We start from the raw sequence: 57671 nt of genomic DNA, 5'->3' as shown, positions 1-57671 counted from the left end.
TCTGGTCGTTTCCGCAAAATATGCCGTCTGGGGCAGGGGTGTTCCGGGACCAGAGGCGCTCGACGGCTTCATGCCCCCAAGTCTCTGTCCATTCGCCAAACAATGTTGGTTCGCTGTCGCCGCAAATCCGGTGATAGGCACTGGATCGGGCACGCGCTGCGCGAAAATCTTCCGGCCCGGTAATGTGAACGATGCGTTTGCGTCCCTTTTCGATCAGGTGATTGACGGCAAGCCTTGCGCCCTGTTCATCATCGGGAATGATCGTGACGCTGCCTGGTGGCCCCTCGGCGAAGACATAAACCACAGGAATAGGCAGGTTCGACAAGTCCATTGGTGGTCTACGGTCAAGTCGGGTCGCGGAGAAGATGATGCCATCGACTTGCTTGTCGAGCAAAGCCTCGACATGCAGTCTGGCGAGCTCCGGATTGTCATTGGTGGCGCAGAGAAAGACCGAAACACCGTTGTCGAACAGCGCCTCGGAGGCACCCGCCATCATCGGAAGCGAGAACCGACCGTAGGTATCGTTGGTCAGCAAACCGATTGTCAGGCTTCTACGGCTTAACAGTCCACGGGCAAGGGCGTTGGGCCGAAACCCAATTTCTGTGGCAATCCGCTTAACCCGCTCACGGGTATCCGGATGCATCCTGCCGTTGTCGTTGAGGGCCTTTGACGCTGTCGAGATACTGACGCCTGCCGCTTTCGCGACATCGTGAATTGTCTTGCGTCGCGATATTTGAGGTTTCAACCAATCACTCCCTGTCACTTTGAGAAAACCTTTTATCAAACGATTTCAACGTTGGGAAAAGGTTTTCTCACATTTCTCACATTTTTCTGGCTACACACTGTCGACAATGAAAAAAATCTAGAATAGCGTTTCCCTCACGTCAACCGGACAAGGGTTTTGACGACAACCAAAAGGGGAATGCGATGCACAAGACCAAACTCATGCTCGCGGCACTTTCGCTTGCAGCATCAACGTCTATCGCAAGTGCGGAAGAGATTTCACTGTGGGTGCGTACGTCATCTGCAGCAGTACTTCAGGGACTGGCAGATCAGTATAATGCAGCCCATGACGACAAGGTTATCGTAACACCAATTACGGCAGAACAGATGGTGCCAAAGCTGGGAGCTGCCATCGCCGGTGGTGCACCACCGGATGGTGCTGTGCTTGACCTGATCTACCTGCCGACCTTTGCCGCCAATGAAAGCCTTGAGGACATCACTGACTTCGTGAAGGGGCTGCCTTACGCTGACGCTTTGAGCCCATCACATATTCGTCTGGCGACCTATGAAGATAAGATTTATGGCGTGCCTGCACTGCCAGATGCCTCAATCATCGCTTACAATACCGATTTGTTTGAAAAGGCTGGCCTTGATCCGAAGAAAGCACCTGCCACCCTTGAGGAAGTCGCTGAGTCTGCCAAAAAAATCCACGCCCTTGGTAATGATACCTACGGTTTCTATTTTGTCGCAAACTCCGGTAGCTGGCTGATTTACGACTTCCTGCCACATCTGTGGGCGGCAAATGCGGATATTCTCTCTGAAGATGGACGCGAAGCGACGGTCGATACACCGGCATTGCGTGACACCTTCGCCGCCTATCGCGACATGTGGAAGGCTGGGGCCATTCATCCGACATCCCGTTCGGGCAATGGCAACAACGCCGTCGAAGCTTTTGCGTCCGGCAAGGTCGGCGTTCTCATGACCGGCTCCTACATCGTCAATCTTTTGACCAGCAAATATCCCGATGTGAAATTTGATGTTGCGCCGATCCCTGGTCCAAAGGGTGGCGTTTCGAGCTTTGCTGGCGGCGACACTCTGGCCCTCATCAAGGGTGTCAGTGAGGAAAAGAAGAAAGTGGCGCTGGATTTCGTCAACTTCTACATGCAGCCTGAGCAGCAGGTCTACATCACCAAGGAATCCGGCATGCCGCCGCGTACTGACGTGGCCGACCAGGCCTACGGCCAGTTCGACAAGCGTAACCTGATTGCCTATGACGTGCTGGCAAAGGCCAAGACGCCTTATACTTTCTCGTCGGATGAGCTGTTCGTCAGCCGTACTGGTCCATTCCTGAATCTTATTCAGAGTGCGATCTTCGGTGACGATGTCGATGGTTCGATCAAGAAGGCGCAGGACGAGTTTACCAAGATCCTTGAGCGCACCAATCCGTGATTTGAGGGCAGGGCCGGTGATGTCTGCCGGCCCATTCCCAATGAATTGAAAGTTCGTTTCGCCTCGTTTGTGATGGCGAAATACCGACCGGACATTCTGGTTCAGGCAGCGCGATCTGGACCAGATGATCTGACGCAATCCATTCACGCTTAGAGAAGGACTTTGCACTGTGGTGTCCAAGTTCCCGACCAAAGAAGCGAGTTCCGACAAAACCGGCGTTCATGAACGCGAGCCACACGGCTGGCTCGGGCTTGTCTTTTTGTTGCCCAGCATGGTGCTTATCATCGGGCTGTTTCTCATTCCGCTCATCATGACTGTGTGGATGAGCCTTTACCACTGGCCATTGCTCGGCCGTAAGAAGTTCATTGGCCTTGCAAACTATGTTGAGTTGATGGGCGATACACAGCTATGGAACTCGCTTGGGTTCACATTGCTCTACACAGCATTGGTAACAGCTGCGATCCTGCTTGTTGCTTTTCCGCTGGCTTTGCTGGTTGACCGGCCGTTGCGCAGCGCATCGTTTTTTCGCACGGTTTACTTCATGCCGGTGGTGACGGGTTTTGGCGCCGCGTCGACCTTGTGGATGTGGCTGCTTAATCCCGACAGTGGCGTATTTTCAAGGCTCCTGTTGGGGCTTGGCCTGGTCGATAGTGCGCCGCGCCCGCTTGAAAGTTTCTGGCCGGCTCTTGCCGTGATCATTCTGATGGTTGTGTGGAAGACTGCCGGTTTCACCATGGTCATTCTGCTGACCGGTCTGCAAAGCATATCGCCTGATGTCGTCGAGGCCGCCAAGATCGATGGTGCAAGTGTATTCAGCCGATTTCGCCGAATTACATTGCCATTGATGCGCAATTCGCTGCTTCTGGCGCTCATTCTCAACATAACTTCGTCGATGCTGGCCTTTGACCAGTTCTTCATCATCACGCAGGGTGGACCGGGCAACAGCACCATTTCAGCGGTATTCTCCATCTATCTGGCGTCGTTCTCGTCATATCGGCTTGGCTACGGTTCGGCTTTGTCTTTTGCGCTGCTGGTTGTTCTCGTCGCTATCAGCTCCATCCAGCTTAGCTTCATGCGTCAACGCCCGGAGGAAGGTCGATGAAGATTTTCTATTCGAATGCTCAGGACAAAACCGTCGCGGAACGGCTGGGCCATATCACCTTCATTCTGGTTTCCCTGCTGTTCGCCATCTTCTTCCTGATGCCGATCATCTGGTCATTCGCCAATTCGTTTAAACCGGCGGCTGAGGCGCTGGCCAATCCGGTGGCGCTGTTTTCAAAAGCGTTCTCGCTGGAGAACTATCGTCGTCTCGAAGGCGTCGGGGCTGGCTGGTATGTCTATGCCAGCAATTCGGTCCTGATCGCGCTTGGCACAATTTTGCTAACAGTGCTGGTGGCCGTACCTGCCGGGTACGGGTTTTCGAAATTCCGCTTTCCCGGGCAGTCGCTGATCTTTGTGATTGTCATGGCAACCATGATGATCCCGTTCCAGTCCATTCTGACGCCGCTGTTCCTGATCCTGAAGTTTTTAGGGCTGCAGAACAACCTGTTTGGACTAGTGCTGGTTTATACCACCTTCCAGCTGCCGTTTTCCATTTTCATGATGCGCAATGCCTTTGATGCGGTGCCCGGCGCTTTGATCGAGGCGGCACGTATCGATGGCGCGTCACAATGGACGCTGTTGCGTCGCATCCTGCTGCCCTTGGCGCTGCCTGGCGTGGCAACCGTTGCGATGTTTGCATTCCTCAATTCGTGGAACGAGTTCCTGGCGGCGCTGATTTTCCTGTCGGACCAGAACAAGTTCACGCTTCCCATCATGCTCGTCAATGTGTCCTCGGGCATTTACGGCATCATCGATTGGGGTGCGCTGCAGGCCGGTATTACCGTGACCATGGTGCCGTGCATCCTCCTTTTCCTCGCTTTGCAACGTTATTATGTGCGCGGCCTGACCGCTGGCGCCGTCAAGTAAATCCGCAGTGACCCTGCGATAAGGAGTTCTTATGTCTTCATCTCTCAAACAGACAGCCAGCCAGTCAGAGCGCCGTTTCAAGCGGTTGGTCCCGGTTGATCATTCCAGCGTTTCTTTTGACGGCGGTTTCTGGAAAAGCTGGTCAGACACGGTTCGCAATGTCACCATTCCCACGCAACACAAGCGCCTTGAAGAAGAAGGTTTTCTTGAGGTGCTGGATTTCGACAAGCCGGCCGGTCCTCTTGCCCGTCCGATCCAGCCGAGCGGCCTTTCCATGCAGCATTTCTTCGATTCCGACTTCGGAAAATGGATAGAGGCTGCAAGCTATACGCTCAAAAAACACCCTAATCCGGATGTGGAGGCCAAGATCGACGCAATCGTCGACAAGCTGGAGCAGGGACAGATGGCCGATGGCTATCTCAACAGCTGGTTCATTCGCAGGGAACCTGAAAACCGCTGGACCAACCTTCGTGACCTGCATGAAATGTATTCCATGGGGCATCTGCTCGAAGGTGCCGTCGCTTATTTTGAAGCAACCGGCAAACGCAAGTTCCTAGACGTAATGATACGTGCAGTCGATCATATTGCCGATACTTTCGGTACAGAGCCGGGCAAGTTGCGCGGTTACGATGCCCATGAAGAAATCGAGCTCGCGCTGGTCAAGCTTTACCGCGTCACCAAGGATCCGCGCCACCTCAAACTCGCAACCTATTTTGTCGATGAGCGTGGCCAGATGCCGTCCTATTATGACGAAGAAGCGCGCAAGCGCGGTGATGATCCCGCAAAATATGTCTACCAGACCTATGCTTACAGCCAGGCGCATATGCCGGTGCGTGAACAGACCCAGGTGGTCGGTCACGCCGTGCGCGCCATGTATCTGTTTTCTGCCATGGCGGATCTTGCCTATGAAAATGACGACCAGAGCCTGAAAGACGCCTGTGATCGCCTGTTTGATAATCTGACGGGACGCCAGCTTTACGTCACCGGTGGTCTTGGGCCATCGGCCTCTAATGAAGGTTTTACCCGCGAATATGATCTTCCCAATGAAACGGCTTATGCTGAGACCTGCGCGGCTGTTGCGCTTGGTTTCTGGAGCCATCGCATGGCGCAGATCGATCTTGACAGCAAGTTTACCGATGCGCTGGAAACAGTGTTGTTTAATGGTGCGCTGTCAGGCATTTCGCGGGATGGCGAGCATTATTTTTATGAGAATGCCCTGGAAAGCCACGGGCAGCATCGCCGCTGGAAATGGCATTATTGCCCTTGCTGCCCGACCAATATCGCACGATTTATCACGTCGCTTGGTCAGTATTTTTATTCCGCCAATGAAGGTACGCTGGCTGTTCATCTCTACGGTGAAAATAGCTCTGAACTGACAATCGGAGACAGTTTCCTGCGTTTGCGGCAGCAAACCGCCTATCCGTGGGATGGCGATATCAAATTGTCATTTTGCCTGTCTGCCACCAGCACATTTACACTCAAGTTGCGTATTCCCGGCTGGTGCCATTCTTCGAAGGTCAGCATTAACGGCGAGAGTGTCGACATTACTTCATCGACCGAGAAGGGGTATGTCTCGATATCCCGCTCCTGGAAGGATGGCGACGAACTTCGCCTGTCCTTCGACATGCCGGTGGAGCGTCTTTATGCCAATCCGGCTGTTGGTGAAGATGCCGGTCGTGTTGCCCTGCGACGTGGTCCGGTTGTCTATTGTGTTGAGCAGGCCGATCTTGGCAGCGAGCCGCAGCAGCTTCGCATAACGCCACAGGCCAGCATCACCTCGCGTTTCGATGCGGACTTCTTAGGCGGCGCAACGGTGCTTGAGGGAGATGCCCTGGAAGCAGACACATCGTCCTGGAAAGGAACGCTTTATCGCACCGTACCGGCCGAACTGAAAACTCGGTCTTTCAAGGCAATTCCATATCATCTCTGGGCCAATCGTGACGAAGGTGCGATGCAGGTCTGGCTGGCTGAGAAGTAGGAGCGGTCGATGGCAAGATTACAGCTTAAAAACGTCATCAAGTCCTACGGAATCTACGAGGCTGTGCGTGGCATTGATCTCGAGATCGAGGATAAAGAATTCGTGGTTTTTGTCGGTCCGTCCGGGTGCGGAAAGTCTACGACGTTGCGAATGATCGCCGGTCTGGAGCATATTTCCGGCGGTGAGATCGTTATCAATGATCAGGTGGTCAACAAACTTGGCCCGGGCAAGCGCGATATCGCCATGGTGTTTCAGAACTATGCGCTTTATCCGCATATGACCGTGCGCGATAACATCTCCTTTTGCCTGGAGCAGCAGCGCCTGCCAAAGCCAGAAATTGAACAACGCATCAAACAGGCCGCGGAAACACTTCATATCAGTGATCTCCTGGATCGTCGCCCTGGCCAGCTTTCAGGTGGCCAGCGGCAACGTGTTGCGATGGGTCGCGCCATCGTGCGCAATCCCAAGGTCTTTCTGTTTGACGAGCCTTTGTCGAACCTTGATGCCAAATTGCGTGTGAAAATGCGCACTGAAATCAAGCGGCTGCACCAGCTTTTGCCGACCACGACTGTTTATGTGACCCACGATCAGATCGAAGCCATGACAATGGCTGACCGGGTGGTGGTGATGAACCAGGGATTGGTCGAACAGGCAGGTCCACCACAGGAGCTTTATCTCAATCCGGCCAGTAAATTTGTCGCCGGTTTTATCGGTTCGCCATCAATGAACTTTCTCGAGGCGAGATTGGAAGGTGGGACCGATGGATTGTTTGTGGTTCTCGAGGATGGCAAACGACTTGCTGTACCGTTGGAGAAAGCCGCGCGTTACGTGTCTCATACCGGCAAGGCGGTGACATTTGGCATCCGCCCCGAGTCCATTTCGTCACGGCAGGAACGTCCAGGTTACGTACCGGTCGATGTCACGATTGATCTGGTCGAGCCCCTTGGTGCTTCTACCATGATCTACTTCAATGTTGGTGCGGCAGGTCTGTGCGCCAGCATCGAACCGCAGGATGGATTGCGGGCAGGTGTTGTTATGCCGCTCTCCCTCAACATGAACCAGATGCATCTCTTTGATACTGAGACAGGCCGCTCACTGGCAAACTGAGGAAACAGCATCACTTGGAGTTCTAAGGTCAAATTTAAAACCCCACGGTCGGGCGACCGTGGGGTTTTCGTTGTTTATCCCGATATTAGCGGGGAAAGTTGCAGGTGGTCGCTAGAAGGTAATATGATTTTTATAGTCATGTTTATTGCCTTGCTGACCCCGATCCGTTAAATGCATGCGAACCGCATTGCCTCGCGGACTTCTCAAAGCCAACTAAGGCCAGATCATGTGGGATAAACCTGCCTCGCGCGTTACGCTCGATGATGCAATGGAAACCTATTATCAGGAATTGTGCCTTGTTGCGCGTCGTCATGGTCATGCACCACCGGTGGCGCATGAGATCGTTCATGATCTCTATCTCCGGCTCACCGGTAAACCAAGGGCACTGGAAGGACGTGCGTCTCTCAAGGCATTTTTGATGCGGGCCTGCATAAATCTTGGAATTGATCGCTTTCGCAGAGAACAACTTGAGCGCCTTTTGTTTAGCGGGACCGAACTTGAAGCCATGTCGGTTGCTGCGGAGTTGCCGGACGCAGAAGCGCTTGCAGACAGACAATACCGGCTTGGTCTGTTGCACAAAGCCATTCTGGATATGTCCGTCGAGCGCAGGAGAGTGTTTTTGGCAAGCTGCATCGCCAATCTCACATCGGATGAAATTGCACAACGCGCGGGAATTTCCCGCAACATGGTCGACCGCCATTTGAGGAAGGCTTATCTCCATTGCCTTGACGCGTTGGAGGACACGCTATGACGGCAGGTGAACCAACCATCGGTGAGTTGCGGGAACAGGCAATTGACTGGCTGCTAAAACTCCGTGATGCCCCCGATGATATAAAACTCAATGCCGATTTTGAAGTTTGGCTCACAAGTGACAAACATCATGCAGATGTCTACGAGCGTGTTCGATGTCTGATGGGAGATGCCTCCCGTCTGTTATCAAACGACCCTGCCTTTATTAAAAAAGCATCGACACGCAAATCTGGCTCTTCCACGGGTCGATCGCTGGCTCTCTCTCTCTGTCTTGCATTGGTGACCGGAGCATTTTTTGCGCTTGATGTACCATTGCGCTTAAGAGCTGACGCCATCTCCGGCACCGCTGAAAGGCAAACGCTCTATCTGCCTGATGGGTCAGAGTTGATATTGAATGCCGATACGGCGGTTTCTTTGAAATTCAGTTCGTCTGAACGTCGGATTGTCGTGTTGAAGGGTGAAGTTTTTGCGACAGTTGCGGCCGACAAGACAAGACCTTTTGTTGTCGAGGCAAATGGTGGAACAACGACAGCATTGGGTACAGCCTTCGACGTCGAAATGTTGCAAAATGGCACCAATGTCACCGTGCTTGAGCACAGCGTGCAGGTAGAGGCGGGAGATGCCAATCGGTCCATCCGTATCGGGGAGAACCAGAAGGTTGCATATGACGAGGACGGATCAATTGGTTCAGTAGAATCCGTCGATCCGCTTTCGATCGCGGCTTGGCGACAGGGAAGACTGGTGTTTGAGAACCGGCCCCTTTCCTCTGTTGTTGCTGAGCTAGAACGTTATCTCCCCGGCCGCATCGTCATCGCAGGAGCAGATATTGGTCAGCGGCGCATTACCGGAAGTTTTGATCTCGCGGACCCGCAAGCTGTTCTGCGAGATTTGACTGTTGCTTTCGACGTTGGCGTAACGCGGTTGGGGCCGTATTTGACGGTGCTCCACTAGTCTTCAATATTTTCAATGGCTTGAATGTTGTGGAGGAACGACTTTCAGGCAGGCGCTAATGTTTTTTTGAAAAAACCTCTCCGGGTGTCCCAAATTCTAAAGGTCATTCGTATCCGGGACAAGTGCAGATGATCCTGCACAATGGAGAGCTAAAAATATGACACATATGAGCCGGTCCGGTATCTTTCTTTCATTGCTGTTTAGCAGCGTCGCATTCACGAGCCCGGACTCGCCGGCCTATGCCCAGCAAGTTGATATGGTTCGCGTCGATCTGCCGGCTGGCAATATGGCAAGTGCGTTGAACCGGCTGGCGTCGCAATCCGGTTTGCAGGTGATTTTTGACGCCTCCGTCGCCAGTGGGCTTAAAAACCGGCCGGTGTCTGGAAAAATGTCGCCGCGCAATGCGCTCGACAGATTGCTGTCGGGAACTGGTATTCAATATCATTTCATCGGCGAGACCACGGTAAAGCTACAAATCCCAGGTGCGGCCACATCGGCTGAGAACAGCGATGCGACCAATCTGCAAACGATCACCGTCATGAACAATGCGCCTTTCACCAACCCCGGTCTTAACACGGCTGAACTGGATGCAAAGGCTATCGACCGCGCGCAATCTTCGTCAGTGCGAGATCTCCTCTCGAAGATACCCGGTGTCAGTGGTACCGGTGGCGTAAGATTGGAAGGCCAGACGGTAGCGATGCGTGGATTTACCCGTCAGTCTGACGTGCGTATTCTGTTGGATGGTGCTCCTAAAAACTTTGAACGATACGATCAGGGCACTGTTTTCATTGATCCTGAACTGCTGAAGCGGGTGGAAGTGCAAAAGGGCGCGACCTCCGTACGATATGGCAACGGCGGCTTTGGTGGCACCGTCTCCATGGAGAGCAAGACAGCCAAGGATATGCTGCGCCAGGGTGAAAGCTGGGGTTTCTGGGGTAAGACCGGATACGAAACAGCCAACAATCAATATATCGAAACAGGCACACTCTACGGCATGTCAGACTTTGGTGGTCCGATAACCTATGATGGCCTTGTTTCAGCCACCTGGCGCAAATCTGACAATATGCGTGTTGGTGGTGGTGAGGTATATGATGCCTCAAATGGCGAGTTGGCAACATTTACAGCAAATTCTGGTGCCGAATATGATGGCCATGAGCTGCGTGGATCCGTGGTTTACGGGACATCTGCGAACTGGGGGCCGCCGGCGGCCATCCGCGGTCAGCTTGCAGTAATAACCCCCGCCGCTATCCGTTCAGCTGGTAGTTACGAGTTGGCTAGGCTAAGGTTGCTCTCTTGGCGCGAATTGGAGGATTTCACCTCGACGCTGAAGTACAGCTACACCGGGGATAGTGACCTGGTGAATTTCAAGTCAATGGTGAGTTATTCTTCCACCTCACAGCACGGAACACGTCCAGCTATTCCTGGTTTTAACCCATCAGGTTCTTTGGGTGGTAATGAGAATGACACACAGTATACCGACATAAAGTTCGAAGCCGAGAATACCTCGAATTTTGAACTAGGTGGCCTGTCGCATATGGCCAATTATGGCATCCAGTATAATCATCACGACCGAGATGTATGGATGTATGAAAAGGGGAGAGCTACCGATCCAAGCTATAACTATGGCTATTATGCGCCATGGATTTTGCCGGAAGGTACGCAAGAAACGATTTCAGCCTTTTTCCGCGATGAGATCAAAATTACCGATACATTCAAGATAACGCCTGGCTTGCGTTATGATCATGTGCGGTCAGAAGGTGTGCCGAACCTGGCGCCACGTTATAATAATCCCGCTGCTGGACATGATTATTCGGCGATATCGCATGATGGTTTTACGCCTGCATTGAGCGTGGAGTGGGATGTTTTGCCGGAGACTAAACTGTACGCCAACTGGGCTTATGCCATGCGTACGCCGAACATTGATGAAATATATTCGACGCAGAGTGTACTGACGACTGCCTCGCAAACATCCCGCAATCTTGATGTCGAGCGCAACAACAATATCAATGTCGGTGTCAACCAGATATTTGATGACGTTTTGAGCGACGGCGATAGTTTGGCACTTAGTTTGGAGGGCTACTATAACCGCGTCAGCAATCCGGTGACCCGCCGCACAGGCTCCAAGAACCTCGCTGGCTTGCCAGATGCGTCTGTGCCTTTTTACTGGAACACGCCCGCCTATCGGATTTGGGGCATAGAGGCATCTGCGCACTATGAAACAGATATCCTTTTCGCGGACCTCGGTGTCTCATGGATGAATGGCCGCCGCAAAGGATCAATTGGTAACGTTTACGGTGCAGACACCTATGCGAGGGATTTATTCCCTCTCACCGCTGATACGCAGCTTGGTTTCAAACTTGCCGACTATGACTTGTCTTTTGGTTGGAACGCGCAGTTCGTCGATAACCAGGATAAGACTTCGACGACGGTTGACTCAGTCAACTCCCGCAAAGCAAGCCCAGGTTACGCTGTACATGGGTTGTTTCTTGATTGGGCGCCGAAAGAAGGTTTCATGAAAGGCGGCGAGGTACACGTCGCCCTCGATAATATGTTCGACAAAAAGTACAGCCCTTACCTTATGGACGGTATCACCGCGATGGCAGGCCGGAACTTCAAGATTTCCATCAGCGGAAAGTTCTGATCGGTGCCTCATCGTTGATCATTCCAAAGCGCGGCAGCTCCTGCCGCGTTTTCATGTTTATAGGGCTGTTGAATAAAACGCTCTGTTCGGTTAATGGAAAGATGATTGTAAATATCTACTTTTGAGTTGTAGGTCTGTGGCGTTGAGAGGCACAATGATTTGCCATTGGTAATTCATTGTTGATCGGTTCTGAACTACATCCCAATGCCTCCGAATGAACAACCGACTTGCCGATACGGATTTACCGACACCATGGATGACGAAGCCGCAGACGTGAACAATGCGTTTCTGCGCGCGCGCAACTCCCTGTTATGGAGTATTTTCCGCATAGTCCGTGACAAACAAACCGCTGAAGAATTGACGCAGGAAAGTTATCTGCGTGCTCGTAAGGCGGCCTCAACCGGCGCACTTCTCAATGCCGAGGCGTTTTTGCAGCAAACAGCTCGCAACCTGGCGCTTGATTATCTGCGTCAGAGAAAAGTGCGCAGCGCCCACGAGGCGAGTGAGATCAGCGGCGAAGCTATGGATTTGGTGGCAGATGATCAGCCGTCCGCTGAAGACAAGGTCATTCATCTCGACCGTTTGCGCGCCTACCAATCAGCGCTCGATAAATTGCCGAAACGTGTGCAACAGGTCTGGGTCTTGAGCCGTGTAGAAGGTTGGACCTACCCACAGATTGCCGAACATCTGGATGTGTCCCAGAACACCGTCTTCAACGACATGAAACATGCCATGGCGCATCTCAACGATTTCAGAAAGAGGCTGGACAAGGAATGATGTTCCGCGAAATAACGAAATCGACAATCTGTCGTTGCAGGGCAGCTTTTTTTTATGAGAAATGGTCGGCTCAAACGTCTGATTCATTGTGGGTACGCGAAGAGACCCTTGGGCAGTGTTTATGAGGGATAATGACGCGCAGATTGTTTGTTTGCAGACTGATGTGGTGATGAACGCCGCATTGGATTGGTTCGTCCATAAACAATCAGGTATTGTTGATCCTGCATTGGATATCGGTTTTGAAAACTGGATATCCAGCGATCCAGCCCATGCGGCCGCCTATGCCGAACTCGCGGGCGTGTGGCACGACCCGGAGCTGTTTTCAGCGTCGCAGCGTCATGCACGGCAAGTCGATTTGCGTGCCGTTAAACCTGCATATTCCGTTTTGGGTAGAAAGCGCGCTCATTGGTTGTCGCTGGCGGCGGCAGTTGTGCTGTTTGTTGGAGGGTATGCTGCCTATCCCGAGATCATGCTCCGCTGGAGTGCCGATTATCGCACTGTTGCTGGCCAGATGCAGAATGTCAACTTGCCGGATGGTTCCCGTATGCTGCTGAATACCGACAGCGCGGTCGAGCTTGCCTATCAGGGGCAGCATCGTGGTGTGCGTCTTCTCAAGGGCGAGGCATGGTTTGATGTCGTCCATGATGCTTCGCGTCCGTTCCGGGTCGCGGGGCATTTCGGTGATGTGACCGTGAAGGGCACTGCCTTTGTTGTTCGTGTCGAGGCAGATCGTGATGTGGTGGCGCTTGAGCGCGGGCGCGTTGATGTCACCCGTGATGGCAATGCGCAAGCTGCTGTGCAACTGGTGCCAGATCAGATGGTGACCGTGGATGAACAGTCCATCTCAAGCATAGAGCCATTTGAACCGGATGAAATGCTTGCCTGGCGTGAGGGGCGTATCGCGTTTTCAGGCAAACCGCTCGGAGCCGTGTTGGGCGATCTGGCACGTTATTATGACGGGCGTGTTTTTGTTCTGCGCCGTGATCTGCTGTCGGTGCCGGTGAGTGGTAACTATCGCACGGATGACGCAGCTGGCGCCATTGGCAGTATCGTCACCGCTGTTGGCGGCCAAATCGATACGCTGCCGGGCAATTTCATAATCATTCGTTAAATTCTCAACTTTTTTTGTGAGATTGAAAAGTCTCGAACGTCGAAGGCAATGAGGCGGCAATGGCATGAAGCCAAAGCCCCTTGCGTGTCAGGGCTTTCGGGGGACGGAAACTCTGTTTGGAACGACCTTCCGCACGCGGATGCAAAGTGCCGGTGACGTTTAACGTTGCCAAAGGCGTTCAGGAGTAGGGTAATGGCAGTGCAGGGCAGAAAAAGAAGCGGCAAGAATGTTGTCTCGTTGCTTCTTGCGTCGACAATTCTTGGCTACGTAGGGGTGATGGCTGTGTCAGCCAGCGCTGAAGCGCAACAAAGCGGTTCGGTTGCCTCTGCAACGGTTGGATTTAACATTCCCGCACAGCCGCTTGGCAAAGCTCTGAACAGTTTCATCAAGTCGACGGGTTGGCAAATCGGTTATTCGTCGGCTCTGGTCGATGGAAAGCAATCGGCTATCGTGTCGGGCAAGCTGACGCCTGAGACAGCGTTGCGCACGCTGCTTTCCGGTACTGGCATTGAAATTCGTATGACCGGCCCGAAAACCGCGTCACTGCTTGCCGGCGGACAGGCGGCGGTCGGCGCAGATGGCGCAATCCTGCTTGAGGCAATTCAGGTTCAGTCGAAATCCGGACAGTCGGTTCTTGGTACAAGCTCTATTGCTGACACTGGCACCACCACAATTTCTGGCGGACAATTGAACGGCCGCACAGGCGGTAGCGGTGATGCCAATAGCGTGCTGCGCAACATGGCGAATGTTCAGTATCAGAATGATGTCAGCACGGATTCCGGCATAACCGATCAGTCACTTATTGATCTCAAGCCCAAGGAAGTTTCGATTTCTGGTGCGCGTGTTTACGAGAACAACTTCATTCTCAATGGCATGGAAATTAATAATCTGACTGGTAGCGTCGATCAGTTTCGATCAGAAAGTTATCTGATTACGTCTTCTAGTACCGATTTTAATAATATGTTTGGGCTGCATTCCCAGACAATTTATGTGCCGGTAGACTTTGTCTCTGGCACTACCGTTATCGATAGTAATGCATCGGCACGATACGGTAACTTCCAGGGAGGGGTTGTCATGTATGACTTGGATAACCCATCCAGAGACCGTTGGCGCGCATCGGTGACGACAGACTATACGACGAGTGACTGGGCGAAGTTCAATCTTCTTACGCCAACCGGTGAGAATTCAAATGACGTCGCGCGTAACGACTATATGCGACGCCGTTCTTCGGTCTCTGTAAGTGGGCCAGTTACTGACAATATTGCGGTCATTGGACAGTATAGCACCCAAAGTGCGTTAACGCATAAAGACAGATCCACTAAGTACGTGGACACAAGTCGTATTGAAGAGGATTCAAAAAGCGATTTTTATCGCTTGCAAGCCGTCGCGGAAACCGATCTGGGCGATTTCACTTTGGAAGGAATCTACAACGAATACGGACAACTCTGGGAGAACTGGATTTGGCGAGATACGCCTTTAAATATGGGTTCAGAGAGTTTCGCAACAAAGTTGCAACATAACTATGATTTTGAAGATTTTAGTTTGGGCGGTGTAGAGATTAGCAACGTCAAACTGAAGTCTATTCTTAGTTACAAAAAGTCCAACTCTTTTAATGACGGTGGCGCCAACGAGGCAAGAGTCTACAATCAAAATCTTGTTCGGACATCAACCGGTGAAATTTTATGGTTTTCAAAAGAACTTGATGATTGGTGCCAAAAAGAGCCTGGAACGAAAACCGTCACGACATGTATTGACGGCGGCTTGGGCTACAAGGAACAAGGACAAGAACAATGGAGCCTGTCCGAAGAGTTAACTGGTGATGTTTTCCTTGGTTCATTTACATTGGGTGCAGTATACACAAATACAGACGCATATCGTCGTAGGCCCGAAGAGTACACCTACAATCTAGCGAATGCGATCATTCACAATTTTCCTGCAGTTGGTAGTGGTTTTGTGTGTAACGGCGCTGACAATTGCAGTCCGGAACAGTTTGCAATCACAAAGCAGGTGTTCAGCGCTTACGATATCAGCAAGCGGCTAAATGAATTTAATGTCTACGGTGAGGTTGATCAGACGTGGGAGCGGCTCAATGTTCGAGCAGGTTTACGAGCATCCTACGACGATTACATGCGAAATCTGGATCTGGCGCCACGCTTTGTCACTACAATCACGCCCTTTGAAGATTTCTCGATAGCCGCTGGGTTCAACAGGTACTACAACGGTGCAACTCTCGCATACCCATTGCGTGAATTGGTTCCTCGTTATCAGCTGTGGACCCGTACGCAATCAGGTGGTGTGGTTGGACCATGGAATCCCGGCATTACCCAAGCGCCTTATGAAAACACGGCCTCCGGTCTGGAAACTCCATACAATGATGAAATTACGTTCGCATTATCTGGCAAGGATCCATTGCTTGATGGCCAATGGCGCCTACGGTTTTTGGATCGACGTGCACGCGAACAATTTGCTTCGGAAAAAATTACAAGCACCTCTTCCAAGCTCACAAACGATGCTTCTGGCGCTTACCAGTCGATAACAGGTGAATATTCAAAGGACCTTGATACAGGAGATATCGAAGCACTTGATGCTCTATCTTTCAACGCTTCGGTGACTTGGTCACGTAGTGAAATGAGCAACAATACCTATTTCGAAACCAGTCTTGATGATAACTTTATCTTGTATCATGATCAGTCATACACTGAAGCTGGTTTTAGTGTTGTAACTGGCAACATGGACATACCGATCCGTTTTCAGGCTGGTTTTGCCAGCAGTTGGTTTGACAATCGTTTGAACGTTGATGTCTCTGCCAACTACAATTTGGGCTATCGCGGTGCGCGAGATACTGGAGATACAATCACGATCAGCGGACTGCAGCATGCGATTTACGAAGATTACGACTTTTCTCCGACGCTAACCATCGATCTCTCTACAAGTTACGAAGTCTATAAAAGTAAAGATCGTGGGCTGACGTTCAATATGAAGGTGGGTAACCTGTTCAATGAGACGGGCAATGCAAAAACCAACGTGGCGAGGCCATGGAGCATTGGCCGTACCGTTTGGGTTGGCGCCAAGGCAACTTTCTAAGCAAAATCAGTTTATTGTCAGAGAATATGAAAAACCGGAGACGTTTGGTCGTCTCCGGTTTTGCTGTGTTTGGAACGTGTTGGCTTGTTACTTGCTTGTGTTCTGACGGTTGATCGCTGGTGTCTCAACGCCAAAAAAATCAGATAGAGCGCTGCCGGTCAGGAATGTTTCCGGGAATGCAGGTTTGCCGAAGAAGTACCCCTAAACCAGCCGGATTTTGGTATTCTGCGCGAGGTAGTTCCTCTCGCAGTTCAACGCCTTCGGCCACCATGCCGATACCGAGTGTTGCGCAGACGGACTCGATGGCTTTGAGGATGTCCTGGCTACGGGGACGTTCATGAATGGACATGATGAAGGCGCGATCCACTTTCAGTTCATCGGCATCAATGTCGGCGAGAATGGAAAGCGATGAGAAACCGGTTCCGAAGTCATCAATTGAAATACGAACACCCAGTTGGCGCAGGCTTGGCAAAATGTCATTCTGGAAGCACAAACCCAAGGTGATTGACTGGGGTGTTGGCAGGCGCGAAGAGTTGAAACGATGTGTTGTGTTATCAATGATTGACTTTAAGGTAGGTAAAGGATTGGGAGAACTTCAATTGCCAATAACGCGCGCAATAAAGCTGTTTTGATGCATTGATATTTCGCGCCGTTTCCCTTGTTTGATGATGTTACAGTTCAGGACATAACCCGATGACCACTATCGATAATTCTTCGCTGGCTGGCGCTCTTTTTGACGCCATGTCTAACGGCAAGGCATTGGACCGCAACACCGTTGCTCCGTTGGATGTTGAGGCGGCGTATAAGGTGCAGGCGGAGGTGTTTCAGCGCTCCGGCCGTCCGCTTGAGGGTTTAAAACTGTCGAAGCGGGCAGACGGTACCTATAGCGCGCCGCTGTTTTCGGTCATTCGTGATGACAGATATAAGTATGTCGATGGCATCGTACTGGAAGTGGAGCTGGCTTTCACGCTACAGAGCGATCTCCCGTCGCGCGGTGAGCCCTGGACACGCCAAGAGGTTGTCGCGGCAATCGGCACGGTGTCGATTGGTGCGGAGTTTGTCCGCAGCCGTTACGAGGGTGGTGCTGGTGGTATCTTCGCGCTTGGCCTTGCCGACAGCCTCAGCAATATTTCTTACGCAGTCGGGCCGGAACTATCGCGCGCCATATTGGAAGATCCGGCATTCGATTCACCACTGAAGGTTCTGGGCAATGGCGCAACGCTTTATGATGCGCCTTCAAATCACCAGGATATCGATCCAGTTGCAGGTGTGATCGCTTACGCCAACAGTACGCCGTCGCCACTCGGTTTTCTGCGCAAGGGTCAGGTTGTCACCACAGGTACCCTGTGTGGAGCTGTTAAAATCGCTGAACCGGCACGGCTTGAAATCCTGCTCGACGGCAAAACCTTCATTATCGAGGTTGCGTGATAGTCTCGCCGGTGTCGTGGTTACACGATGCCGGCATATTGCCGGAACGAGGCCAGGTCGGCGCGAAGCTCAGCCGTTGGCATGGTTGCCTTAACTGTACCATTTTCAATAAAGCAGACACGGTCAGCCACCGCCAGCACCGCCTCTATTCGTTGCTCCACAAGCAGCACGGCTTTGCCATTACTTCTGAGCTCGAGGATGACATCGCGAATGGTGGCAATCATGGAAGGCATCAGGCCTTCCGTTGGTTCATCCAGCAAAACAACCGATGGATCGAGGCACAAAGCACGGGCCATGGCCAGCATCTGCTGTTCTCCACCCGACAGCGTACCTGAAACCTGTGTCAGCCGCTCTCTCAAGACGGGGAACAACCGGAATACTTCGGTCAGAATTTCGCGATCCGTTCTGCGTGCCATCAAGCCAATTTCGAGATTTTCTTCCACCGTCAGTTCTGCGAACAGACGTCTGCCCTGCGGAACATAACCAATGCCGCATTTCGGCACCTCATGGGCTGGCAGTCCTGTCAGTTCCACATCATCCAACGTCACCCGGCCGGAATGAGCCGGTAGCAGGCCCATAATGGCTTTCAGTGTTGTTGTTTTACCAGCCCCATTTCGGCCGAATAGACAAAGGACTTCGCCGCTGGCAAGTGACAGGGACACGCTTTTTAATGTCCGGCTGCTGCCGTGGTAGACATTGAGATCCTCAAGCTTCAGCACGGGTCAATGTCCTCCCAGATAGGCGGTTTGCACTGCGCTGTTGTCGCGAATGTCATTCGGCGTGCCTGTCGCCAGCACCTGCCCGTGGTTCAATACGGTAATTCTGTCAGCCAGTTGCATGACCACATCCATATTGTGCTCGATCAGCAATGTGGTGATCTGGCCTGAAACGACTTTGACCAACCCGCAGAAATTGGCAATTTCTGGGTCTGAAAGCCCCTGTGTCGGTTCATCAAGGATCAGCAGCTTCGGCTGCAAGGCTAGTCCCATCGCAACTTCCAGCAGTCGCTGGTGACCATAAGCCAAGGCGCCTGCCGTCTCATTGGCGTATTGTGCAAGGCCAACCTGTTCGAGTACGGCGTGAACATCAGTCGAAAGCAGATTGGTATCTATTCGGCTGAACAACCCGGCTTTCCGCCGCTGCGCAGTTTGAGCGGCAAGCGCCACATTGTCGTAGACACTCAGCTTTGAATAGATGCTGGTGATCTGGAATGTGTAGGCAATTCCCTGCTTTACTCGCTCGAATGCAGGCATTGCAGTAATGTCGTTTCCGGAAAATACGACATGTCCGGAAGACGGGGCAAGTCGCCCTGACAGAAGGGAAACGAAGGTCGTCTTGCCCGCCCCATTAGGGCCGATCAAGGCATGGATTTCACCTTGCTTGATCTCAAAATCCACAGCGTCGACCGCGGTCAAACCACCGAAGCGACGGGTCAGGTTTTGTGTTGAAAGCAACGTCACGGCAGCCACTTCAACCACCTCTCACGGATGCTTCCCAAAATACCCCGAGGGAAAAACAGGATAAGAAAGACAAGCATGATGCCAGTCACCAGCATGTAAGCCGGTGTGTAATTGCTGGCGATATCGATCATGTAAAACATCGAAACGGTGCCCAGCAACGGCCCAAGCACGGTGCCAGCACCACCCAGCAGGGTGAACAACAATGCCTCGATGGAATATTGTATCGATGCAAAAGACGAACCGATATAGGCAAAGAGCAGGGCATAGGTCGCCCCAGCCATTGCCGACAGCGAGCCCGACACTATCAGTGCCACAAGCTTCAGCCGGAATGTGTCATATCCAAGCATCAGCGTCCGTGGTTCGTTTTCGCGCACGGCAATCATTGCGCGGCCCATTGGGCTGCGCACGACAATAAAGCAGATCAAAAGCGCCACAGTCATCAACACGAAAGCAAGATTATAGCGAGTCGCGGCATCGGTCAGATCAAAGGTCACTCCGGCGAGGTCGAAGCTGCGTGCCGATTGCGGTAAAACCAGCCCTTCCTCACCACGTGTCCATTGCGAAAAATACAGGCTGGCCAGATAGGCAACCTGCGCAAACATCATGGTCACAATCATGAAGGCCACACCGGTTGTGCGCAGCGAGATCAGGCCAATGAACAGAGACATAATAAATCCTGCCAGGATGCCGCATAGGAATGCGGCTGGCACGCTCCACTCCAGATGGTAGGCAGCAAGACCCGCGCCATAAAGGCCGCTGGCAAAAAATAGGGCGTGTCCGAGACTGAGAAGTCCCGTGTAGCCAAAAAGGAGATTGTACCCCATGGCGAAAATGGCCAGCACCATAACGCGCGTCATGGCAAGGTGATGGTACTCCGGCAGAACAAACTGCAGGCCGAAGAAGATAGCGATGACAGCAATGTGGAGCAGCAATACTTTTAAGGATGGCGCGGTGTTCATCGTGTCTTTGCCCCGAAAAGCCCTTCCGGCTTGAACACCAGCACCAGTGCAACAAGCAGGGTCGACAACATCTTGGCGAGTGTTGGCGAAAAGAACATCGAAATAATGCCGTCACTTAAGCCAATCACCAAGGCTGCAACCACGGTGCCACGAATGCTGCCAAGTCCGCCGATGATGACCACGATGAAGGACAGCAGCAGTGGATCAAGCCCCATCAGATAGTGGGCTTGCCGAATGGGTACGATCAAGACAGCAGCGATCGCGGCCAGCATCGCACCGGCTGCGAAGACCAGGCCGTAGACTTTGCCGATTGGAATGCCGAAGGCCTGCGCGGTTTCACTGTCAAATTGTGCTGCGCGCATGATCAAGCCAATTTTGGTCTTGGTGAGGACGAACCATGTAATGGCAAGGACGATGATTGCAGCGGCAATAACGAAGAGGTTGTAGGCCGAATATCCAAACCATGGCAGTTGCAGTCGATAATAGAATGGTGCCGTTACCGGACGCGCATCTGGGCCGTAGGTCAAAAGGACTGTTTGCTGGATAATGTAGAGCATGCCAATCGTCGCGACGATTGTTGCCTCGGGATTGTAGGAGAGGCGTCGCAACACGAGCCTTTCACCTGCATATGCGATGGCGCCGACGGCGAGGGGGCTGATGAGCAATGCGGCAACGAAACCAAGCGCGGGCGGAAGGCCGAGCATTGACGTCACCCACCATGCGATGACAGCACCGAGCATGAAGAACTCACCATGGGCGACATTCACCACCCGCATCACACCGAAAACCAGCGAAAGACCAAGCGCAGTCAGCGTCAGGACTGCCGCTTGCAGCAAACCTTCCAGTGTTGCCAGTAACAGAAATGGACCGAATGCCAAAACAAGCTCCTGCGCCAAAACAAAATTCATTCAATGCTGGATAACGCATTGAATGAATTTGCATAAAGTTAAATTAACTCGATATGAGGTAATTCCCGGATCAGAGCGACATTTTAGTGTAGTCGGCGGTAACTTCATAGGCGCCATCCTCAATTGAGGTCTTGTGCACTACATTCAGTTTGCCGTTTTCGACCTTCGATATGTACTGGTGGCCGTAACATTGGTGGTTCTTGCCATTAAACAGCTTGTCGCCCTGCGGGTGATCACGGCCCTCATCAAATTTTTCGAAGGATTCCATGGCTTCGATAAAGGCAGCCTTGTCTTGCGGCCCGCGATATCCGGCCTTTTCCATAGCTTTCTTGATGACGAACAGCGTTTCCCAGCATCCAAACATATGGGCGTAGGTCGAGATGTCTTTCGCATCGGCCGTGCTGGCGCCATTGTCATCAATGCCAATGGCACTGCGGTAAAATTTGTCCCATTCGCTCTGATCCTTCTGGGTATAACGCGGCATGCCTTCCCAGAAATAGGTTCCGTCGAGATAGGAAAGTTGTGGCGTGGCCAGATCGACTGCCTCGAGGCTGTCGATAAACCCGAAAATCTCAGGGCGTTGTGAGCCGTAGAATTGACCGAGTTCGGTCACAAAGGTCAGGACCGATGGGCCGACCATGACGTGGTAGAGAACTTCGGTGTCTGAGGGAATACGCGGCAGATATCGAGTAAACGAAGTTTCGGTGGGCGGAATAGCGATCATTTCGACAATGTCGCCACCCTGCGCTTTCATCGCTGCCGAGAAATAGTCGCGGTGATCATGGCCGAAGGCATAATCCGGGAAAATCATCGTCGCTTTTTTGCCGAGGTTTTGCGAAACCCACGGCGCCATGGCGGTGACCTGGCTGCGAACATCGGTGATACATGGCTGGAAACAATAACGGTTCAGATTGCCGGACGCGACATGGTAACCCTCTGAAACCACGATGTATGGCATCTTCAACTCGCCGGCGCGCGGCGCGGATCCAATAACGACGTGTGAAAAAAGCGTGCCGTAGATCGCATCGACCTTGTGCTGGGTCGCGAATTTTTCGACCACTTCTGCACCGCGTTTGGCGTCGGTACCATCGTCTTCAATGATAATTTCCAACGGACGTCCGTTAATGCCGCCTTCGTCGTTGATGATTTTGGCAGCGGCCTTTGCAACGCGCTCATACCAGCGACCGTAGGATGCGCCGATGCCGGTGCGGTGGAGCTGCATGCCGATCTTGATCGGTTCCGATGTTTGCGCCTGTGAGTAGCGCACGAAGCCCGGTGCTGCAGTAGCTGCAAGGCCTGTTCCGACAACGGCGCCCATTCCCAACAGGGTAGAACGGCGGGTAATAATGGCATTCTCGGGCTTAATGATCTTGTCGGACATGAAACTCCCCTCTCATGCAAATGGCGTAAAGATTATCCCGGCAATGCAGCCGTTTTGGCAGCACATTGCGGCTCATGATCGTTGTTTGAATTTGCCGCTTTCAAGCGTACAGGCATACTCACTGGCATACGAAACGGCGACAATTCTCCTCTGTCGGACCGTGGCGGCAGGTAAGGCAACTGGTTTGACCAATCTTATGACAACAGCTTTAGCCGTCGTAAACAGAGCATTTGATTTTTGGCGCTTAAAGACCACCAAATGTCGTATTTTCTTCACCTGAAACGTTTGAAGCACAAACTGTTTTAACGCTTAAAGGTTGTTTGGTGAAATTTATTCCAGTTATTGGGGTTTTGTCGGCCTTTTCGCGATCAAATGCAGCTTGCGAAACGTCGTGCCCACGTGAGATGAACCGACTCAACGGAGCGGAAACAGGCTGGTTTTGGAGGAGGAGAGGGTGGTGAGACATTGCGGTAGCGCCCACTTGAAGCCACTCGCTGCCGCGGCGTTTCTTGTGATGATGGCAGGTGACGCCAACGCCCACGGCGCGGAGCGCGGCCTGGTCATGTTGTTGCCGACAGGGTTTTATGTCACTGGCGGTGCGCTGGCGGTGTTGTTTTCATTTCTGTTGCTGGCATTTGCGCCGAGCATCTGGTTTGCCAAAGGTGAGGGCGCCAGCATAAAAATCGCTCCGTATTTCGCGGTGCCACAGATCCCGTTCAGTTGTCTGTCTTTTCTGGTGTTGCTGCTGTGTGTTGTCGCCGGTTTTGTTGCTCCTTCCGATCCGCTAAGCAATCCGCTGCCCTTGCTGATCTGGACCGGCTGGTGGGTTGGTTTTACGCTGTTGCAGGTGGTCACGGGCAGTCTTTGGCCGTGGCTTAATCCCTGGACCGGTCCCGTCGCCCTGCTTCGCAAGCTGGTTGGGCCGAGGCTAGCTAAAGCCTCACATGTGAACTTACCGGTTTCTGTGGGTTTCCTGCCGGCAATTTTGCAGTTTTCAGCTTTCGCATGGTTTGAGCTTGTCTCTCTCGCACCAGATGATCCGCCCCGGCTTTCTACCGCTGTGATTGTCTATTGGTTGGTGAATTTCACTGGCATCTTGATCTTTGGTGAAAAGGTCTGGCTGTCGAGAGGTGAGCCATTTTCAGTGTTCTTTCGCATGATCGGTATGTTGTCGCCCCTTGGGGTGTCGCAATCGGAAAGCGGCAAGATGTTTGTGCTGAGATGGCCGGGCGACCGTTCTCTCGTTGCTGATGCTCTACCACCAAGTGGTGTTATCTTTATTCTGCTGACATTGGCGACCGCGTCATTTGACGGTTTTTCCGAGACGTTCACCTGGCTTGGTTTCATCGGCGTAAACCCATTGGAGTTTCCCGGTCGGAGTGGCGTCATGTTTGCCAATACGCTGGGTCTGCTTGCCTCGCCGATTATTCTTGTCGTGCTGTTTTACAAAGCCGTGATCGCCGGTGCGTGGCTTGCGGGGGAAAGAGATATGACGGGATTGATGCGTCTTTCCGGGAAACTCGTTTATTCCATCATTCCCATTTCGATTGCATTTCATGCGGCGCATTATCTGACCCTTCTTCTGGTCAATGGGCAGTATCTCTTGATCATGATGTCCGACCCGTTTGCACTGGGTTGGAACCTGTTTGGCATGGCGCACTGGCATGTGACGACATCGTTCCTGCTCAACATCGATGATGTCAGAATTATCTGGCTGACACAGACCGGCATTATCGTGGTGGGCCATGTGATTGGCATTGTTCTGGCGCACGCAATTGCCTTGCGTCATTTCGGTGAGGCGAAGAGAGCTGTGGTCTCGCAACTTTTGCTGGCGGCTCTCATGGTCTTTTATACTGTCTTCGGTCTTTGGTTGTTGTCCACGCCGTCGGTTGGTTGATCATTCGGGCATGCAAATCGGAGCGAAAAATAGCGCCGTTATTCCGCCTTTATTAATGCGCATTGCAGCACATCCACCGAGCTTTTCGGCGTGACATTTCCTGCTATCTTCAATGTAAATGAACAGCAATTTGGTGTTCCATGCCTGCACAAGAACAAGTGCCTGAACAACAGCCCGCATCCTCGGCGATCTGGGCATTTATCATCCGTTTCAAACCCTATCTGACGTCACTTGCCATCATTGCGGTTTTCGCACTGACGGCCTTCGCAATCTACCACCTGACCTCCGAGGTTCGTTACGACGAAGTCGAGACCGCGTTGCTCAGCACCAGCTGGACCTCGATCTTGCTGGCCATCGTGTTTACGGGTTTAAGTTTTGTTGCGCTGATTTGTTATGATGTAAACGCTATCGATTACATCGGCAAAAAGCTGCCCCTCCCGACCGTGGCGATTACCGCCTTCAGCGCCTATGCTATCGGCAACACTGCCGGCTTTGGTGCGCTGAGCGGCGGCGCGATCCGGTTTCGTGCCTATTCTCGCCTCGGGCTGAACCCCGGTGAAATCGGTCGGATTATTGCGTTTGTGACGCTGTCCTTCGGGCTCGGCCTTCTTGCTGTAACAGCACTTTCGTTGCTGATGGTCGCGCCACGCGTAGCCTCGATTGTCGGGCTGGATCCACTCTGGTTGCGGGTTGGCGCAGTTGTTATCGTTGGCATCATGGTCGCGTTGTTCGTTGTGGCCCGCGGTGAGCGCACCGTCAGCATTGGCTGGCTGCGTCTGCGTCTGCCGGATACACGCACGGCGTCTCGCCAGTTTCTGGTCTCGGCACTCGATATCGCTGCAACGGCCACGGCACTTTATGTGCTGTTGCCTGACACCCATGTTGGCTGGCCATCGTTTTTTGCGATCTTCGCGACGGCAGTTGGTCTGGGCGTTCTAAGCCATGTCCCAGCTGGACTTGGCGTTTTTGAAACGGTGATGATTGCCGGGCTTGGCAATGCCATTGATATTGATACGCTTCTGGGCAGCCTTGTGCTTTATCGCATCATTTATCACGTGCTGCCGCTTATGCTGGCAACTGTCCTGCTGGTGGCGAGCGAAATCCGCCAGCTTGCAGCGAGGCCACTATTTGCCGATATAGGACAGATAACGGTTCGGCTTGCGCCGTCGTTGCTTTCGACACTGGCGCTGATCGTTGGCGCCATGCTGATTTTTTCGAGCGTTACGCCAACACCTGACGATAATCTGGATTTTCTGTCGAGCATTCTGCCGCTGCCGATTGTTGAGGCCGCGCATTTCCTGTCCAGCATTCTCGGACTTGGACTGGTCGTTGCGTCACGCGGCATTGGCCAACGGCTGGATGGTGCATGGTGGGTTGGAATTGTTGCAGCATTTGCGGCACTTGTCCTATCATTGCTGAAAGCTGTCGCCGTATTCGAGGCCATGTTCCTCGGCGTATTTATTGCGGTCATGTTGCTGAGTGCGGGTGAATTTACCCGCCACGCCTCGTTGCTGCGAATGAGAATGGGGCCGGCCTGGTTATCGGCAATAGCAATCATCATTGCCGGTGCCGCGACCATCCTGTTCTTCGTTTACCGCGACACGCAATATAGCCATGCTCTCTGGTGGGAATTCGAATTTTCCGAGGAAGCGCCGCGCAGCCTGCGTGCTTTGCTGGGGCTGGTTCTGGCATCAAGTGCGCTGGCAATTTTCAGCCTGTTGCGGCCTGTGACCTATAGACCTGATGAAATGGGCGGCGCCGATCTCGAAAAGGCCGTCGCCATTGCTAAGAAACAGGATATGGCCGATGCCAATCTGGTGAGGATGGCCGACAAACACATCATGTTTTCGCAAGATGGCAATGCCTTCATCATGTATGGCATTCAGGGGCGCTCCTGGATTGGACTGACGGACCCAATCGGTGAAGAATCCGAAATGTCGGAGCTGGTTTGGCAGTTTGTCGAGACGGCGCGAGCGGCTGGCGGACGCGCCGCCTTCTATCAGGTCTCGCCGAAACTGCTTTCCTATTGCGCCGATGCCGGGCTTCGTGCGTTCAAACTGGGCGAACTCGCAATTGTCGACCTTGAGACCTTCGACTTGAAGGGCAGTCGGCTTTCGGGCCTGCGCCAGGCGCTGAACCGGGGCACGCGCGACGGACTGGCATTCAGCCTGCTGACACCGGATGAGGCAAAGTCTGTCCTTGGCAATTTGCGGGATATTTCGGATGCCTGGCTTGCCCATCATAACACCCGTGAAAAGACATTTTCGCTCGGATCGTTTTCGGATGAATATGTGCTGTCGCAGCCGGTTGCCGTCCTGCACAAGGATGACAAGATTGTTGCCTTTGCCACCGTCATGGTGACAGACACCAAACAGGAAGCGACAGTGGATCTGATGCGGTTTCTGCCGGAGGCGCCACGTGGCGCGATGGACTTTCTGTTCATCAGCATCATGGAGCAAATGCGCAGCGAAGGATATCGCACCTTTAACCTTGGCATGGCCCCATTGTCGGGCATGTCTAAACGTGACATCGCACCGGTTTGGGACTGGATTGGTGGGACGCTTTTCGAGCACGGCGAAAAATTCTATAACTTCAAAGGGCTGCGTGCCTTTAAGACCAAATTTCACCCGAAATGGGAGCCCCGTTATCTTGCCGTCTCGAATGGCGCAGGCGCGGCTCTTGCCTTGATGGATGTAACGCTTCTGATTGGAGGCGGCGTAAGGGGAGTGGTTGGGAAATGAGTGTATCGCGTTTGATCTATGCTGCCCTTGGCTGCGCGTTCATGGTTCTGCCGCATACGGTGAAGGCGCAGGACGAACCAAACTATCAATTGGGCATGCTGCCCCCTGGCCATATCATGCTGCCGGATGGCGATGTGCAGGCCAACATTTTCCTGATCTCTGATGCAGACGGATGGGGCGACGAGGAAGAAAAACAGGCGCAGGCCCTGGTTGAAAAGGGAGCTGCCGTCGTCGGTATAGACTTTCCCACCTACATGAAGGCGCTCAGTGCCGATGAAGGTGACTGCGTCTACATGATCTCCGATATCGAAGAACTGGCGCACGAAATCCAGCGCGAGGCCAAGGCACAAACCTACCGACTACCAATCCTTGCAGGTGTTGGTGAAGGCGGTGCACTGGCATTGGCTATGATTGCGCAAAGCCCGGCATCGACCATCGGTGAAGCGATCGCCGTTGATCCGCTGGCAGGTATTCCTCTCGAAAACAGGATACTCTGCACACCGGCGACCAAGGAAAAGGTTGGCAACCGCACTATTTATGGGCTGACAGATGGCGATCTGCCGGCGCCCGTAACGGTGCTGTTTTCCCCTGCTGCAAAGCAGGAAGGGCGCGACCATGCCGCAGCCTTGCAAACCAAACACCCGGATATCGATATTCAGGATGTGACAGGGCAGGCGAATGATGAACTATTGCAGGCGCTTAGTGACCGGGTGGATGCTGCCGGAGATACGGATCAACCGCTTGGTTTGCCTCTGACCATTCTCGATGCCAAACCAAGCATGGATACGATGGCTGTCATCTATTCCGGTGACGGTGGCTGGCGTGATATCGACAAGGAAATGGGTGGATATCTGCAAAAGCAAGGTATCCCGGTGGTAGGCGTGGATTCGCTGCGTTATTTCTGGTCGGAGCGTAAACCACAGGAAGCAACGGACGATCTTGCGCGGATCATCGAAACCTACCGGCATCAATGGGGCGTCCATCATGTGCTGTTGGTCGGTTATTCTTTCGGCGCCGATATTCTGCCTGCGCTTTACGATCTCTTGCCGGAAAAAGACAAGAAGCGTGTCGCCCTGATGTCACTGATGGCACTGTCACATCAGGCTGATTATAAGGTGTCCGTCGAGGGTTGGCTTGGTATTCAGGGCGAGGGCTCTGCCGGCGATCCGGTTGATTACATCAAGAAAATGGATACCAGCATGGTGCAATGCATCTACGGCAAGGATGACGACGAAAATGCCTGCCCTGCATTGGAAGGTTCAGGCGCTAATGTCGTTGCACTCGAAGGCGGACATCATTTTGACGGTGATTATGAAGCACTGGCCCAACGCGTGCTGGCACTGCTGAAAACGCGGCTTGGCAAATGAAAACACCGTCATCCCCTGGGGGATGACCGTGTCTCAAAAGAAAATCTTTCCAGATTTACAATACGTCAGGCTTACTGAACAGATGTCAGTGTCATCGACGTGCCGGTTACGGCTGCGTTGAGGCCAACCTGACCCTGGACACTGATTGTCTGAAGGTGGATGGAGCCAGAGGTGCCGCCAACCAGAATGTTGGTGCCGACGCCAACGCCAAGCGTGGCTTCTGCAGAAGCGCCCTGATAGAGACCGCTCAGCGAACCGCGGTGGTAACCGGCAGTCGGTGCAAATACGGCCCAGACGATACGGCTTTTTGCGGTAAAGCCAAGGTCGATACCCATTTTACGGATAGCGCCGGTGTACTGTTCCGTCGCCTTGCGGCCGACGGTGGACTGGAATGTGCACTCTACTTCCTTTGCGGAGCCAAGTACGTAGCCAACGCCACCGCCAACGGAGCAATCGAGGTAACCGATCTTCACACCGTTACGGTCGTCGTCGTTCTGATAGGCAGGATATTCTCTCGCCAAGTCAGCGGCAAAAGATGAGGTCGCACCAGCCAAAGCCAACGCAGAACCAAGCAGGGCCATGGGAACGGTCTTTTTCATGTTTTTCTCCTTGTATACCCCCAGCAGGTAAATTGTATTGCGCAATATTTATTTCAATTCAACGGGGATCGTTTTGTTCCGTAAACGGGACATTATCGTGACAATAAAAATGCGAGAGCTTTTATAAGGAGGTTTTACTGTGGAGAACTGCTTTCATAGCCGTCAGGCCGATTTTTAGTTTATCGGTTTCAACCTGTTTCCTTGAAAAGTACGTTGTGGTCCAAGAGGTAACGGTCAAAGAGTGGAAGGCTTGCGCCACCTATGGCGCGGGCCTGGCTGCCGACCATGCCTTCAATGATATCTGGCACGACAACACCTTGCAGGTCATGCGCGCCGAGCGCTTTTTTTGTTGCATTTACAATGCGTTCTCGCACCCAACTCGGGAAGCCGCCATCGATCACCACGGCTGAAAAATCGATGACAGATGCTGCGGCGATTACCGCTTGTGCCAGAGCGGCTGCGGTATCATTGATCCAGATATCCAGTGGTTTTCCAAAATCGATCCAGTCGTCAGGTGAGAACCATAATGGCTTTGGATCAATGCCATGATCACGCAGAATATTTTCGAGAACGAAAATTGAGGCGATCTTCAAAAGCTGGACGGTTTTTCCGTCCCGTCGCTGGACGGGTAGCGGACCAACCGCACCAGCCGTTCCCGTGCGACCTGAAAATAGCGCGGAATTGAGAACGACTCCGCCACCGATGAACGAGCCGATAAACAGATAGAGGAAGTCGGCGTGGTTCTGGCCAGCACCAAATACCAACTCCGCCCCACAGGCGCTTGTGGCGTCGTTCTGGAGGTAGACGGGATAAGGAATGCGGTCGGCTATCTCTTGCTGCAGATTTACGCCATGCCAGGTGTCCATTGCCGCTTGTGGGGCGCCCACTTCTTCCGCCCAACTCCACAACTCGAACGGCGCTGCGATGCCAGCGCCGACGATGCGTTTGCGTTCGCTTTCGTCGAGCTTCATTTCAAGCTCCCGTATGCCGTCCGTTACAAAGGAGATGATTCCTTCTGGTAGCGGATAGGGGTAGGCACGGCGCAGTTTCAGCCGGATATTGCCAAGAAAGTCCATCAACACCAGGTCAGCGCTGCGTCTGCCAATTTTCACGCCAAAGGAATAGGCAGCGTCCGGATTAAGTCGCATGGGGGTGGAGGGTTGGCCGACCTTGCCGCGCTGGGGTTCGTCACGCAATAGCAGTCCGTCATTTTCGAGCGCGCGCATAATGACGGTTACAGTCTGAGCGGAAAGCCCGCTGCGACGAGCGATTTCGGCCTTTGAAAGGGCATGATGGCGACGAACCAGAGACAGGACGAGCCGCTCATTATAGGCCCGGACGCGCACCTGATTAGAGCCGCCGTTGATATCAAGGGTGGCATTTGTTGCAGGCCATGTCGGCTCGGCTACTCGAGACATTATTCCTCCCTCCCTTCATGACTGCATATGCCGCCACTCAGGATTCGCGACAAGCCACCTGATTGCGTATTCAGTCCTGTTTTTCCGCTCTTGCACAAGCGAGTTGACCGGACATGCATTGTGTTGACGCGTCCAGAGCATGCCATATCGAATTAATAATTCAATTGGATTTATTTATTGACACTTTGTTCATTTGGTGTTTCCATTTGCGTGGTGGTGCCGCTCACACCTTGGAGGAGGTTGGCCCCCGGATAGTTTCATAAGAAGCATCCGCACGTCTTTAGGAGGACTATATGAAGACGACCGTTTCCGCCTTTATTGGCGCACTTGCGCTTGGCGTTTCCTTTGCAGGCATGGCATCTGCGGCTGATACATCCGTATGCCTCGTTACCAAAACAGACACGAACCCTTTCTTCGTGAAGATGAAAGAAGGCGCTACAGCCAAGGCCAAGGAACTCGGTGTTACCTTGAAGGCTTATGCCGGCAAGATTGATGGCGATTCTGAAAGCCAGGTAGCTGCCATCGAAACCTGCATTGCCGATGGCGCGAAGGGTATTTTGATTACGGCGTCCGATACGAAGGGCATTGTACCGGCGGTTCAAAAGGCTCGTGATGCCGGCCTTCTGGTCATCGCACTCGACACACCGCTTGAGCCGATTGATGCTGCTGATTCAACATTCGCAACCGATAACCTGCTTGCTGGTGAACTGATCGGCAAATGGGCAGCCGCCACTCTCGGCGACAAGGCCAAGGATGCGCGCATCGCATTTCTTAACCTCACGCCATCACAGCCAAGCGTCGACGTTCTGCGTAACCAGGGCTTCATGAAGGGTTTTGGTATTGATGTGAAGGACATCAACAAGATCGGTGATGAAGACGACGCACGTATTGTTGGCCATGATATCACCAACGGTAACGAAGAGGGTGGTCGCTCCGCAATGGAGAACCTGCTCCAGAAAGATCCGACCATCAACGTTGTTCACACCATCAATGAACCAGCCGCTGCCGGTGCTTATGAAGCCCTGAAGGCTGTTGGGCGTGAAAAGGATGTGCTGCTGGTGTCGGTCGATGGCGGATGCCCAGGCGTTAAAAATGTTGCGGAAGGTGTAATTGGTGCAACTTCGCAGCAGTATCCGCTGGCGATGGCAGCACTTGGCGTCGAAGCCGTCAAGAAATTTGCTGATACCGGTGAGAAGCCAAAGCCTACCGAAGGCAAGAACTTCTTTGATACCGGCGTGACGCTCGTCACAGACAAGCCTGTTGCTGGCGTTGAATCAATCGATACCAAGCAGGGTCTGGCAAAGTGCTGGGGCTGATCGCCTGAATAACATCCCGAAACAGGAAAGGTGCTGAGGCACCTTTCCCTCAATGTGCCCACGTCTCTTCTGTTCGCATATCATCCGCACAGCAGACGGCGAAAAATACGGACGACCGGGGAGGAGTGGTATGGACGACCAATCAACAACACGTGCCCAACCGCACAATGAATTCGAAAAAGTTCTGACGGGCAGTTCTGCGCAGCTTGCCGCGTTCGATACACACGACAAAACACCCATCGAAAAATTTCAGCACTTCCTGCATTCCAGCCCTGCGGCTGTGCCCTTGATCGTGCTGGTCATGTCGCTGGCAGTGTTTGGTATGCTGTTGGGTGGTAAATTTTTCTCGGCCTTTTCACTAACCCTGATTTTGCAGCAGGTTGCGATCGTCGGTATCGTCGGTGCCGCTCAGTCGCTGGTCATCCTGACGGCCGGTATTGACCTCTCCGTTGGTGCCATCATGGTGTTGTCCTCGGTCATTATGGGGCAATTCACGTTCCGCTACGGCCTGCCGCCCACACTCTCCATTGCCTGTGGTTTTGCAGTCGGTGCCCTTTGCGGTTACATCAATGGTTTCCTTGTTTCCCGCATGCGTCTGCCACCATTTATCGTAACGCTTGGCATGTGGCAGATCGTGTTGGCTGCAAACTTCCTCTATTCCGCGAACGAAACGATCCGTGCGCAGGATATTTCTCAGAATGCGCCGATATTACAGTTTTTTGGCCAGAGTGTGCGCATGGGCAATGCGGTATTCACCTATGGCGTGATCGTCATGGTCCTGCTGGTTGCTCTGCTCTGGTATGTGCTTAACCACACGGCTTGGGGCCGACACGTTTATGCTGTTGGTGACGACCCCGAGGCTGCAGAACTTGCGGGTGTTAACGTCAAGCGCATGCTCATTTCGGTCTACACTTTGTCTGGTGTTATCTGTGCACTTGCCGGATGGGCGTTGATTGGACGTATCGGCTCGGTTTCCCCGACAGCCGGTCAGTTTGCCAACATCGAATCCATCACGGCGGTGGTTATTGGTGGCCTGTCACTGTTTGGTGGGCGTGGGTCAATTCTTGGCATGTTGTTCGGTGCTCTTATCGTGGGTGTGTTTTCACTTGGTCTGCGTCTTATCGGCACGGATCCGCAATGGACTTACCTTCTCATCGGTGTGCTGATTATCGCCGCCGTTGCTATTGACCAATGGATCAGAAAGGTAGCTGGCTGATGTCGAACGAACCCATTCTCACAGCCCGCGGTATTGTTAAACGTTATGGCCGCGTCACCGCTCTCGATAACGCAGACTTTGACCTCTATCCCGGCGAAATTCTGGCGGTGATTGGTGACAACGGCGCGGGAAAGTCCTCACTGATCAAGGCGCTTTCCGGCGCCATCACACCGGATGAAGGTGAAATTCGGCTGCACGGCCAGCCGGTTCAATTTCGCTCGCCAATCGAGGCGCGCAAGGCTGGTATCGAAACCGTGTATCAGAACCTCGCGCTGTCTCCGGCCTTGTCTATCGCCGACAACATGTTCCTCGGTCGCGAGATCAGAAAGCCCGGTTTGCGTGGCAGTCTGTTGCGCACACTCGATCGTCCAGCCATGGAGAAGTTCTCACGGGAAAAGCTCTCCGAGCTTGGTTTGATGACGATTCAGAACATCAATCAGGCGGTAGAGACGTTGTCCGGCGGTCAGCGTCAGGGTGTTGCCGTGGCCCGTGCTGCAGCATTTGGCTCAAAAGTTATCATTCTTGATGAGCCGACTGCAGCACTCGGTGTAAAGGAAAGCCGGCGTGTCCTGGAGCTTATTCAGGAAGTTCGATCCAGAGGGCTTCCGATCGTGCTGATTTCACATAACATGCCGCATGTGTTCGAGGTGGCAGATCGCATTCACATCCACCGGCTTGGACGGCGGTTGTGTGTTATCAAACCGAAGGATTATTCAATGTCGGATGCTGTGGCATTCATGACGGGTGCAAGAGAAGCACCAAAGGATGTAGTTGCCGCATGAGACTGGAAGATCTGGTTGCAGACATCATGAAACGCGCGGCTGAACGCCCGCGTTTCATTATCGCCATTGCGGGACCGCCGGCTGCCGGCAAGTCAACCGTGTCTGAGGCACTGCGTGAGCGTCTTTTGGAAAAAGGACTCAGTGCGGAAATTCTGCCGATGGATGGCTTCCATCTGGACAACGGACTGCTGGAGAGGCGTGGACTTTTACCGCGCAAAGGAGCGCCGGAAACCTTTGATGTCAGGGGCTTCCTGGACATTATTGCTGCAGTTCACAAAGCTGATCAGGAAGTGCTTGTGCCGGTGTTTGACCGGTCACGGGAAATTGCCATTGCCTCTGCTCGGGCGATCGCCGCAGACACGCGTTTCATTCTGGTGGAAGGCAATTACCTGCTGTTGAACGAAGGTCCGTGGGCCAGGCTCGATGGCTGCTTTGATTACACGATATTTATCGGTCCTGATGCCGATGTCCTGACTGAACGGTTGACCCAGCGTTGGACGGACATTGGTATGGACGCCGACGGCATTGCTCACAAGCTTTACGGCAATGACCTGCCCAATGGCGAGCGAGTGATCAGAAATTCAAGACCCGCAGATTTGCGGGTCGAGACAATCGAGTTGTGAGATGCGGGAAAGGTGGCTTTCCGTAGCTTAGTCTTCTGTAAAAATCGGGTCCTTGACGAACTGACCGCCTTGATAAAGCGATAACGGTTCGTCGGTGCCGGGACGAGGTAAGGTTTTTTCCAACTCGGCACGGTAAATTTCCGCGTTGTCCTTTGGGCGCCAGCCCAGATACTCCGCTTGAGAATTGTCCCACCAACGACTGTCATTGTTGGAAACGCCCCATATGATCGGGCAACCGAGCAGCGGCGCGCGGAACGCACAATTGATCAATGATGCGAAATCATCATAGGACATCCAGCTCGACAGCATCCGGTAATTGACCGGTTTCTCGACGCAGCTGCCGATGCGCACAAGGGCAGTCTCCTGTCCGAATTTTTCAAAATACATTCGGGCGAGCGCTTCCCCAAAGCATTTTGACACACCGTAAAGCCCATCCGGGCGCATTGGTGCGCTGGCGTCGATATGCTGGTCCTGGCGATAAAATCCGATGGTGTGGTTGGAGCTTGCAAAGATAATGCGTGGCTGACCGTTGGCGCGTGCCGCCTCATAGAGATTGTAGAGACCAAGCAGATTGGCGTTCAGTATTTTTGAGAACTTATCCTCAACTGAAATGCCGCCAAGATGAATGATACCGTCGCATCCTTGCACCAATGTGTGTACCGCTGCTGCGTCAGCAAGGTCGCAACGCACGAAGGTCTCGTTGGCCGCCAGCGAACCTTGTATCTCGACGATATCGGAAAGACGCACTTCGTCTGCCATTTTGGAGAATCTGTCGCGCATGGCGCGTCCAAGCCCACCGGCTGCTCCCGTTACCAGAAGTCGCTTCAAAATTCTTCCTCCCGTCGCCAGCCCTCACAGGCTGTATAATGATTTAATGTAATATGGCTTTTAAGTTATCATACATCTTGATATGGTGTGGTCAACCAGTGTGATTGGTAAGGTGTGGGTTCTGCGTAATTTCTGTGATAGCCAACCCGGAAATTGGCATTTGCATGAACGGGATAGGGAAAGAGGCGGGGATGAACACGCAGACCAGAATAGAAGGTGGTGCGGGCACGTTGACGGAGCGGCTGGGTGAAAATCTGCGCCAGGCAATCGCCGCAGGGCAGTTTCCTCCCGGCACAAAATTGCCCAGTGAGGCGCAGCTCGTTGAGGCGCATGGCGTAAGCCGCACCGTTGTACGAGAGGCGATCGCTGCCTTGCGCGCTGATAAACTGGTCGAGGCGAGGCGAGGAGCTGGCGTATTCGTTCTGACGACGCCTGTCGCTAACGATAGTCTCCTTTCCTTGCATGCTGTTGATCCAGCTCGCGTTTCTTCAATGATTGAGTTGCTTGAATTGCGTACGGCGGTTGAGGTTGAGGCTGCCGGCTTAGCAGCGCTTCGTCGCTCGCCCGCGCAGGAAGAAGTAATTTTTGAATGTCATCACGCCGTTCGTGCCTGTCTTGATGCCGGTACATCCAGTTCTGAGGCGGATTTCGCGTTGCATATTGCTATCGCTGAGGCTGCCAACAATTCGAGGTTTCCGGAGTTTTTGACGATGATTGGCCGCAATGCCATTCCGCGTGCGGCGCTAAGCAGTGACGAGTCCGAAGCTGATCAAGCGGCCTATATCAAGCTTCTTGATAAGGAACATGATCGAATCGTTGTGGCTATTTCCAATGGTGATGAGGATGCGGCGAGAGAAGCGATGCGCGCTCATTTGCGCGGTAGCCAGGCTCGGTACAGGGCGTTGCTGCGCGAGCAGCGAAAACATGTATGATAACTATTGACACTTTTCCGACCTAGACGTATGACAAGTTAACTGAGTACGTAGAAAAGGAAATCAGTGATGAATCCGCAAGAAATCAAGGTCGCGCTTGGCTCGGGCCTATTGTCGTTCCCCGTCACGCACTTTGATGCACAAGGCAAATTCCAGGCTGAAAGCTATCGTCGTCACGTTGAATGGCTGGCTGGTTATGACGCTCCTGTGCTTTTTGCTGCTGGCGGTACGGGCGAATTTTTCTCGCTGGCTCCGTCTGAAATTCCCGACATTGTCCGCGCAGCCAAGGAAGCGTCTGGTAAGACTGCGATCGTTTCTGGTTGTGGTTACGGCACGGAAATGGCCATCGATCTGGCGCGTTCCGTTGAAAAGGCGGGCGCTGACGGCATTCTCCTTCTGCCGCATTATCTGATTGATGCGCCACAGGAAGGTCTTTACCAGCACGTAAAGCGCGTCTGCCAGTCCATCGGTATTGGCGTAATGGTTTACAACCGCGACAATTCCGTTCTTCAGGCTGACACGTTGAAGCGTCTGTGTGATGAGTGCCCGAACCTGGTTGGTTTCAAGGACGGTACTGGCGATATTGGTCTCGTTCGTCAGGTGAGTGCAACGATGGGTGACCGTCTGACGTATCTTGGTGGCATGCCGACCGCCGAACTGTTCGCCGAAGCTTATCTGGGCGCTGGTTTCACAACCTACTCTTCTGCCGTGTTTAACTTCGTGCCCGGTCTGGCTATGGAGTTCTACAATGCTCTGCGTGCGGGTGATCGCACAAAGTGTGAAACTATTCTCAAAGACTTCTTCTACCCGTTCATGGCTTTGCGCAGCCGCCGCAAGGGTTATGCGGTTTCCGCTGTTAAGGCCGGTGTTCGCCTCCAGGGCTTCGATGCGGGCAAGGTTCGTCCGCCGCTTGATGATCTGACCAAGGAAGAAGAAGCAATCCTCGACAAGCTCATCGGTACTTGGAAGCGCAGCGCATGAAAATAACAGCAGTCCGCGCACATCTGCTTGAACATCGTCTTTCGGTTCCTTTCGAAAGTGCTTCCATGCGCTTCGATCGTCGCCTGCATGTTCTGGTAGAGATCGTTTGTGACGATGGCACCATTGGCTGGGGCGAATGCCTTGGCCCTGCGAAAGCAAATGCTGCCGTGGTCGAAACCTATGCGGGCTGGCTGATTGGCGAAAACCCGCTGGAAACGGAAAAGATCTGGGCGAAGCTCTACAATGCGCTTCGCGACCAGGGGCAGCGTGGTCTTACACTGACCGCGCTTTCCGGCATCGATATCGCGCTTTGGGATATCAAGGGCAAGCACTTCGGTGTTCCCGTTTCCACATTGCTGGGTGGTCGTTTTCGTGAATCTGTCCGTGCGTATGCCACGGGCAGCTTCAAACGCGATGGCGTCAATCGTGTTGAGGACAACGCGAAGGAAGCCGCCCGCTACCGTGCAGAAGGTTTTCACGCCAGCAAGATCAAGATCGGTTTTGGTGTCGCCGAAGACCTTCAGGTCATTCGCGCCGTGCGCGAGGCGATCGGCCCGGATATGCGGCTGATGATTGATGCCAACCATGGTTATGGTGTTCTTGAAGCCATTGAACTCGGCCGTAAGGCGGCTGAATACAATATCGACTGGTTTGAAGAACCCGTTGTGCCGGAGCAACTGGCTGCCTACCGTGAGGTGCGCGCCAAGCAGCCCATTCCGGTTGCCGGTGGTGAGACATGGCATAGTCGCTGGGGTATGAAGGAGCCGCTTGAAACCCGAGCGGTCGATATTATTCAGCCTGATCTTTGTGGCGTGGGTGGTTTTACAGAGGCCCGCCGCGTTGCGGATTTTGCGTCCATTCATGGCGTGCGCGTGGTGCCGCATGTCTGGGGAACTGCGGTACAGATTGCTGCGGCCTTGCAGTTCATGGCATCAATGGTGCCAGACCCTGTTCGCACAAACCCTGTTGAGCCTATCCTTGAGTTTGATCGCACCGACAATCCTTATCGTCAGGCTATAGTCAAGACACCGCTGGAGCATGTCAACGGTGTGGTTTCCATACCGAATGCGCCCGGCCTTGGCATAGAGATAAACCGTGATGCGCTGGCGGAATTCCGCCTGAAGGAGGCTTGATATGGTTGTCAGGACCCTCTCTGGCCCCGCTCCGAAAATTACATTGCCCAAAGGCGCAGTGGATACGCAGATGCATATGTATCTGCCAGGTTTTCCGGCTTTGCCGGGCGGCCCTGATTTGCCAGCGGGTACTCTGCCGGACGCTGAGCAATATCGCAGCTTCATGAAATGGATCGGTATCGATCGCGTCATCATTACCCAAGGCAATGCTCACCAGCGTGACAATGGCAATCTCGTCGCTTGCCTCTCAGAAATGGGCGAGGTGGCGCGCGGCGTTGCGGTGATTTCAGCTGATACAAATGATCGTGATCTCGATGCGCTGGCAGACGCCGGCGTTGTTGGCGCACGTATAATGGATCTGCCTGGCGGTGCGGTTGGTCTTGAGGCACTGGAAGATGTGGATGCCCGGGCATCGGCGCGCAACTGGATGGTTGCCGTGCAGTTCGATGGCAGTAACATTGGGGATCACGAAGAACGCCTGTCGCGTTTGAAATCCCGCTGGGTGCTTGATCATCATGGCAAGTTCTTTTGTGGCGTGACACCGCAAAGCCCTCAGATCGATGTGCTGAAGCGTCTGATCGATACGGGTAATTGCTGGTTTAAATTTGCAGGTGTTTACGAATCCGCCAAAAGCGCTGGTCCTGACTATGAGGATGTTGCTGCTGTTGCGCGTGAGATTGCGGCCTTTGCGCCTGAGCGCATCGTCTGGGGCACGAACTGGCCACACAATCTGGCGAAAACAACTGCTGATTATCCTGACGATGCGGCTTTGGCTGACACCGTCCTTGGCTGGTTTGCTGACGATGCCGCCCGCAGGCTTGCGTTGGTTTCCAACCCTGAGACTCTCTTTAATCTGCCTGCATTTACAGCGGCATAAGTTTAACCGCATGCGCCGGGGGAGTGGAGGCTCCCGCGCATTGTGCCCAGCGAATGAAAGGCATTGCATACCCGCCCGAACGGGCAGGACGACAGCGGACCCGGGACCTGGGGAAGGTCGGGCCGTTTTAACGGAGGAGGACTAATAATGAAAAAGATTGCTGGCATGCTTTGCGTTGCCATGGGCATGGCCCTTGGCAGTGTTTCTGCGCAGGCGCAGGAGATTAACTTGCGTTCTGCTGATATCCATCCGGATGGCTACCCGACGGTCGAAGCCGTCAAATATATGGGTGAGCTGCTTTCTGAGCGCACCAATGGCCGCATTAAAATACAGGTCATGAACAACGCTGTACTTGGCGGCGAAAAAGACACCATCGAACAGACCCGCTTCGGCGTCATCGACATGAACCGCGTTAACGCGGCTCCCTTCAATAACCTGGTCAAGGAAACGACCGTTTTGGGTCTACCATTCCTGTTCCGCTCCACCGAGCATATGCACAACACGGTGGACGGTCCGATTGGTGATGAGGTGCTGGCTGCCTTCGAACCCCATGGTTTGATTGGTCTGGCATTTTATGATTCCGGGGCGCGGTCTTTCTACACCACCAAAAAGCCAATCGAAAAACTCGACGACCTCAAGGGCCTGAAAATTCGCGTTCAGCAATCCGACCTTTGGATCGCGATGATGCAAGCGTTTGGTGCCAACCCGACACCGATGCCTATGGGCGAAGTTTATTCGTCGCTGGAAACCGGCGTTGTCGATGGCGCGGAAAACAACTGGCCTTCGTACGAATCCGCCCGTCACTTCGAAGTGGCCAAGAACTACACTCTTACTGAACACTCTCTGAACCCTGAAATCCTCGTTATATCCAAGGTGTCCTGGGACAAGCTGTCGCCTGAAGATCAGACGCTTGTTCGTCAGGCTGCCAAGGATTCTGTTGGCAAAATGCGCGAACTTTGGAGTGCTCGTGAAAAGGCTTCCGAAGAAAAAGTTCGTGCCGGTGGCGTCAATGTCATCAAAGTCAATAAGGAGGAATTCGCTGCCGTTATGAAGCCGGTTTACGACAAGTTCGTAACCGATCCGAAGATGAAAGATCTTCTGGAGCGCGTTCAGGCGGTCAAGTGAACAGTTACACGAAGGACCGGCTCATTATTGAGCCGGTCTTTTTTTATCTCCAGCTGCATGGGCTGGAGTTGTGGAGGACGGGAACATGCGAAATTTTATGAGGGCGATACGCCCCGGTCTTGGTGCGCTCAATCGTGCATCGCTTTATGTCGCTGGCGTCGGCATGGTTATTATGACGCTGATTATTGGCTGGCAGGTTTTCAGCCGCTACATATTGAATGATTCCCCAAGTTGGTCCGAACCTTTGTCCATTCATCTTATGGCCTGGTTCATCATGCTTGGGGCAGCTGTTGGCGTGCGTGAAAGCGTACATCTTGGGCTGGATATCATTCGCTACATGATGAGACCCGGCATCCAGAAAATAATGGATATGATCAGTCTTGGTCTCATTGTCTTCTTTGGGGCGGCGATGACCTTTTACGGTGTGCAGCTTTGCATGGGCACATGGACGGCGACGATTCCGGTTCTGGGATGGCCTGGCGGTGTGGACTTTTTCCCGCTGATCGGTGGTGGTTTTCTTATTGCACTCTTTGGCACTGAGCGATTCATTGATGTTGCTCTTGGCGAGGAAATTGCGGCGGATGTGATCGTGCAGGAGGCTGCGTAAATGGCATACACTATTCTTTTCGGGGTCTTTACCCTGTTAATGTTGATCGGCACACCTATCGCATTTTGCCTCGGCATCGCTTCCCTTGCCACCGTTCTCTATATGGGGCTTCCGCCGGTTGTTATCTTCCAGCAAATGAATTCGGGCATGAGCGTGTTTGCCATGATGGCTATTCCGTTTTTCATCTTTGCGGGTGACCTGATGGTGCGCGGCGGTATTGCACATCGTCTCATACGGTTCGCGGCAGGCCTTGTCGGTCACATGCGTGGAGGGCTAGGGCAGGTCAACATTGTGGCGTCAACATTGTTCGGCGGTATTTCTGGTTCCGCAGTTGCTGACGCATCGGCTGTGGGTGGTCTGATGATCCCTCAGATGGCTGCACGTGGTTATGACAAGGATTACGCCGTCAACGTCACCGTCAATGCGGCGATCATTGCGCTGATGATTCCGCCATCGCACAACATGATCCTTTATTCGATCGCCGCTGGCGGTAATGTCTCGGTCGCAGATTTGTTTACTGCAGGGATTATTCCGGGTTTCCTGCTTGCAGCTGCCTTGATGGTAACCGCCTATATTGTTGCACGTCGAAAGGGTTATCCATCTGAGCCGTTTCCGGGCTTTTCCAAGCTGTTTTATTACTTGCTTGCTTCGTTTCCGGGCATCCTGTTGATCGGCATTATCTTTGGTGGTGTTCGGTCCGGTGTTTTTACCGCAACGGAAAGTTCGTGCATTGCGGTGCTCTACGCCTTTCTGGTTGCAATGTTGGTCTACCGCGAGCTGAACTGGGAAGGTTTTGTTGAGGCGGTGATGGGGGCCGTGCGTACGACTGCCATGGTGTTGCTGGTTATCGGTACAGCCGCTGCATTTGGTTGGTTAATGGCTTTTCTTCAGGTGCAGACCCTTATGATCAGTGCCATCAGTGCGATCTCGGATAACCCGATCATCGTTTTGCTTGTCATCAACATCATTCTGCTGTTGCTTGGTACATTCATGGACATGGCACCGATGGTGATCATCTCCACACCGGTCTTGCTGCCAGTTGTGAAAGCCTTTGGCATCGATCCCGTACATTTTGGCGTTGTGATGATCCTCAATGCCGGTATCGGTCTCAACACGCCACCTGTTGGTACAGTGCTGTTTGTCGGATGTGCTGTCGGAGGAATATCGATACGAGAGGCGATGCGAACGATCTGGCCGTTCTTCGGCGCGAGCGTTCTGGTGCTGCTGGCGGTAACCTATATTCCAGCGCTGTCGCTCTGGCTGCCAAGCCTCTTTAAGTAACGGATTGAAATATCAAGAAAAAACCGCCGGAGGCATGGCTTTCGGCGGTTTTTGTTTTTTGATGGTCTAGTTTTATCAGCTTTTATCGATACGCTTTAAAACGTCACCAGCTTCGTGGATTGCACAGACAATATGATAAAATGTGCTGGCTGGTGCGGGTTCATCAATCATGCCGCCGTCCTTGGTCCACTTGTCGTACCAAAGGCCTTTGATGGGTGTTTGCAGAAACGGATGAAGCGCATCCAATGCTTTTGAACTGGAGGCCAGGTATCGTTGCCGTTCGTCGCCGGTTGAATTGAGTGCTAGTTGCAATGACGCCTTCAGCCATTCGGTCTGTGGCCACAACCGTGCCAGGCTGTCCCTCACGGTGAAGTCGTCCTTCAGGCCCATTATGACGATCTTGCGATCTGGGCAAACCCCGTGCGTTTCGGCAATTTCGAACAGTCGTTTTGCCTTTTGAATTGCCTCCGGCGAGTGCCGTGAAGAGCCATAACGAACCAGAAGCCATGCCCATTCGAATTGATGTCCCGGTTCGACCACCTTTCCTGCATCTCCTGGCATTGGCTGCCAATCGTGATCGAAAAATTCACGCAGGACACCGCTGTCTGCGTCAATGAAATGGTTCATTGCAAGCGCGGCGATCTCGTCAGACAATTCCATCCAAGGTCCGGTCGGATCGACCTTTTCCCAGGCCTGCATTGTCTCGAACAGATGCATGTGGGGATTGGAACCAAGGGGCTGTCGCGGCGGATTGGCTTCCTCGAAACCAGCGACAGGATGTTTATACTCTCTTTTCAGAGCATCCAGTATGGACAGCGCTTTGGCGCGCATTTCCGCTTTCTTTTCAGGCACTGCGATAGAAAGCTCTGCACAGGCAAAAAGTGCAAAAGCCTGATTGTACAGGTCAAATGTTGGATCAATCAACTGGCCATCTGCCGAGGCGAGATTGCCATAAAGGCCGCTTTCCAACCGATAGGTTTTATCAAACCAAGCGACACCCTGCTCAACGGCTGATTGCCAAGGGCCAGTCCATCCAGAGTGCCCGGCAGCAGCAAAACAATAAGTCTGTCGCGGTTGAACACGCGAACGCCTGTCGTCACTGAATATCGGAATTCCGTCTTGACCAATGCGCTCATGGAAGCCACGACCATCTGCTGCTAGACCCGTTTTGATCCACAATGGCAAGGCATCCTCGTCGAGCCATCGACGCAGTTCAGAAACCCTGTTTTCAAGTGTATTCACCCGGCTCGCCGGTGACGATAAGGTCATATCTATCCTTCCGATCTCGTGCCTCATGTCATCATAATGCATCAATATCAAGGTTGGTTCATCGCTTAATTTTTATGCAGTTCATGTTTGGAGTTTACTCGGGGGATAACCGTTTGTCTTGACCCCAAAGTTTTCCTGGTGAACATTTATTACGTGTATGCATTTAGGGTATATGTTCAAAATAGTTTTAGAATGGGCTGATTGGTATGAGTGATATGACGGATAAAATTACCCCGGTGCTTCTCGCAGGAGGTTCGGGGTCAAGGTTATGGCCAGTCTCACGTGATCAATTGCCTAAACAGTTTCAGCCATTGGTTGGTAATCTTTCCACTTATCAGCAGACTTTGAAACGCGTCTCAAATCCCGAGCTTTATGCGTCGCCGCTTGTCATCACCAACGAGGACTTTCGGTTTTTCGCCAAGCGTCAGGCAGAAGATGTTGAGGTGCCGACCACAGTGGTTTTGGAGCCTGCACGACGCGATAGTGCGGCGGCGATGGCGGTTGCAGCCGTCATGGCCGAACGGCGCTCAGCAGGTTCGTTGGTTTTGGCGTTGGCCGCCGACCACGTTGTGCTGGACGATGGGCTGTTTTCTGATGCGGTGAAACTGGGATGTGAAGCCGCAAAACAAGGCAACATTGTTGTCTTCGGTCTGGTTCCGACTGAACCTCGTACCGCCTACGGTTACATCAATCCCGGTGAGTTGTTTTCCGATAACGAAGATCTGCGCATCGTCGAAGCCTTTGTCGAGAAGCCGAATGCTGAGACGGCGGTCAGTTATCTGCAAAAGGGATATCTGTGGAATTCAGGTAACTTCCTCTTCCGCTCCGACGTGATGATTGCGGAATTACGCGCATTCTCCCCTGAGATTCTGGACGCTGTTGAAAAGGCCGTCGACCTTTCAAAACAGGACCTTGGTTTTGTCCGTCTGGATCAGGAAAGCTTTGAGGCATCTCCTAAAAACTCAATTGATTACGCGGTGATTGAAAAAACCAAACGCATGGCGGTGGTGCGCGGTCATTTCCGTTGGTCCGATATTGGCAGTTGGGACGCAATCTGGGAGGTTGCCGACAAGCAGCAAGGTGACAACGCAATTGAAGGCAATGGTCTCATTGTCGATTCCGAAGGATGCCTTGTGCATTCGCACGGTCTGATGACGACAGTTGTCGGTGCAAAGGATCTTGTTGTCGTCTCAACCAAGGATGCGGTTCTGGTTGTGCCGAAAAACAAGACACAGGCTGTGAAAGGCCTCGTTGAGCAGCTGAAGGCCGAAGGCCGGAATGTTGAAACGGAAGTTCACACCCGTGCCTACCGTCCGTGGGGATATGTGGAGAGCATGGATGACGGCGAACGGTTTGGTGTGCGTCGAACCATGCTTGATCCCGGCACTCGGACTTCCTTGCAAAAGCACATGCATCGCTCTGAGCATCTCATCGTTGTTAAGGGCACGGCCAGTGTGACGATCAGCTCGGAAACCCTGCTACTAACCGAAAACCAATCTATCTACATCCCAATTGGTGCGCTACACCGCATCGCCAATGAGGGCCGCATTGCGCTCGAGATTATCGAGGTACGTACTGGTGGCTATCTCGGCGAGGATGATATTATTCGTGTCGAAGACGACTACAAACGAGATTGAGTGACGAAAAAAGCCCCGGTTTTGCCGGGGCTTTTTTGATTATGGGAACGTGTGTCAGTTCTTTTCCTGAACATGAGCTTCCAAGAACCACAAGGCCTTGTCCAGATCGCGCGACGCGGCCGTGAAAATATCGGCGGTGTTTGCATCACCGGCTTCATCAGCTTCATCAATGGCTTTACGAACCATGTTGGCAACATCGCCATAACGTTCAATCAGCGCTTGAAGATGGTCGTGCACGGGGTAAATGTGCGTGGGGTACGCAGCAAGTTTTGTTGCTGAGGAAACAGCCTGCAGGCTGCCAAGTGCTGTGCCGCCCAATTGCACAACTCTTTCAGCAATCGTGTCGCCGTGGTCATCAAGCTGAGTACGGAAACCGTCCAGCATCTCGTGAACGGCTATGAACTGTGGGCCCTTAAGGTTCCAGTGTGCCTGCTTGGTTGCCAGTGCCAGATCAATGATCGAAGCAAGTGCCTCATTCAACAATGCGCTTACTGTTGTCTTGGCATTCGATGGCAAGTCATTTTTGGTCTTATGGGTTTTCACGTCTGTCTTCCTTCTCTCTTTACTGGCAGTCAGAACTGGCCTCGTTCAAAACTTTTATGGATCCGACTAGGTTCCGTCCTGTCTGAAGGCGCGGTTTGAAAACCATGAAATTATTAAAAAATACATGATCTATCGCGACGGACGATCATTCATAAAACAATCCGATGCGTCGCCCGTTGATCTCATGAATGGCGATTTGCATATCGTAAATCTCTCTTAGCGCATCGGTGTTGATAATGTCATTTACCGTTCCAGTGCCCCACACCTTTCCGTCGCGCATCGCAATGATATGGTCGGAGTACCAGGAGGCGAAGTTGATATCGTGCAGCACCAGCACCACGGTCTTTTTCAAGTCGTCGGCGGCCTTGCGCAATATTTTCATCATAGCGCTGGCATGTTTCATATCAAGGTTGTTCAAGGGCTCGTCCAGCAGCACATAATCGGTGTACTGGCACAGAACCATTGCGACAAATGCGCGTTGACGTTGACCGCCAGATAGCTCATCGAGAAAGCGGTCTGCAAGAGGTTCAAGGTTGAGATATTGCATTGCCTGATCGACATGCACCTTGTCTTCGACAGTCGGACGTCCCTTGGAATAGGGATATCTGCCGAATTTCACCAGATCGAGCACGGTAAGGCGTGATGAAATATGATTGTCCTGTCGTAATATGGAAAGACGACGGGCAAGCTGGTCGCTTTGCGTTGTCGTCACGTCCATGCCGTCAACGGTAACCGTTCCCTTATCCATAGCCATCAGGCGCGCGATAATGGAAAGTAGTGTCGATTTTCCCGCACCGTTGGGACCGATAATCGAGGTCAAACCTCCGACCGGAATTGTGATGGAAACATCATCGACAACCAAAGAGTTGCCGTATGCCTTGCTGATGCCGTTGGTGACGATCATCGAGCACCCCGTTTGAGAATGAGAACAATAAAGACGATGCCACCGAGAAACTCGATGACGATTGAAAGTGCGGTGTCGAACGCGAAGACCCGTTCCAGGATCACCTGTCCACCGACAAGGCAGATGATGCCAATCAAGATCGCAGCTGGCAGCACATGGCGATGTTTGCCCGAGTCGGTGAAGTAATGTGCAAGGGCTGCAATAAGCAGCCCAAAAAACATCACCGGGCCGACAAGGGCGGTGGACACTGCAACCATAATGGAAATGAGCACAAGAAGAGCGGTGACAACACGTTTATGCGCGACGCCCAGACTTATCGCTGCAGGCCTTCCTAACGACAGGACGTCAAAGGTGTGAAACAGTCGCAGACCAGCGAGGCTGGCCAATGCAACAATAGCAGCGGAAATAGCCAACAACGTTGTATCAATGCTATTGAAGCTGGCGAACAACGTGTCCTGCAACACCATGAATTCATTTGGGTCCAGCACTCGTTGCATGAAACTGGACAGGCTGCGAAACAGCACGCCGAAGATTATTCCGACCAGCACCAACAGGTGCAGGCTGCGTTCGCCGCCAGAGAACAACCAGCGGAAAAGAATGCCGGCAAAAACCACCAGCAGCAGTGTTTCACCGATAAATCGCAAACGAGGATCGATCAAAAGCACTTCGGAAGAACCGAAGGCAAAGACCATGAATGTGTGCACCAGCACAAATAGTGCATCGAACCCCATGACTGCTGGTGTCAGAATGCGATTGTTGGTCACCGTTTGGAACATGACTGTCGAGACCGCAATCGCATAGGCAACCAGCAAAAGTGCCGCCAATTTTATGCCGCGGAATTTGAGAACGAATGCCCAGCTTCCCTTGGCACCAAGTGTCATGAAGGCGATGATGGCGACAATTGCCAGGGCGGAGAGGACCACCAGGATAATGATGGGGCGTTTCTGCTGCAGATCAGTGGGCATGGTCACGCTTCCGGAGCAGAAGATAAAGGAATAAAGCGCTACCAACGACCCCGACCACAGTGCCAATCGGAATTTCGTACGGTGCACGGATTGTCCTGCCGACAATATCGCAAGACAGCACAAAGATTGCGCCAAGGGTCGCAACCCATGGCACGGAACGGCGCATGTTATCTCCAATCATCAGGCTGACGATGTTGGGCACAATGAGCCCAAGAAATGGGATCATGCCCACTGTGACCACGACGACGGCTGAAACCAGGGACACAATGACCAGACCGAATGTCACCACGCGGCGGTAATTGAGGCCAAGATTGGTTGTGAAGTCACGGCCCATGCCGGCCACGGTAAATCTGTCTGCTGCTAGATAGGCAGCGATAGCAAAACAAAAGCCAATCCACAGCAATTCATAACGTCCACGCAAAACGCCGGAAAAGTCACCTGTTGTCCATGCCAAAAGGGATTGGGTGAGTTCGTAGCGGTAAGCAAAAAATGCTGTTATCGCGCTGATGATGCCCCCAAGCATAATGCCAATGAGCGGGACAAGCAGCACGTCACGCAGGGGAATTTCCCGCAGGATCCGCAAGAAGAGCGCGGTTCCTGCCATTGCAAATGCCGCCGCCACCAGCATCTTACCAAAAATGGGAGTTTGCGGTGCAAAAAGAGTAACAGTCAGAAGGCCGAGGCTGGCGGATTCGATTGTCCCCGCTGTCGATGGCTCAACGAAGCGATTGCGAACCAGCATTTGCATTATAAGCCCGGCAATTGCCATGGAGCTGCCGGCAAGTATAAGGGCGAGCGTACGGGGGATGCGGCTGACGACCAGTACTTGGACGGCGCGCGCTTCCGTATCCGACGACATCAATGTCGAAAGTGACACATTGCTGACCCCGATGAAAAGGCTGGTGACGGCCAACATTAGGGCTGCGAGCAGGGCTAGAGCCAGATATTTCAACGTAGTGTCCTAAATGCGCGAATGCTCCCGATGGCATTGGTCATCGGGAGCGGAAATGAATTGCCTGGAATTACTTTTTTTCGGACACTGCCTTGTAAACCTGATCGATCAGCATTGTTAGGGCTGTATAGCCGCTGCTGACAATGTAGGCGGCCTGTGGGTCCAGATAGACGATCTGGCCTTTTTTCCATGCTGTGGTTTGGTGAACCAGTTCGTTGTCGAGAACCTTTTGGGATGCATCACCGCCACTGTTGCCCACACCAGCGTCGCGGTCTACGACGAACAGCCAATCAGGATTTGCTTCAAGGAGATACTCGAACGATACGATGTCACCACCGTGGAAACGGTCGTCAATGTCTTCTGCAACCGTCTTGAAGCCAACTTCTTTGTGCAGCCAGCCGACCCGTGAGTTAGGGCCATAAGCGCCAACTTTGCCCGCATTCGTCACAAGGATCATTGCTGTGCCGGCGTCAGCAGCCACAGCCTTGAGGGCGGCAATTTTTTCGTCGATTGTCGCATCAAGTTTTGCAGCTTCAGCATCCTTACCAAACACTTTACCTAGGGTCAGGATATTGGTTTTGGTGCTAGCAATGTAGTTTTGGGCATCGACAGACATATCAAGTGCTGGGACGATTGCAGAGACTTCTGGATATTTGGCGCGAGAGCGGCCACCAACGATGGCAAGATCTGCTTCTGCCGCATTGATTGCTTCATAATCCGGCTCAAAAAGCGTTCCAACCTTCAAATATTTGGCATCGGAATATTTGGAAAGATATGCTGGCAGGTTGGAGGCCAGGACACCCGCGGGCTCAACGCCCAAAGCATCCATGGTGTCCAGTGACGGGATGTCGAGAACCAAAACCTTCTGGGGAACGCCCTTGAGGACAGTCTCTCCCTGACCATGCTTGATGCTGATGTCTTGAGCGTTTGCTGTGAGGGCGCCGAACCCGAAAGCGGCGACAGCAAACAGGCGGGCAGGGTGAAGGGGCTTGAAGTTCACTGACATTTCCTTTGTCGTCCCGTAATGAAGAAAGCCACATTTGAGCGTGGTTGGATATTAATATGATATCTTCTGTCATCTTTAATTGCGCAGGTTTACGATGTCAAAAAACCTATTTCAGAACGATTCTAAATTTCTCTGGTGTTAATTTGCTTGATGGACAGGCAGGTTGTTAAACGGACGAAAAAATAGGATTTGCGCATGAAATGGGTGCGAATAACCTCTGTTACGTGCGACAATATGGCGTATCTCTTTCAAGGCAAAACAAGCACAGGAGGCTCTGATGATGGATGATTTATTTGCGGAGATGAAATCACCAGAACCGTCTCGGCAGGAGTTGGCAGAAGGGGCCGTATTGCTACGTCAACGGGCGCTTGACGTGGAGGACAAGTTATTGGATGGGGTGCGCCAGATTTCCCACCGCGCGCCGTTTCGCAAAATGCTGACGCCTGGCGGCTTTTCTATGTCGGTTGCTATGACCAACTGCGGTAGGGCAGGTTGGGTTACGGATCGTCGAGGTTATCGATATCAGGAAAATGATCCGGAGACGGGACAGCCGTGGCCTGACATGCCTGATGTTTTTCGCGAACTTGCCGAACAGGCAGCGGCGGAGGCAGGATACGAAGGTTTTTCACCCGACGCCTGCCTGATAAACCGTTACGAGCCCGGTGCACGCATGTCGCTTCATCAGGATCGGGACGAAAAGGATTTTCAAAACCCGATCGTCTCCATATCGCTCGGTCTGCCGGCGACATTCCAGTTCGGCGGTCTAAAACGAACAGATGCTGTCAAAAAATACCTACTGGAGCACGGTGATATCGTTGTCTGGGGCGGCGCCTCACGCCTGTTCTATCACGGTGTCCTGACGTTGAAAGAGGGCAATCATCCAAAAACCGGGAATGTCAGATACAATCTCACATTCCGCAAGGCGTATTAGTTGGCCTGGGAAGCTTGAAAATTGCTCCACCATGCCGAGCTACCGACCAACTCACTGTAAGTTAATGAACTGAAGCTATTTGTAGAACGCATGCCGGATCAGAACCTTCGTGTTGATGGATGTTCGCACGGCTAGGTATAGCTTTGCTTGAGAAAGACCTTGTGGATGGAAACGCATATTGTTTTTGGCGGATCAGGTTTTATCGGCTCACATTTAATTCGGCGTCTCGTAAAACAGGGTGATCGCGTCATATCTGTTGACCGGAAGCCACCAAGAGAAAAACTTGCAGGGGTTGATTACCGGTCTGCAGATGTTCGCGACCTCTCTAGCTTGGAGGTAGGTGGCGATATTAAGCGCATTTATAATCTGGCTGCTGTTCATACTACGCCCGGTCACCCAACCCACGAGTATTACGAGACCAATATTCTTGGCGCTGCTGAGATTACCGCTTTTGCGCGGCGTTTCGACATCAACGAAATCGTCTTTACGAGCTCAATTTCCGTCTATGGACCAAGTGAGGAAACGAAAAGAGAAACGTCTGAACCAGCGCCCGAATCTGCGTATGGGCGGTCTAAGCTAATGGCTGAACGAATTCAGCGAAGTTGGGCTGATGAAAATGAACAGCGGCGCCTTGTTATCTGTCGGCCAGCGGTCGTCTTTGGGCACGGGGAGGGCGGCAATTTTACCCGCATGGCAAAGCTTCTTGGTAAAGGATTTTTTGTCTATCCCGGCCGTAAAGACACAGTGAAGGCATGTTTCTATGTCGATGACTTGCTTGACACATTGGACTTTGCAATGAAGCAGCCGGATCGATTTGTTCTGTTCAACGGCTGCTATGCAGATCGCTATACTCTTGAGCAGATTGTAGAAACATTTAGGGCTGGATACTTTCAGCACGCCAAAACATTTCTGGTTCCGCGCATCGCTGTGTCAGTTGCCGCTACACTTTTGAAGCCATTCTCGGTGCTGGGGTTAGGAATTCATCCTGATCGCGTCATGAAACTCGTGCGTTCTACAGACATTATGCCAGAGTGGCTTGAGCAAAAGAAGCAATCAAAAACAGGCATGCTTGCTTCGGCGTTTGACCGATGGAACAAGGACAGCAGCAGTAAGTTTGATTGATCGCTACAAGCTAAAAAGAAAAAGCTCCCTAGAGAGCTTTTTTCATTTTAAGCGATCATTTTGAGGATCGTTTCGCGAACGTATGTTTTTAAACGAAGCTGACTTACCTTAGTATCTTCTGTGGATTTGACCACTTCCAGAGATTGGTTCAACAGATCCGAAAGCTCTTCCTGCGTTTCGGCAATGTATATGCCCGGACGTTGGCGAAGCTGCGACACCGTCGCGAGTTGGTGATCATTACGATGTTCGCCCATTGATGACAGACGCGGAACAAGAATAATCGGTTTCGCGTATTTATAAGCCTTTAGCACAGTACCAATGCCCGCATGGGCAATGATGACCGAGCACTCTTTCAGCTTTCTATCGAAGTCGATTGGGTCTACGGTCGCGCTGAACTGCATATTCTGCGGCTGGTAGGTGCTGACGCCCACCTGCGCAAAAATTTCTTCGTCTAGGGACGGGGCAATTTCGTCGATCATCTTTATGAGGCGATCGAAGGGGAGTTGTGTGCCGACTGTCACGACAATCATAACAAGGCCCCTTTGTAGGTTGGTCCCTGGTTATCGCTTAAATGCTCCCATTGGGTAAGCCAGGTATCTGAAATATAGCGAGCGAGCTTTCCGGACATTGAGAGCTGTTCAACGTTGGCAAAGCTATCGATCCAGATAGCTTTTGCACCGATGAGCTTGCCAAAAGCCATGCAGATAATACCTGGGGCAGCACCAGTCGAAACGATAACTTTTGGGCGAACGGTAAACACGATCTTCGCGCACTCAATGAAGCACTTCAGCAACAGGAGTGGTTGATTGCGATTGCAATCATTGACCACGCGACCTTGCTTACCCGCTTGGAGCAGCAGTTCTTCTTTCGTTGTCACGAACACAGGTGACATATCTTCGAAGGCTTCAGAAACAAGGAGCAACTGCTGCCAGTGCCCGCCGCTCGATGCAACTGCAAGAATATTCTTTTTCATCGATAACCTCACGAATGCTGCCGTAAAAAAGTCCTGATGCGCGAACGCATCAGGCGCGGCTCAGTCAACACCAAAGATGTCGCGCGTATAAATTTTGGGGGTCACGTCAGCGATTTCTGGCGTGATGCGATTGGCAAGAATGACGTCGCTGTAAGATTTAAATTCTTCGAGGTCTTGTATAACTCTTGAACGGAAAAATTCATTTTCATGGTAGCTGGGTTCGTAAACCACAACCTCGATACCCTTGGATTTGATACGCTTCATTACACCCTGAACGGAAGAGTCACGGAAGTTATCAGAGCCAACCTTCATGGTGAGACGGTAAACGCCCACTACTTTTGGACCCAGCCGCTGAATGCTCTCGGAGATGAAATCCTTTCGCGTGGAATTCGAGTCAACGATAGCGCGGATGAGCGATTGAGGTACTTCGCTGTAGTTGGCCAGCAACTGTTTGGTATCCTTCGGCAGGCAGTAGCCACCATAACCGAAGGAGGGATTGTTGTAATGGTTGCCAATGCGCGGGTCTAGGCAAACGCCATCGATAATTTCGCGGGTAGCTAACCCGCGTGAAGCCGCATACGTGTCAACCTCATTGAAATACGCAACGCGCATGGCAAGGTATGTATTTGCGAAAAGCTTGATCGCTTCCGCCTCGCTTGCGCCGGTAAACAGGACTGGCACATCTTTCTTGACCGCGCCTTCAAGCAACAGGTCTGCAAAAGCTTTGGCCGCATCTGACTTGTCGCCAACGATAATGCGCGACGGATGCAGGTTGTCATAAAGTGCTTTACCTTCGCGCAGGAACTCTGGCGAGAAGATGATATTGGCGTAACCGGTCTGTTCCCTTAGCGCCTCTGTGAAACCAACAGGGATGGTTGATTTGATGACAATACATGCCTTCCGATTGACTGCGAGAACGGCATTCACAGCAGACTGGACGGCTGTTGTGTTGAAGTAGTTCGTAAGCGGGTCATAGTTCGTCGGTGTCGCAACGATGACGAAATCCGCGTCTGTATACGCTTCCACGCTGTCGGTTGTGGCCGACAGATTAAGTTCTTTCGTAGAGAGAAACTCTTCAATATCTCTGTCGACAATCGGTGACTTTCGCGCGGCAACAAGATCAACGCGCTGTTGAACGAGGTCAATGGCTACGACTTCGTGATTCTGAGCGATGAGAACGGCGTTGGACAACCCAACATAACCAAGTCCGGCTACTGCAATTTTCATGTAAAAAACTTCGTAAATGAGTAAGTAAAAAATCGCTTGCTGCGACGCTAATAGGCCCTAATCAATAAGGATAATATTCACTTACTGAGGGGGATTTGTCAATCTTGCTGGTTTTTTGAACTGATTTCGCTGAACAGTTCCGTGCCAAAACATTGAAATATGGTTCATCATAACGGAGTTGGATCCTCTGCGATGGTTTATTTTTATTAGAGCGCCAAGGCGCAAAACGTAAAATTATACAACTTTGTCGCATCCAAATAGGTCAGAAATGAAGCGTCATCTGGTGAGGTCGTTATGGTTTCCGAGCGACGATCACCATAGATTTCGCTAGCGCAGGGATGCGGCCAGCACGACTAATTTCGATTGAATTGAATCCTGCATCCGAAAGTAATTTTGTAATTGTTTTCTCGGACCAAAATTTAATGTGTCCGTGATCTCGCAATGCCATGAAATGATCATCCATTTTGCCAGACAGTGCCAAGGCGAGATTTTTCCAATATCCATGATATGGTGTTGAGATTATCAATGTACCGTTACTTGCAAGAAGATGAAATGCAGTTTGGGCGAAGATTTTTGGACGATAAAGATGTTCAATGACCTCCGTTGACACGACCGCATCCCAACTTCCAAAACGAGCACTGAGATCATCATAAGCCGAGGCCTCTTCAAACGATTGCTCGGGGAACCGCAACCGGGCACTAGCGATTGCTGAGGTGGAAGGGTCGCTTGCGAGGACATGATAACCTTTTCTGGTCAGCAAGTTAGCGAGATCCCCCGTCCCGCATCCAATTTCGAAGATCCGACGAACAGATCTGTTTTTTTCGAGGCCTTTAAGTATTGCCGGGAGCAGGTATGTCAGAGACCGGTTAGGTTTTGCATGGTGATAATCATGCGCCAAATCCTGGTGGTTTTCACTCCGCGTCAATACCGCCGTCATTCGCGAATCTCCCGCTTAACTACACGAGCTAGGATTCCTCTTGCTGGTCGTTTGGTCAAAGGCATTTAATCTTAGAGAAATGTTTTCCACATGCCTCCAGTGAACCTAACCGAACCTATTTTTGCTAACATTCGCGATGCCTAAAGTTGTCGTTTTATGCGTCGAAATAAACCCAGTCAAAGCCAATGCCTCAGTACGGGAGGCATAAATTTGCTAGACTTATGTCACCGTGCCTGCCGCGTCGGGTCTGTATTCCTGGTAGGAATGGCCGAGAATACCGGTGACCATACCTGCACCACGAAGTATGTGTGACAAACCCTTCATCCCCCAGTACGGCGAAAATAGTACGGAGGGAGTTATCATAACGCCTAAGCCGATCCGGGCCATGCCATAAACCAGACGATAAATACGCTGCTTTGTGCTTCCGTAAAAAATGTCTGACACGGCGAACGTATTGCCCAGTCGATACTGACGTTGAAGGACCCATTTCCACGTCATCCGGCTCCTTGGTATAATGTCATATACCAATGCGGAGGATGACCAGTGAATTTTAACTCCACCGCGTACGGCTCGATTAAAAAATAGATAATCTGTGCCGCCGGTATAACGCATCCTCTCCTCGAAACGTAAACCGAGATTACGGAAGAGTGGGTAATCGAACATGACGTTATTCGAGGCGGCATAATTGATGCGCTGTCGATCTTGCCTGCGTTTTCTTTCAAATACGCCAGCACGAATAAAGTACTCAGGTGCGTCCTCGGGATAGACGGGTTCCACTGGACCATAGATACAATCAGCTGAAGTTATCTCGCGGACTGCCAACATTGAATCTAGCCAGTTATCTACAGGCCACTCATCGTCGTCCAAGAAACAAAACAATTCGGTGTTTTCTGGTGATTCTTCAAGCGCGCGATTTCTCGCAAACGGAATGCCAGGCTCTTTCTCAACGCAGTACTTGAGTATCGGTGCACCTCCGAGATCTCCGTTACTGTACATGCCGCTTTCAATGAACGGCGTGACGGCCACTTGGCCGCTTCCTGTCGCATCGTTGTCAACCACCAAGACGGTTAGAGTGTAAGGCCTCGCGGGATCATTGACTTGGTGTGCTAGTGCTTCAAGGAGTTTTTTAACTCCATCTGGCCTTCTGTAGGTGAGAAAAGCCACAACAATGTTTACTGGCTTCTTTGATGCGATGTGCTGTTCAATAACTTCCCCATCAAAATTTTTCATCTAATGATACCTGCGAGACGTTTTGTTGCCACTTGAATGGTAAAAGGAGCTACTGAAAACTTACTATCTTTGGCGCAACGTCGTGCTTCTATGAGTAAGGGGAAGAACGTGAGATTGCTCTGAGCAAGGCCGCCCGCAGCAAGGCTCTGGCCCATCTTTTTTAATCCATCATAGCGGTCGGCCAAAGCAACGCCTGTGGCAACCATGATTTTGGCGCGTAAATTCGCTGCCTTTGGGCTATTCGTGTATCTGTTCTCGTTATGGATACGCTGGAAGGTCAGTGGTGTTTCAACAATCAGGCCCTTGCCGAGGTAGGCTGCAGCGAACTTCAGATAATTGTCACTCAAAACAACATCCTTGGCCGTAGGCATGGGAAGAATATCGGATAAAATTCTGCGGTGAAAAGTAAGGCCAGAGGTGGGAACGTGTAAGCTCGGGAACCTACCGCCACGTAGAGTCTCTCGCTTGTCTACGATCGTCGCAGTGATGCTACCTTCCGATGTAGAGTTTTCTTGAGTGGTAACTTTGTCGAAAACCCAATCTACATCTGGGTTTTGAAAGAGTGCAGCGATTGCACTTAACTTGCCCGGTAAAAACGTATCATCCGAGTCAAGCATACACAAGACATCGCCGCTTGATGCGGAGAATCCGGCATTGAATGAAGACGCTTGTCCACCGTTCGCTTTTAGGATGGAGACAATACGCTCACCATAACCTGCGATAATTTCGCGTGAATTATCAGTTGAGCCGTCATCGACGACAACAATTTCGAAATCAGAATAATCCTGTGCAAGCACGCTATCAATGCACGCTGGAAGGAAGCGTGCGTAATTAAAGTTATTGATAAGTACAGAGATTTTCATTCAGCATTTCCGGATAATTTTTAGGTGAAAAGTTTCAGGGCTTTTCTGTCATTGAGCGGCTTTCGTGTCGGGTACAAGACGGTAGCGTATTTTTTGAACAAGGCTCATGTCGCGCGTCGGCGAAGTTGCCTTGATGTTCTTCCTTGCATCCCGTGACAGTCTCACTCGACTATCAAACCAACGCTGCTTTAAGCCTCTAGGGATAAGGCCAATGCCTGCGAATACGCCCTGAAGTGTTCCCTTTATATACCCGCTGCGCAGTCCTCTGGTGATCGCCAACGTTGCGTTCATCAGCGACGAAACAGGGGAGAAGTTGAATTTGGATGCCATATAAATGGTATTGCGTACGTGAAAGTAATACCGTCTTCCCGTCCAAGATACCCGGTTTTCGGCCGATACTTTGTGGCGTATTCGAACACTAGGTTCGTAGACCATTGTGCCGCCAGCATTGATCAGTCGATACGCCAGGTCGACTTCTTCATGCAGAAAGATCAATGTGTCATCATAACCCTTCACCGCGTCGAAGGTTGACCGACGTAGCATGTGGCCCGCGCCAACAAAGCGGGCGGTCTGGAAGCGCTGACCTGAGTATTTGCTCATTGAAAGAGGGTAGGGCCAACTGCTTTTATCGTCCTCACCGTCACTGAAAAGTACAATGCGGAAGGCAAGTGCAGCGACGGTCGCATCGGCCTCCATGTAGGTGACTGCCTTCGC

53 protein-coding genes (2 of these 53 cut by a window edge) are annotated in these 57671 nt (G+C 52.3%); 30 read left to right on the top strand and 23 right to left on the bottom strand.

What is annotated here, in order from left to right:
* Positions 1–745, bottom strand: partial view of a LacI family DNA-binding transcriptional regulator gene (locus IB237_RS13910; protein WP_246787908.1) — the 5' portion only. Its footprint begins 251 nt before the window's first position; the window shows 745 of its 996 coding nt (coding positions 1–745); the start codon lies at positions 743–745; its stop codon lies off the left edge, out of view.
* A 182-nt stretch (positions 746–927) separates the two neighbouring features.
* On the opposite strand from IB237_RS13910, the gene IB237_RS13905 reads away from it, so the two are divergent.
* The 11 genes from IB237_RS13905 to IB237_RS13855 all read left to right on the top strand — a co-directional run bounded on the left by IB237_RS13905 (position 928) and on the right by IB237_RS13855 (position 16539).
* Positions 928–2172, top strand: coding sequence for a sugar ABC transporter substrate-binding protein (locus IB237_RS13905; RefSeq protein WP_192489249.1), 1245 nt, complete (start codon positions 928–930; stop codon positions 2170–2172).
* A 172-nt stretch (positions 2173–2344) separates the two neighbouring features.
* Positions 2345–3274 (top strand): carbohydrate ABC transporter permease, encoded by a 930-nt coding sequence (locus IB237_RS13900; protein WP_371815328.1) that lies wholly within the window; start codon positions 2345–2347, stop codon positions 3272–3274.
* Positions 3271–4140 carry a carbohydrate ABC transporter permease gene (locus IB237_RS13895; RefSeq protein WP_192489248.1) on the top strand — a complete coding sequence of 290 codons (870 nt, stop codon included), beginning with the start codon at positions 3271–3273 and terminating at the stop codon, positions 4138–4140. Before IB237_RS13900 ends, IB237_RS13895 begins: the two co-directional genes overlap by 4 nt.
* 31 nt (positions 4141–4171) lie before the next feature.
* Positions 4172–6118: a glycoside hydrolase family 127 protein gene (locus IB237_RS13890; protein WP_192489247.1), complete on the top strand. Its 1947-nt coding sequence runs from the start codon at positions 4172–4174 to the stop codon at positions 6116–6118.
* Positions 6119–6127: 9 nt separating this feature from the next.
* A complete protein-coding gene (locus IB237_RS13885) occupies positions 6128–7225 on the top strand; it encodes an ABC transporter ATP-binding protein (RefSeq protein ID WP_192489246.1) in 1098 nt (365 codons plus the stop codon).
* Between the two features lie 226 nt (positions 7226–7451).
* Positions 7452–7976, top strand: a complete 525-nt coding sequence (locus tag IB237_RS13880; protein WP_192489245.1) for an RNA polymerase sigma factor — start codon at positions 7452–7454, stop codon at positions 7974–7976.
* A complete protein-coding gene (locus tag IB237_RS13875; RefSeq protein WP_192489244.1) occupies positions 7973–8926 on the top strand; it encodes a FecR family protein in 954 nt (317 codons plus the stop codon). The genes IB237_RS13880 and IB237_RS13875 overlap by 4 nt, the downstream gene beginning before the upstream one ends.
* A 157-nt stretch (positions 8927–9083) precedes the next feature.
* Positions 9084–11567: a TonB-dependent receptor gene (locus IB237_RS13870; RefSeq protein WP_246787906.1), complete on the top strand. Its 2484-nt coding sequence runs from the start codon at positions 9084–9086 to the stop codon at positions 11565–11567.
* A gap of 252 nt (positions 11568–11819) precedes the next feature.
* Positions 11820–12344: an RNA polymerase sigma factor gene (locus tag IB237_RS13865; protein WP_192489243.1), complete on the top strand. Its 525-nt coding sequence runs from the start codon at positions 11820–11822 to the stop codon at positions 12342–12344.
* A 169-nt stretch (positions 12345–12513) separates the two neighbouring features.
* Complete coding sequence (locus IB237_RS13860; protein WP_192489242.1) at positions 12514–13455, top strand: FecR family protein; 942 nt, start codon at positions 12514–12516, stop codon at positions 13453–13455.
* A gap of 192 nt (positions 13456–13647) precedes the next feature.
* Positions 13648–16539 carry a TonB-dependent receptor gene (locus IB237_RS13855; RefSeq protein WP_192489241.1) on the top strand — a complete coding sequence of 964 codons (2892 nt, stop codon included), beginning with the start codon at positions 13648–13650 and terminating at the stop codon, positions 16537–16539.
* 139 nt (positions 16540–16678) lie between these two features.
* Here the strand turns inward: IB237_RS13855 and IB237_RS13850 are convergent, their stop codons facing one another.
* A complete protein-coding gene (locus IB237_RS13850) occupies positions 16679–17011 on the bottom strand; it encodes an EAL domain-containing protein (RefSeq protein WP_371815319.1) in 333 nt (110 codons plus the stop codon).
* Positions 17012–17232: 221 nt separating this feature from the next.
* Between IB237_RS13850 and IB237_RS13845 the strand changes: the two genes are divergently transcribed.
* On the top strand, positions 17233–17967 hold the full coding sequence (locus tag IB237_RS13845; RefSeq protein ID WP_192489240.1) for a hypothetical protein: 735 nt from the start codon (positions 17233–17235) through the stop codon (positions 17965–17967).
* Positions 17968–17987: 20 nt separating this feature from the next.
* On the opposite strand, the gene IB237_RS13840 is transcribed toward IB237_RS13845, so the two are convergent.
* The 5 genes from IB237_RS13840 to IB237_RS13820 all read right to left on the bottom strand — a co-directional run bounded on the left by IB237_RS13840 (position 17988) and on the right by IB237_RS13820 (position 22675).
* Positions 17988–18686 carry an ABC transporter ATP-binding protein gene (locus IB237_RS13840; RefSeq protein ID WP_192489239.1) on the bottom strand — a complete coding sequence of 233 codons (699 nt, stop codon included), beginning with the start codon at positions 18684–18686 and terminating at the stop codon, positions 17988–17990.
* A 3-nt stretch (positions 18687–18689) separates the two neighbouring features.
* Entirely contained in the window at positions 18690–19436 is a 747-nt protein-coding gene (locus IB237_RS13835; RefSeq protein WP_192489238.1) for an ABC transporter ATP-binding protein, read from the bottom strand.
* Positions 19424–20386, bottom strand: a complete 963-nt coding sequence (locus IB237_RS13830) for a branched-chain amino acid ABC transporter permease (protein ID WP_192489237.1) — start codon at positions 20384–20386, stop codon at positions 19424–19426. The genes IB237_RS13835 and IB237_RS13830 overlap by 13 nt, the downstream gene beginning before the upstream one ends.
* A complete protein-coding gene (locus tag IB237_RS13825) occupies positions 20383–21264 on the bottom strand; it encodes a branched-chain amino acid ABC transporter permease (RefSeq protein ID WP_192489236.1) in 882 nt (293 codons plus the stop codon). The genes IB237_RS13830 and IB237_RS13825 overlap by 4 nt, the downstream gene beginning before the upstream one ends.
* Before the next feature lie 100 nt (positions 21265–21364).
* Positions 21365–22675 carry an ABC transporter substrate-binding protein gene (locus IB237_RS13820; RefSeq protein WP_192489235.1) on the bottom strand — a complete coding sequence of 437 codons (1311 nt, stop codon included), beginning with the start codon at positions 22673–22675 and terminating at the stop codon, positions 21365–21367.
* Between IB237_RS13820 and IB237_RS13815 the strand changes: the two genes are divergently transcribed.
* The 4 genes from IB237_RS13815 (at position 22674) to IB237_RS13800 (ending at position 28680) form a co-directional block, all read left to right on the top strand.
* Entirely contained in the window at positions 22674–22955 is a 282-nt protein-coding gene (locus tag IB237_RS13815; RefSeq protein ID WP_192489234.1) for a hypothetical protein, read from the top strand. The two genes, IB237_RS13820 and IB237_RS13815, sit on opposite strands and share 2 nt — an antisense overlap.
* A 177-nt stretch (positions 22956–23132) precedes the next feature.
* Positions 23133–24572, top strand: coding sequence for a hypothetical protein (locus tag IB237_RS13810; RefSeq protein WP_192489233.1), 1440 nt, complete (start codon positions 23133–23135; stop codon positions 24570–24572).
* Between the two features lie 140 nt (positions 24573–24712).
* Positions 24713–27313, top strand: coding sequence for a bifunctional lysylphosphatidylglycerol flippase/synthetase MprF (mprF, locus tag IB237_RS13805; protein WP_192489232.1), 2601 nt, complete (start codon positions 24713–24715; stop codon positions 27311–27313).
* Positions 27310–28680 (top strand): virulence factor family protein, encoded by a 1371-nt coding sequence (locus IB237_RS13800; protein ID WP_192489231.1) that lies wholly within the window; start codon positions 27310–27312, stop codon positions 28678–28680. The genes mprF and IB237_RS13800 overlap by 4 nt, the downstream gene beginning before the upstream one ends.
* Positions 28681–28751: 71 nt before the next feature.
* Here IB237_RS13800 and IB237_RS13795 read toward each other — a convergent pair whose 3' ends face one another.
* Together IB237_RS13795 and IB237_RS13790 are read right to left on the bottom strand one after the other, a co-directional pair.
* Entirely contained in the window at positions 28752–29279 is a 528-nt protein-coding gene (locus IB237_RS13795) for a DUF992 domain-containing protein (RefSeq protein WP_192489230.1), read from the bottom strand.
* A 188-nt stretch (positions 29280–29467) separates the two neighbouring features.
* Positions 29468–30697: an ROK family transcriptional regulator gene (locus tag IB237_RS13790; RefSeq protein ID WP_192489229.1), complete on the bottom strand. Its 1230-nt coding sequence runs from the start codon at positions 30695–30697 to the stop codon at positions 29468–29470.
* A gap of 293 nt (positions 30698–30990) precedes the next feature.
* Between IB237_RS13790 and IB237_RS13785 the strand changes: the two genes are divergently transcribed.
* The 4 genes from IB237_RS13785 to IB237_RS13770 all read left to right on the top strand — a co-directional run bounded on the left by IB237_RS13785 (position 30991) and on the right by IB237_RS13770 (position 34634).
* Positions 30991–32013, top strand: a complete 1023-nt coding sequence (locus IB237_RS13785; protein ID WP_192489228.1) for a sugar ABC transporter substrate-binding protein — start codon at positions 30991–30993, stop codon at positions 32011–32013.
* 130 nt (positions 32014–32143) lie between these two features.
* Positions 32144–33229 (top strand): ABC transporter permease, encoded by a 1086-nt coding sequence (locus IB237_RS13780; protein ID WP_192489227.1) that lies wholly within the window; start codon positions 32144–32146, stop codon positions 33227–33229.
* A complete protein-coding gene (locus IB237_RS13775) occupies positions 33229–34011 on the top strand; it encodes an ATP-binding cassette domain-containing protein (protein ID WP_192489226.1) in 783 nt (260 codons plus the stop codon). The genes IB237_RS13780 and IB237_RS13775 overlap by 1 nt, the downstream gene beginning before the upstream one ends.
* Positions 34008–34634: a nucleoside triphosphate hydrolase gene (locus IB237_RS13770; protein ID WP_192489225.1), complete on the top strand. Its 627-nt coding sequence runs from the start codon at positions 34008–34010 to the stop codon at positions 34632–34634. Before IB237_RS13775 ends, IB237_RS13770 begins: the two co-directional genes overlap by 4 nt.
* 27 nt (positions 34635–34661) lie before the next feature.
* On the opposite strand, the gene IB237_RS13765 is transcribed toward IB237_RS13770, so the two are convergent.
* On the bottom strand, positions 34662–35462 hold the full coding sequence (locus IB237_RS13765) for an NAD(P)-dependent oxidoreductase (protein WP_192489224.1): 801 nt from the start codon (positions 35460–35462) through the stop codon (positions 34662–34664).
* 191 nt (positions 35463–35653) lie between these two features.
* Between IB237_RS13765 and IB237_RS13760 the strand changes: the two genes are divergently transcribed.
* From IB237_RS13760 to IB237_RS13730, 7 genes are all read left to right on the top strand, one after another.
* The gene (locus tag IB237_RS13760) at positions 35654–36394 is read left to right on the top strand and encodes a FadR/GntR family transcriptional regulator (protein WP_192489223.1); all 741 of its coding nucleotides are present in this window, start codon (positions 35654–35656) and stop codon (positions 36392–36394) included.
* A 69-nt stretch (positions 36395–36463) separates the two neighbouring features.
* Positions 36464–37375, top strand: a complete 912-nt coding sequence (gene kdgD, locus IB237_RS13755; RefSeq protein WP_192489222.1) for a 5-dehydro-4-deoxyglucarate dehydratase — start codon at positions 36464–36466, stop codon at positions 37373–37375.
* A complete protein-coding gene (locus tag IB237_RS13750) occupies positions 37372–38508 on the top strand; it encodes a mandelate racemase/muconate lactonizing enzyme family protein (RefSeq protein ID WP_192489221.1) in 1137 nt (378 codons plus the stop codon). The genes kdgD and IB237_RS13750 overlap by 4 nt, the downstream gene beginning before the upstream one ends.
* Position 38509: 1 nt before the next feature.
* The gene (locus IB237_RS13745; RefSeq protein WP_192489220.1) at positions 38510–39385 is read left to right on the top strand and encodes an amidohydrolase family protein; all 876 of its coding nucleotides are present in this window, start codon (positions 38510–38512) and stop codon (positions 39383–39385) included.
* Between the two features lie 147 nt (positions 39386–39532).
* Positions 39533–40510, top strand: coding sequence for a TRAP transporter substrate-binding protein (locus IB237_RS13740; RefSeq protein WP_192489219.1), 978 nt, complete (start codon positions 39533–39535; stop codon positions 40508–40510).
* Between the two features lie 85 nt (positions 40511–40595).
* On the top strand, positions 40596–41117 hold the full coding sequence (locus tag IB237_RS13735; RefSeq protein ID WP_192489218.1) for a TRAP transporter small permease: 522 nt from the start codon (positions 40596–40598) through the stop codon (positions 41115–41117).
* Positions 41118–42398: a TRAP transporter large permease gene (locus IB237_RS13730; protein WP_192489217.1), complete on the top strand. Its 1281-nt coding sequence runs from the start codon at positions 41118–41120 to the stop codon at positions 42396–42398.
* A 75-nt stretch (positions 42399–42473) separates the two neighbouring features.
* On the opposite strand, the gene IB237_RS13725 is transcribed toward IB237_RS13730, so the two are convergent.
* Positions 42474–43667: an AGE family epimerase/isomerase gene (locus IB237_RS13725; RefSeq protein ID WP_192489216.1), complete on the bottom strand. Its 1194-nt coding sequence runs from the start codon at positions 43665–43667 to the stop codon at positions 42474–42476.
* Between the two features lie 206 nt (positions 43668–43873).
* Between IB237_RS13725 and IB237_RS13720 the strand changes: the two genes are divergently transcribed.
* Entirely contained in the window at positions 43874–45304 is a 1431-nt protein-coding gene (locus IB237_RS13720; RefSeq protein ID WP_192489215.1) for a mannose-1-phosphate guanylyltransferase/mannose-6-phosphate isomerase, read from the top strand.
* A gap of 54 nt (positions 45305–45358) precedes the next feature.
* Here IB237_RS13720 and dps read toward each other — a convergent pair whose 3' ends face one another.
* From dps to IB237_RS13695, 5 genes are all read right to left on the bottom strand, one after another.
* Entirely contained in the window at positions 45359–45880 is a 522-nt protein-coding gene (gene dps, locus IB237_RS13715) for a DNA starvation/stationary phase protection protein Dps (RefSeq protein WP_192489445.1), read from the bottom strand.
* 112 nt (positions 45881–45992) lie between these two features.
* Positions 45993–46751 (bottom strand): ABC transporter ATP-binding protein, encoded by a 759-nt coding sequence (locus IB237_RS13710; protein ID WP_192489214.1) that lies wholly within the window; start codon positions 46749–46751, stop codon positions 45993–45995.
* Complete coding sequence (locus tag IB237_RS13705; protein WP_192489213.1) at positions 46748–47716, bottom strand: iron chelate uptake ABC transporter family permease subunit; 969 nt, start codon at positions 47714–47716, stop codon at positions 46748–46750. The genes IB237_RS13710 and IB237_RS13705 overlap by 4 nt, the downstream gene beginning before the upstream one ends.
* The gene (locus IB237_RS13700; RefSeq protein WP_192489212.1) at positions 47706–48668 is read right to left on the bottom strand and encodes an ABC transporter permease; all 963 of its coding nucleotides are present in this window, start codon (positions 48666–48668) and stop codon (positions 47706–47708) included. Before IB237_RS13700 ends, IB237_RS13705 begins: the two co-directional genes overlap by 11 nt.
* 70 nt (positions 48669–48738) lie before the next feature.
* Positions 48739–49668, bottom strand: a complete 930-nt coding sequence (locus IB237_RS13695) for a siderophore ABC transporter substrate-binding protein (RefSeq protein ID WP_371815317.1) — start codon at positions 49666–49668, stop codon at positions 48739–48741.
* Positions 49669–49954: 286 nt separating this feature from the next.
* Between IB237_RS13695 and alkB the strand changes: the two genes are divergently transcribed.
* A complete protein-coding gene (gene alkB / locus IB237_RS13690) occupies positions 49955–50605 on the top strand; it encodes a DNA oxidative demethylase AlkB (protein ID WP_192489444.1) in 651 nt (216 codons plus the stop codon).
* Positions 50606–50770: 165 nt separating this feature from the next.
* Positions 50771–51727: an NAD(P)-dependent oxidoreductase gene (locus IB237_RS13685; RefSeq protein ID WP_192489210.1), complete on the top strand. Its 957-nt coding sequence runs from the start codon at positions 50771–50773 to the stop codon at positions 51725–51727.
* 47 nt (positions 51728–51774) lie between these two features.
* Here IB237_RS13685 and IB237_RS13680 read toward each other — a convergent pair whose 3' ends face one another.
* The 7 genes from IB237_RS13680 to IB237_RS13650 form a co-directional block, all read right to left on the bottom strand.
* Positions 51775–52257: a glycosyltransferase gene (locus IB237_RS13680; protein ID WP_192489209.1), complete on the bottom strand. Its 483-nt coding sequence runs from the start codon at positions 52255–52257 to the stop codon at positions 51775–51777.
* Positions 52254–52700 (bottom strand): hypothetical protein, encoded by a 447-nt coding sequence (locus tag IB237_RS13675; RefSeq protein ID WP_192489208.1) that lies wholly within the window; start codon positions 52698–52700, stop codon positions 52254–52256. The genes IB237_RS13680 and IB237_RS13675 overlap by 4 nt, the downstream gene beginning before the upstream one ends.
* A gap of 60 nt (positions 52701–52760) precedes the next feature.
* On the bottom strand, positions 52761–53927 hold the full coding sequence (locus IB237_RS13670; RefSeq protein ID WP_192489207.1) for a nucleotide sugar dehydrogenase: 1167 nt from the start codon (positions 53925–53927) through the stop codon (positions 52761–52763).
* 292 nt (positions 53928–54219) lie between these two features.
* Positions 54220–54864, bottom strand: coding sequence for a bifunctional 2-polyprenyl-6-hydroxyphenol methylase/3-demethylubiquinol 3-O-methyltransferase UbiG (locus tag IB237_RS13665; protein WP_192489206.1), 645 nt, complete (start codon positions 54862–54864; stop codon positions 54220–54222).
* A gap of 219 nt (positions 54865–55083) precedes the next feature.
* Complete coding sequence (locus IB237_RS13660; protein WP_192489205.1) at positions 55084–56094, bottom strand: glycosyltransferase; 1011 nt, start codon at positions 56092–56094, stop codon at positions 55084–55086.
* Positions 56091–56957 carry a glycosyltransferase family 2 protein gene (locus tag IB237_RS13655; protein ID WP_192489204.1) on the bottom strand — a complete coding sequence of 289 codons (867 nt, stop codon included), beginning with the start codon at positions 56955–56957 and terminating at the stop codon, positions 56091–56093. The genes IB237_RS13660 and IB237_RS13655 overlap by 4 nt, the downstream gene beginning before the upstream one ends.
* A gap of 48 nt (positions 56958–57005) precedes the next feature.
* On the bottom strand, positions 57006–57671 hold the 3' portion of the coding sequence (locus IB237_RS13650; RefSeq protein ID WP_192489203.1) for a glycosyltransferase family 2 protein. The gene runs 315 nt beyond the window's last position; only the last 666 of its 981 coding nucleotides appear in the window; the start codon falls outside the window, past its right edge; the stop codon is at positions 57006–57008.

Source organism: Agrobacterium sp. AGB01 (assembly GCF_014851585.1).
Classification (GTDB): domain Bacteria; phylum Pseudomonadota; class Alphaproteobacteria; order Rhizobiales; family Rhizobiaceae; genus Agrobacterium.
Note: the sequence above shows the minus strand (reverse complement) of the source record. Positions and strands in the feature narration are given on the sequence as shown.

Coding starts and splice junctions, on each gene's coding strand:
- IB237_RS13905 (WP_192489249.1), top strand. CDS start 928: ATGCACAAGACCAAACTCATGCTCGCGGCACTTTCGCTTGCAGCATCA.
- IB237_RS13895 (WP_192489248.1), top strand. CDS start 3,271: ATGAAGATTTTCTATTCGAATGCTCAGGACAAAACCGTCGCGGAACGG.
- IB237_RS13890 (WP_192489247.1), top strand. CDS start 4,172: ATGTCTTCATCTCTCAAACAGACAGCCAGCCAGTCAGAGCGCCGTTTC.
- IB237_RS13885 (WP_192489246.1), top strand. CDS start 6,128: ATGGCAAGATTACAGCTTAAAAACGTCATCAAGTCCTACGGAATCTAC.
- IB237_RS13880 (WP_192489245.1), top strand. CDS start 7,452: ATGTGGGATAAACCTGCCTCGCGCGTTACGCTCGATGATGCAATGGAA.
- IB237_RS13875 (WP_192489244.1), top strand. CDS start 7,973: ATGACGGCAGGTGAACCAACCATCGGTGAGTTGCGGGAACAGGCAATT.
- IB237_RS13870 (WP_246787906.1), top strand. CDS start 9,084: ATGACACATATGAGCCGGTCCGGTATCTTTCTTTCATTGCTGTTTAGC.
- IB237_RS13865 (WP_192489243.1), top strand. CDS start 11,820: ATGGATGACGAAGCCGCAGACGTGAACAATGCGTTTCTGCGCGCGCGC.
- IB237_RS13860 (WP_192489242.1), top strand. CDS start 12,514: ATGAACGCCGCATTGGATTGGTTCGTCCATAAACAATCAGGTATTGTT.
- IB237_RS13855 (WP_192489241.1), top strand. CDS start 13,648: ATGGCAGTGCAGGGCAGAAAAAGAAGCGGCAAGAATGTTGTCTCGTTG.
- IB237_RS13845 (WP_192489240.1), top strand. CDS start 17,233: ATGACCACTATCGATAATTCTTCGCTGGCTGGCGCTCTTTTTGACGCC.
- IB237_RS13830 (WP_192489237.1), bottom strand. CDS start 20,386: ATGAACACCGCGCCATCCTTAAAAGTATTGCTGCTCCACATTGCTGTC.
- IB237_RS13815 (WP_192489234.1), top strand. CDS start 22,674: ATGAAACTCCCCTCTCATGCAAATGGCGTAAAGATTATCCCGGCAATG.
- IB237_RS13820 (WP_192489235.1), bottom strand. CDS start 22,675: ATGTCCGACAAGATCATTAAGCCCGAGAATGCCATTATTACCCGCCGT.
- mprF (WP_192489232.1), top strand. CDS start 24,713: ATGCCTGCACAAGAACAAGTGCCTGAACAACAGCCCGCATCCTCGGCG.
- IB237_RS13800 (WP_192489231.1), top strand. CDS start 27,310: ATGAGTGTATCGCGTTTGATCTATGCTGCCCTTGGCTGCGCGTTCATG.
- IB237_RS13795 (WP_192489230.1), bottom strand. CDS start 29,279: ATGAAAAAGACCGTTCCCATGGCCCTGCTTGGTTCTGCGTTGGCTTTG.
- IB237_RS13790 (WP_192489229.1), bottom strand. CDS start 30,697: ATGTCTCGAGTAGCCGAGCCGACATGGCCTGCAACAAATGCCACCCTT.
- IB237_RS13785 (WP_192489228.1), top strand. CDS start 30,991: ATGAAGACGACCGTTTCCGCCTTTATTGGCGCACTTGCGCTTGGCGTT.
- IB237_RS13780 (WP_192489227.1), top strand. CDS start 32,144: ATGGACGACCAATCAACAACACGTGCCCAACCGCACAATGAATTCGAA.
- IB237_RS13775 (WP_192489226.1), top strand. CDS start 33,229: ATGTCGAACGAACCCATTCTCACAGCCCGCGGTATTGTTAAACGTTAT.
- IB237_RS13770 (WP_192489225.1), top strand. CDS start 34,008: ATGAGACTGGAAGATCTGGTTGCAGACATCATGAAACGCGCGGCTGAA.
- IB237_RS13760 (WP_192489223.1), top strand. CDS start 35,654: ATGAACACGCAGACCAGAATAGAAGGTGGTGCGGGCACGTTGACGGAG.
- kdgD (WP_192489222.1), top strand. CDS start 36,464: ATGAATCCGCAAGAAATCAAGGTCGCGCTTGGCTCGGGCCTATTGTCG.
- IB237_RS13750 (WP_192489221.1), top strand. CDS start 37,372: ATGAAAATAACAGCAGTCCGCGCACATCTGCTTGAACATCGTCTTTCG.
- IB237_RS13745 (WP_192489220.1), top strand. CDS start 38,510: ATGGTTGTCAGGACCCTCTCTGGCCCCGCTCCGAAAATTACATTGCCC.
- IB237_RS13740 (WP_192489219.1), top strand. CDS start 39,533: ATGAAAAAGATTGCTGGCATGCTTTGCGTTGCCATGGGCATGGCCCTT.
- IB237_RS13735 (WP_192489218.1), top strand. CDS start 40,596: ATGCGAAATTTTATGAGGGCGATACGCCCCGGTCTTGGTGCGCTCAAT.
- IB237_RS13730 (WP_192489217.1), top strand. CDS start 41,118: ATGGCATACACTATTCTTTTCGGGGTCTTTACCCTGTTAATGTTGATC.
- IB237_RS13725 (WP_192489216.1), bottom strand. CDS start 43,667: ATGACCTTATCGTCACCGGCGAGCCGGGTGAATACACTTGAAAACAGG.
- IB237_RS13720 (WP_192489215.1), top strand. CDS start 43,874: ATGAGTGATATGACGGATAAAATTACCCCGGTGCTTCTCGCAGGAGGT.
- IB237_RS13710 (WP_192489214.1), bottom strand. CDS start 46,751: ATGATCGTCACCAACGGCATCAGCAAGGCATACGGCAACTCTTTGGTT.
- IB237_RS13705 (WP_192489213.1), bottom strand. CDS start 47,716: ATGCCCACTGATCTGCAGCAGAAACGCCCCATCATTATCCTGGTGGTC.
- alkB (WP_192489444.1), top strand. CDS start 49,955: ATGGATGATTTATTTGCGGAGATGAAATCACCAGAACCGTCTCGGCAG.
- IB237_RS13685 (WP_192489210.1), top strand. CDS start 50,771: ATGGAAACGCATATTGTTTTTGGCGGATCAGGTTTTATCGGCTCACAT.
- IB237_RS13680 (WP_192489209.1), bottom strand. CDS start 52,257: ATGATTGTCGTGACAGTCGGCACACAACTCCCCTTCGATCGCCTCATA.
- IB237_RS13675 (WP_192489208.1), bottom strand. CDS start 52,700: ATGAAAAAGAATATTCTTGCAGTTGCATCGAGCGGCGGGCACTGGCAG.
- IB237_RS13670 (WP_192489207.1), bottom strand. CDS start 53,927: ATGAAAATTGCAGTAGCCGGACTTGGTTATGTTGGGTTGTCCAACGCC.
- IB237_RS13665 (WP_192489206.1), bottom strand. CDS start 54,864: ATGACGGCGGTATTGACGCGGAGTGAAAACCACCAGGATTTGGCGCAT.
- IB237_RS13660 (WP_192489205.1), bottom strand. CDS start 56,094: ATGAAAAATTTTGATGGGGAAGTTATTGAACAGCACATCGCATCAAAG.
- IB237_RS13655 (WP_192489204.1), bottom strand. CDS start 56,957: ATGAAAATCTCTGTACTTATCAATAACTTTAATTACGCACGCTTCCTT.